The sequence below is a fragment of the Microbacterium sp. SWDP-B6 genome (genome assembly GCF_059803615.1).
The window spans coordinates 1-56,448 of record NZ_JAPFGV010000016.1; the positions used below are offsets into that span (position 1 = coordinate 1).

Below are 56,448 nucleotides of genomic sequence, written 5' to 3' on the forward strand. Positions count from 1 at the left end.
GTCGGTGCCCGACCGCACGGCGCTCGTGCGTCACGGGACGATGACAGCGCGACCGCGGATGCTGTTCGCGGCGAGGTCCTCGTAGGCCTTCGGGCCGTCGTCGAGCGAGTAGGTCTCGGTCTGCACGTGGATCTTGCCCGCGCGGGCGAGGTCGAGGACCTCGATCAGCTCGGAGCGGGAGCCCCAGTAGGGGATGCGCACGGCCGCGTCGTAGGCGATCGCACCGAAGCCGAGGCTCATGGTCCCGCCGCCGATGCCGACGATCGTGACGTCTGAGTCCAGCGCCGCCACGCTCTGCGCGAGCGCCATCGTCGGGTTGGCGCCGACGAAGTCGAACACGGCGTTCGCGCCCAGGCCGCCGGTGATCTCGCGGATCTTGTCGGCGGCGGAGGCATCGCTGATCAGCACGTGATCGGCGCCGACCTCTGTGGCGAGCGCCAGCTTGGTGTCGTTCACGTCGAGGGCGATGACCGTGGCACCCGAGATCGCCTTCAGGATCTGGATGCCGACGTGGCCGAGGCCGCCGGTGCCGATGACCACCGCGAAGGTGCCTGCACCGAGCTTCGGGAGTGAGCGCTTGATCGCGTGGTACGGGGTGAGGCCGGCATCCGTCAGCGAGACGTTCTGCGCGGGGTCGAGGTCGCCGAGCGGCACGAGGTGGCGGGCGTCGTCGACGATCATGTACTCGGCCATCGAGCCCTGGCTGCCGAGACCGGGAGGGCGGATGCCCTCAGCGGCGGCGTTCGTGCAGTAGTTCTCCATTCCCTGCGAGCAGTTGTGGCAACGTCCGCAGCCCCACGGTCCGTAGACCGCGACGGCGTCTCCGACCTTCAGCGTCGAGTCGACGCCCTCACCGATCTCGTGCACGATCCCCGCGCCTTCATGACCGAGCGTCAGCGGCAGCGGGTAGCTCTGCTCGAGGTAGTCCTTCTCGGGGAGGCCCATGACGTAGTCGTCGGAGTGGCAGACGCCGCCAGCGGTGACCTTGAGCAGGACCTGACCCGGCCCCGGCTTCGGAATCGGAATGTCGACGACGACGGGCGGCTTGCCGATCTCGACGTAACGGAGAGCTTTCATAGTGTCTTCCTTCCAGCAGATCGAGTGGTCTGCCGCGCGGTGCGGAAGGCGGGAGCGCTCGAACCTGCCACTTCAATTATCGAACCTGTTGACATCCGCCCCGCCCGGGTCTAACGTACAACCAAATGGTTGCACAAAGAGAACTGAGCGAAGCGGAGGTCGACCGTGTGTTCCACGCACTGGCGACGTCGACCCGGCGAGACATCCTGCGCCGGACGATCGAGCGGGAGCAGTCCGTCTCGACCCTCGCCTCCGAATACGAGATGTCGTTCGCCGCGGTGCAGAAGCACGTGGCCGTGCTCGAAGCAGCGAATCTCATCGTCAAGCGCGCCGAGGGACGCGAGCGGCTCGTCCGCGCGAACCCCGAGATGATCGCCCGCGCCAGGGCGCTGCTCGCCCGATACGAAGAGCTGTGGCGGTCGCGCATCGCCCGACTCGACGAGCTGCTGGCCGAGACGCCGGCACGCTCAGGGACCGATCGGTCCGACGACGACACCACCGATGAACCACGAACCCAAGAAGGAGACTGACAATGCCTGTCACCGATGTCACCACTGATGCCGAGAACCTGACCATGACGGTTCTCGCAGATTTCGCCGCCCCTGTCGAGCGGGTCTGGGACGCCTACAGCGACCCGCGTCAGCTCGAGCGCTTCTGGGGCCCTCCCGGATGGCCGGCCACGTTCACGAAGTGGGACCACACGGTGGGCGGCAAGGCCAACTACACCATGAACGGCCCCCGCGGCGAGAAGGCCTCGGGCACGTGGGAGTTCCTGCGCATCGATGCCCCGCACGGCTTCGAGGTGCTCGACGCGTTCGCCGACGAAGAGGGCACGCCCGACCCCGACCTGCCTTCCATGCGCATGGTGTTCACGTTCGAGCCCACGGCAGACGGCACGCGGATGGTCACCACGAGCTACTTCAGCTCGGCCGATGCGCTCGAGCAGGTCGTGTCGATGGGCGCGGTCGAGGGCACGAAGCTCGCGATGAGCCAGCTCGACGCGGTGCTGCAGGACCTCCGCGACTACGCGCAGGGCAAGGGCACGCAGGTCGAGCTGCTCGACGACACCCACGTGCGCATCACGCGTCTCGTCGAGGGGCCGCGCGAGCTGGTCTGGCGTGCGCACAACGATCCCGAACTCATGAAGCAGTGGCTGCTGGGCCCCGACGGGTGGGAGATGACCGAGTGCGTCGTCGCGACCGAGGTGGGTCAGACCTACCGCAACTCGTGGGCGCCCGTGGGTGACACCGAGGGGCAGGCGTTCGGATTCGAGGGCGAGGCGCTGCTCATCGACGCGCCCCGGCGTTCGGTGCAGACCGAACGGATGGTCGGGATGCCGGTCGAGACGCTGAACGACCTGAACCTCTATGAAGAGGACGGTGCGACGCTGATCACGCTCTACATCGAGTACCCCGACAAGGAGACGCGCGACATGATCCTCGCCACCGGCATGGCCGACGGCATGGAGACCTCGTACGCACGCCTCGAGCGGGAGCTGCTCGCGGTCTGACGTTCACAATTCAGCAGGAGGAGGCGGTTCTCACGAAAACCGCCTCCTCTCTGCTGGCTTACCGGCTTTCATGCTGAATTGTGAACGAGCAGCGGCGACGAGGTCAGAGCGCGGCCATGCGATCGGCGCGGCGCGGGGTGCGCGTCGACCAGATCGCGAGTGCGATGAGCACGGGCTGGAAGAACAGCCGCACGAAGCGCTTCATGTCGGTGTCGAGGCCGAAGGCGTCGCGGTGCTCGACCCACTGCGCGATGTTGCCGGGGAAGACGGCGACGAAGAACAGCGCGGTGATCACGCCGACCAGCCCCCGACGCTTGCGTGCGACGAGCAGGGCCGCACCCAGACCGACCTCGACGACGCCCGAGGCGAGCACCGTCACGTCCGGATCGAGCGGCACCCAGTCCGGCACCTGCGCCTGGAACTCGTCTCGCGCGAAGGTCAGATGCGAGACGCCGGCGAAGAGGAGGAAGGAGCCGAGGAAGATCCGACCGACGGTACGCGCGACACTCTTCTTGGGCATGGTGCGAGTGTACGCGGGCTGTGCGGCTGAAGCCCCGCGCGCCTCAGATCAGGCGGCGGAGCGCCTCCTCAAGCGAGATGCCCTGCGCCTCAGCGCTGTCTCGCAGGCGGGCGTGCTCATCGGACGAAAGCGCCAACTGCACCACGATCGGGTCGTCGACGGGGGCATCGAGGCCGTCGAGCAGATCGGATGCCTCGGCCCACAGCGGCTCGGCGATCGCCGTCTGCGCGCTCGTGGTGGCAGCAGTTGAGACAGGAGGGGAAGCGGATGCCGGAGCGGCCGCGGCGATCGGTGCGGATGCGGCGACGGCGGCCCCGGCACCCGTCGACATGGTGAAGCCGGGTCCGCGGCGCGGCTCCTGCTTCGCCTGGTAGGCCTTGGCGGCGGCGTTCGCACGCTCGTCCGCCGCCTCGTTCAAGGGGTGACCGGCGTGGCCCTTGACCCACGAGAATTCGACGTCGCGCCCGCGGATGGCCTCGTCGATGCCTTCGAGCAGATCGCGGTTGAGCACCGGCCCGCCGTCTGACTTGCGCCAGCCCTTGCGCTTCCAGCCCGGCATCCACTTGGTCACCGAGTCGATCACGTAGCGGCTGTCGCACTCGATCATCAGCTTCTCAGAGATGCCTGCTGTCGCCTGCAGCAGCTCGAGCACGGCCCGCAGCTCGCCCTGGTTGTTCGTGCCGTGCGGCGAACCGCCCGCGGCCCAGTTGTCGTCGTCGATGTACCAGGCCCAGCCGTTGGGGCCGGGGTTGCCCAGGGCGGAGCCGTCTGCGGCGGCGGTGATCGTCATCCCTCAACCGTAGCCGCGCGCGGCGACACCGCACGCTGGCCGGCGTCTTTCGCGTGCTGCCCGCCCGCGGCATAGTGTGGAGTGATGCCTTCCGACTTCACATGGAATTCCTGGATCGGCAGCGCGGTGGCGATCGGCACCGCGATCGTCGTCGCCGCAGCCGCACTCGCGCTGCTCGCTCTGGTCGCCAACCTGATCAGCCGGCGGGTGCCGTGGGTGCGTGATCTCGCCCGTCGGGTGCGCAACGCGATGATCGTGGCAGCGGCGGTGGTCGCGATCTGGATCGCCGCGTCCGTCACCGAACCCGCGGAGCAGTCCTGGTGGCCATCGGTGTCGAGGATCTTCTTGATCGCCACCATCCTGACCGGGTCGTGGCTTCTCGCCGCATCGGTCTCATTCGGCTTCGAGAGGCTCATCGACCGTGAAGAGGCCGTGCTCGTCGGTCCGGAGGCGCGCCGTCGGCGCACGCAGCTGCTCGTCATCCACCGCCTCGTGCTGGTCACGATCGCCGTGCTCGCATTGGGCACCGTGCTGTTCACGTTCCCCGAGATGCGTGCAGTCGGCACGAGCCTTCTCGCCTCCGCCGGAATCGTCAGCATCATCGCGGGCCTTGCCGCGCAATCGATCCTCGGCAACCTGATCGCAGGCGTGCAGGTCGCGTTCACCGATGCGATCAAGGTCGGCGATGTCGTGGTCATCCAGGGGGAGTGGGGGCGGGTCGGTGAGATCAACCTCTCGTACGTGGTCATCTACGTCTGGGATGAGCGGCGACTCGTCGTGCCGTGCAGTTACTTCACGACCACGCCGATCGAGACCTGGACCAGGAAGTCCGACAAGATCCTCGGCACGGTCTATCTGGATCTCGACTGGCGGGTGCCGATGGACGAGCTGCGCCAGGAGTTCCAGCGCATCGTCGAAGCGTCGCCGGCGTGGGACGGGCGGTCGTGGGACGCGGCCGTCACGGATGCCCAGGGTGGTTTCGTCACCGTGCGCCTGGTGATGTCGGCCAAGGACTCGGGCGATCAGTGGACGTTGCGCTGCGAGGTGCGGGAGAAGATCATCGGCTGGCTGCAGCGAGAGCACCCCGACGCGCTTCCGCGAACACGGGTCGACCTGGCCCCGCAGCTCGCGGACTGAGGCGCAGCGAGGCCGACGTCAGTCCTCGGGTTCGGGGTCGGGTTCGCCGTTCTCGGTCGAGGACGACTCGGGCGCGGGCGGCGCGACGGGGAACGCGACCGAACTGACCGACACACCGGGACCGAGCCCCAGGCCGATCGACAGCGGGTCGACGGCCGGCACCTCGTCGAGCACCTCAGACTCCGTGCGTTCGAGCGGCTCGGAGGGCAGAGTCCACTGGTTCTCTTCTTCGTCGGTGCGCTGCTGGAAAAGTCCCATGGGTCCCATTCTCGACCTGCCCCGCGGCAGGGAGGCCGGATTCACACCGGATTGGTCGCTTCGGACGGTCGGTGCAGACGGATGCCGTCAACCGACGCGACGGAACGTGAAGTACCCCGCGACATGGCCGTGGTTGACGACGCCGGTGCCGGTGCTCAGCATGCGCGCCGAGGTCGTCGCGCCGGATTCGACGAACGTGTAGCCGGTGTGCTCGAGACGCCACCCGATGCGCTCGACCTCGCTGAGGAAGTAGCCGACGTGATCGTCGCTCACGAAGTCGTTCTCCGCGGAACCCCATGACGAGGGCTGGCCGGTCAGTCGGCTGACCTCGGCCTGCAGGTGCAGCAGCGCATCGCCGCGGTCGTAGGCGTCGCGTGACAGCTGCAGCAGGCGCGTGGCCTCTTCGCTCGTCGGCATGATGTCCCCTCTTGTCGTCATTCCCTCAGCGATGGTGGTTCGTCGCGGCCGCCTCGCTCGGTGCGGGGCGTCAGGCGGATGCCTCGCGGACGGCGTCGACGAGTTCTCGCCACGGGCCGTCCAGTGCGGAGTCGGGAAGCTCCCGCTCGCGCTCCTCTGACGGCGTGCGCACTCTGATCAGCCAGACGAAGCGGTCTGCGCCCGAATCGGTGTCGCTGTCGGCATCCCACGGGCAGCTGTCGACCATCGCGATCCAGTGGTGCGTCTCGGCGGGATCGGGTTCGACCTGCCATTTGCGACGGATGCCGGCGATGCCGCCCGTGCGCACCACCGCGATGACGACCTGCGGGTCAGTCGGTGCGGGGGACTCGCTCATCTTCATAGACTCCCACGGTCGCCCACGCACGTCGAGCGGCTGCGGCCGTGGCGTCGTCGATGGCGGATGCCGCGGCGACGGTCGCGTCGGCGAACTCGGTGAAGCTCGCGGTGCTCGACACCCCGCCTGTGAGCGCGCGATACCAGACGGTTCCTGCGGTCTCCCACGCGTTGCCGCCGAGGTCGATCGCGAAGAGGGCGAAGGCGCGATTGGGGATGCCGGAGTTGATGTGCACGCCGCCGTTGTCTTCGGTCGTGCGGACGAAACCGCTCATGTGCGCCGGCTGCGGATCCTTGCCGAGCTCGTCGTCGTCGTAGGCGGTGCCCGGCTCGATCATGGAGCGCAGTGCGCTGCCCTGCACGGCATCCGTGAAGATCTCGGCACCGATGAGCCAGGTCGCATCTGCTGCGCTCTGCCCGAGGAGGTGCTGCTCGGTGAGAGCGCCGAAGACGTCGGCGATCGACTCGTTGAGCGCACCCGGCTGCCCCTGGTACTCCAGGTTGGCGGTGTACTGCACGACGCCGTGTGCCAGCTCGTGACCGATGACGGTGGTCGACGAGGTGAAGCCGACGAAGACCTCGCCGTCGCCGTCGCCGAACACCATGCGCTCGCCGTCCCAGAAGGCGTTGTCGTAGTCGATGCCGTAGTGCACGGTCGCATCGAGCGGCGCGCCGGCGTCGTTGAGCGAGTTGCGGCCGAAGGCGGAGAGCAGCATCTCGAACGTGGCCCCGAGGCCGTCGAACGCCTCGTTGACGGACGTGTCGGCGACCGGCTCGTCGTCTTCACTGCGCACGATCGCACCGGGGAGGGTCTGCGTGTTGCCCGCGTCGCTGATCGTGCGGTTGGGGGCATCGGAAAGCTGGGCGACGAGGTCGCCGTTCTCGTCGATCGAGAGGTCGAGGCGTGCGCGGAACGGCGGTCTGCCCGCCGTGAGCGTCTGCCGCGCGGCCGCAGCGGCGCGGGGGTAGCGGCCCGACTCGGCGAGGCGCGCGAGCAGGTAGGACGGGACGACTCCTGGGGTTTCGGTGTGGCTGCTCATGTTCAGACCCTACGCCGAGGGTCCGACGTTTCGGCAAGGGCCGGCGCGCGTCGGACGTGGACGGAGCGTGTACGCCCGTCACGGTGAAGAGCGCCCCAGAAGTCCCCGTTCTCCGCATCCAGACGGCGCACACGCCCACGGACTCCCCTCATGCACGCGTACTTCGCCGTGTCGTCCGACCTGCCCGAACTCCCACGCACAGCACCTCGACTTGAGAGTGAGAATCGTTCTCAATAGTGTGGAGTCTCGTGACCCCCTCTCCCCGCGCCGGCCGCACACTCGTTCTCGCTTCGCTGCTCGCCGCCGGTCTGACCGTGACCTCGTGCGCAGCATCCGACGCTCCCGCACCCGCCTCGAGCGCGGCGGTCGCGCCGAACGACGGAGTCGACGGCGGGGGAGCCGCCGAGGTCGCATCGCCGGCGCTCGCACTCGTCATCGCCGACGCGGACGGCGAGCTCACCCTGCTCGACCTCGAGACCGCAGAACGCTCGACGCTCGCGGATGCGGATGCGGATGCGGATGCCGTGCTCGGCGTCGGCCGTTTCGCCCACCTGATCCATGTCGACGGAGACGGCACCCGCGTCGACATCATCGACTCGGGCCGGTGGACGGTGCCGCACGGCGACCACACGCACTCTTTCCTCGGTGATGCCGGCATCACCGGGTCGATCGACGGAACCGGCCCCGCCGACATCCGGGTCGGCGACAGCGCCACCGCCGTCCGCTTCGGCAGAGAGGTCGCCCTCGTCGATCACGAGAAGCTCGCCGACATCGAGGACGCCCCACGCGTCACTCTCCCCGTCGATCCGACCGGCCCCGTCGTCCCGTTCTCGGGACACCTCCTCGCGGCCGCAGGCGAGATGATCCACATCGTCGACACCGAGGGCACCGCGACCGGCGTCGGCGCGCCCTGCACGAGCTCGACCGATGCCGACCTCACCCGCGTGGGCGCCGTCTTCGCCTGCGACGCCGGAGCGGTGCTCGTCACCCGACAGGTCGGGGGAGCGCTCGCCGCTGAGCTCATCCCGTATCCGGCGGGATCCGCGCCGGCCTCCGACCTCGCCGGACGCGCCGACCGCCCCGACCTCGCGGGCATCGCCGCCGACCAGGGCGCCTGGTTGCTCGACGTCAGAGCCCGCGAATGGATGCTGCTCGCCGCAGACACCCCGCTGATCCGTGCCGCGGCGATCGGCGACGACGAGAGTCGCACGGTCGTGATCGCGACCGACGGCACCGTGCGCGTGCTCGCTCCGGACGGCACCGAGCTCGCCAGAACAGAGCCGCTCCTCGCGGCATCCGCCTCCGACCCCTCCCTGCGCGATCGGGTGCAGCTCCTGGTCGACGCCCGCCATGCCTATGTCTCCGACCCGGCGACCGGAGCCGTGTTCGAGATCGACCACGCCGACGGTGCCGTGACCCGCACCCTCGACGGCCTCGATCCCCATCAGATCCAGCTCGTCGGCTGAGCCGCACCCGAACTCATCGACGGCATCCGTCGTCACGCGCAGCCTGCGCACCCACCAGAAGAAGGAGAACCCCATGCATCGACCTGCCCGCAGCCGCCTCGCGGCCGGCGCGATCGCCGCGCTCGCCGTGGTCGCGCTCGCCGGATGCGCGACCGCAGCGCCGTCCGCGTCCGGAGAACCCGAATCCTCATCGGCGCACGAGGGCGACACGAGGGTCGCCGTCGCCTACGACGGCGGCATCGTCGTGCTCGACGGCGAGACCCTCGAGACCGTCGACTCCGCCGAGCTCGACGGATTCCTGCGCGTCAACCCGGCCGGCGACCATGACGGACACGTCTTCGTCACCGCGGCCGACGGCTTCCACGTGCTCGACACCGGTCTCGCATCCGACACCGTCGAGTTCACGGGCGAGGTGTTCGATGCCGTCACCCCCGGCCACGCCACCCCGCATGCCGGGCGCACCGCGCTGTTCGACGACGGCACCGGAGACGTGACCCTGTTCGACACCGATGCTGTCGGCACAGGAACCCTGCCGGAGTCGCAGACCGTCGAGTCGGAAGCGGCTCACCACGGCGTCGCCATCGAGCTGTCGGACGGCACGCTGCTGTCGACCATCGGCACGTCGGAGTCGCGCAGCGGCGTGCGTCTGCTCGCCGACGACGGCTCGGAGCTCGCCCGCGACGAGCAGTGCCCCGGGGTGCACGGCGAAGGCGCCCTGAAGGGCGAGACCATCGTGTTCGGCTGCGAAGACGGCGTGCTCGTGTTCGCAGACGGCGCCTTCACGAAGCTCGACGCCCCCGACACGTTCGGTCGCTCGGGAAATGCCTACGTGACCGACACCAGCGCGATCGCAGCGCTCGACTACAAGTCGGACCCCGATCAGGAAGGCTACCTGCTCTCGGAGCTCGCGCTCGTGGACACCGATGCGCAGACCCTGTCCGTCGTCGCCCTGCCCGAGGGTGTGGAGTACACCTGGCGCGGGGTCGGCCGTGACGGCCACGACAACATCATCGTGCTGGCATCCGACGGCACGCTCAACGTGCTCGACGAGGCCGGCGCTGTCGTCGATTCGTGGGATGTCATCGAGCCGTGGGAGAGCCCCGAAGAGTGGCAGCAGCCGCACCCGGGCCTGCGCGTCGTCGGAGACATCGCGTACGTGACGGAGCCCGCGGAGAACCGCATCCTGGCCGTCGACCTGCACACCGGCGAGATCTCGGCCGAGGCGACGCTCGACGTCGTGCCCGGCGAGTTCGTGGTGGTCGGCGCCGCCGGACACTGACCCGGTCAGAGCCACCGGAGCCATCGGATGCTGAGGGGCGGGGCCGTGCGCGGTCCCGCTCCTCAGCAGCGAGGCGTTCACAATTCAGCACAGACAGCGACTCGGGAAGCCGTTTTTCCCGCTGTTTCGGCCCGCCTCTCGTCGACGACGCCGATTCTTGCTGAGTTGTGAACGCCGACCGGCGGTCCGCGGTCCAGCCTTCCCAGGAAAGCACCGCGCGATCTCGCGTAAAATCGGCACAATGACCGATGCCCCCTCCGACGCTGCACCCGACCTCGGACCCGGCATCGACCCCGAAGATCTGGCCACCACGCTGCGGGTTCTGTCCGAACTGCACCAGATCGACAACGAGCACCCCGACTTCGTCGCCGTGCGCCACGCGACCGCCGCGATGTTCAAGGCCGTCAAGCGCGTGCGTCGCAAGGAGATCCGCGATGCGATCGCCGACGCCGACAGGGCCGTCGTCGCCCGCACCGCCACCGGTGCGCCCGACCGCATCGACGACGAGACCCGTGGCCACGACCTCGCGACCAGCGTCGTCGACGCCCCCATCGCGGGCGAGCTGCTCAAGCCCCGCAACTGCTACATCTGCAAGCAGCCGTACACGCTGGTCGACGCGTTCTATCACCAGCTCTGCCCCGACTGCGCGCGCTTCAGTCACGGCAAGCGCAACGCCCGCACCGACCTCACCGGCAAGCGCGCGCTGCTCACCGGAGGCCGCGCCAAGATCGGCATGCACATCGCGCTGCGGCTGCTGCGCGACGGCGCCCACACGACGATCACGACGCGCTTCCCCCGCGATGCGGTTCGCCGATTCTCGGCGCTGCCCGACTCGGGCGACTGGCTGCACCGCCTGCGCGTGGTCGGCATCGACCTGCGCGACCCCGCCCAGGTGATCGGGCTCGCCGACTCGGTCGCCGCGCAGGGTCCGCTCGACATCCTGATCAACAACGCGGCGCAGACCGTGCGCCGCTCGCCGGGCTCGTATTCACTGCTGGCGGATGCCGAGCTGCAGCCGCTTCCCGACGGACCCCTGCCCGAGATGGAGACGTTCGGGCACACTGTCGACCCGCACCCGCAGGCGCTGCAGGCCTCGGTCGACTCGCACCCGCTGCTGTCGGTCGCGGCCCTCGGCGGAACCGTGGCCGCGCAGGGCGGCCAGGCGCTGACGGCCGAAGACCTCGCACGTCTCGCGATGGCCCCCGGGTCGTCGTCGCTCGAGAAGCACGCAGACGGCACCGCGATCGACGCGGGCGGTCTCGTGCCGGACGTGAACACCTCGAACAGCTGGGTGCAGTCGATCGACCAGGTCGATCCGCTCGAGATGCTCGAGGTGCAGCTCGCCAACACCACCGCGCCGTTCCTGCTGATCAGCCGCCTGCGTGCTTCGATGGCCGCATCGTCGTCGACCCGCAAGTACGTGGTCAACGTCTCGGCCATGGAGGGGCAGTTCTCGCGCCGCTACAAGGGCCCGGGTCACCCGCACACGAACATGGCGAAGGCCGCGCTGAACATGCTGACCCGCACGAGCGCCGGCGAGATGCTCGAGACCGACGGCATCCTGATGACCGCCGTCGACACCGGCTGGATCACCGACGAGCGCCCGCACTACACGAAGGTGCGTCTGGCCGAGGAGGGCTTCCACGCCCCGCTCGACCTCGTCGACGGCGCCGCCCGCGTGTACGACCCGATCGTGCGCGGCGAGGCCGGCGAAGACATCCACGGCGTCTTCCTGAAGGACTACGAGCCCAGCCCCTGGTGACTCGGGCGGCCGCACACCCGGTCGTCTGGCTGATGAGTGCCCGGATTGCTGGGTGAACGGATCGGCCCGGTCAGCCCGACGGGAATCGGTCAGCCGGGTGGGGTGCGGGAGGCGACCACTCGGCCGGCGTCAACGAGCGCGGAGCTCGAGGTTCGCGGACGCCCAGGTGCCGAGCTGATCGAGGATGGGCAGCAGCCCCTGGCCGCTGTCGGTCAGCGAGTACGAGACCGTGACCGGCGGGCCCGCGTCGACCGCGCGGGCGACGAGTCCTGCCTCGGCGAGTTCGGCGAGACGGTCGGAGAGCACGGTGTCACTGATGCCCGAGACTGCGCGGCGCAGTGAGACGAAGGTCGAAGAGCCCCCGCCGAGCGACGAGACGATCATGCCGTTCCAGCGCTTGCCGAGCACGCTGAAGGCCAGTGTGACGGCGGCGTCGCACACGTGACGCTCTTCGTCGATCTCGGCCATGGCCCCATCATACCTGTGCTACGTTAACGCGAGTCGCTAAGAAAAACAGAGCGACTACGCAAACGAAAGGCACCTCCATGTCCCTGTTCCGCCTCGACGCCAGCATCCTTCCTGCGTCGTCCGCCAGCCGTTCGCTCGCCGACCTCGTCGAAGCAGAGTGGACGGCATCCCACCCCGACTCCACCGTGACCCGCCGCGACCTCGCCGCCGACCCCGTGCCCGCGACGGCATGGGCGGATGCCGTGACCGGCGGCTTCGTCGAGGAGGCGCAGCGCACCGATGCCCAGCGTGCGGCCCGCGCCCTCGCCACGACCTTCGCCGACGAGCTGATCGCCGCCGACGCGCTGCTGTTCGCCGTGCCGCTCTACAACTACGGCGTCTCACAGCACTTCAAGACCTGGTTCGACCTGGCGTACACCGATCCGCGCATCGACCCCCAGGGCACTGCGCTCCGCGGCAAGCCCGCGACCCTCGTGACCGTGCTCGGCGGCAACTACGCACCGGGAACCCCCAAGGAGGGTTGGGACCACTCCACCGGATGGCTGCGCCGCGTGCTCGAGGACGTCTGGGGTCTCGACCTCCGCGTCGTCGAGCGGCCCTTCACGCTCGTGGGTGTGAACCCGGCACTCGACGCCTTCGCCGACACCGCCCGCGAGCTCAAGGAGAACGCCGAGCAGTCGGCACGCACCTACGGCCGCGAGCTCGCTGCACTCCGGGGCGAGGTCGCCTGACCCGGCATCCGGAGGGCCCCGTCCCATCGGGGGCGGCCCCGCCCCAGCGGCGGCCCGTCTGCAGGATCACAGCACGGATGCAGGGCTGAACGACGTTTCCGGTCCTGCATCCGTGCTTCGGTCCTGCAGACGGCATCCGACCTTGACCGTCGGCGGTCGGCCGACCTTCGGGGTCGGCCACTTTCGGAGTGCCCCGATCAGCAGCGGCCCGTCTGCAGGATCACAGCACGGATGCGGGGCTGAACGACGTTTCCGGTCCTGCATCCGTGCTTCGGTCCTGCAGACGACATCGAGCCTGGACCGCTGGCGGTCGGCATCAGTCCTGGACGTCCGGCATGCGGCTTCAGCCCCGGACCGGCGGCGCCCCGGCTTCAGATGCCCGGTTTCAGACGGACACCGTCAGGCAAGGGGCCCCGGGAACGGATGCGGCAGCCACACCGTCACGTTCAACCCGCCCCCTTGGCGAGCCGTGAGCACGAGCGACCCCTCGTGCGCCTGAGCGATGCGCTGCACGATCGCGAGGCCCAGGCCGACGCCCCCGTGATCGTCGCTGCGGGTGCGGTCGGCACCGCGTTGGAAGGGCTCGGCGAGCGTCGCCACGAGATGGGCAGGCAGCACGTCGCCGGTGTTCTCGACCACGAGCGCGACGGCATGCGGCAGGGTGTGCGTTCGGACGACGACGGTGCCGTCGACGGGGCGATTGTGCACGATCGCGTTGTGCACGAGGTTGGTGATCAGTTGCTGGAGCAGGGCCGGAGAACCGAGCACGTTCGCGGTGTCGCCGCCGACGTCGATCGTCACGCCGCGGCGTTCGGCGAGCGGAAGCAGCGTCTCGGCGGATTCCTCGGCCAGCAGTGAGAGGTCGATCGGCTCGCGCGTGAATGAGCGGCGCTCGGCGCGACTGAGCATCAGCAGCGCTTCGGTCAATTCGATCGCCCGCGTGTTGACCTCGTGCAGCCGGTCGATCAGCGCGTCGACGTCTCGATCGGGGTCGTTTCGGGCGACTTCGAGCATGGTCTGCGAGATCGCGAGCGGGGTGCGCAGCTCGTGCGAGGCGTTGGCGGCGAACCGCTGCTGCTCGGCGACGTGCGCCTCGAGCTGCTCGAGCATCGAGTCGAAGACGTCGGCCAGGTCGCGGAACTCGTCGCGCGGCCCTTCGAGGGCCACCCGATGCGACAGCGACCCCTGAGCCGCGAGCCGGGCAGCGCGCCCGATGCGGTCGAGGGGAGCCAGCATCCGACCCGCGATGATCCAGCCGCCGCCCAGCCCGATAGCGAGCAGGACGAGCATCATCGCGACGGCCGCAGGGATGAAGGCGCGGATCAGGTCGGAGCGATTCGGCACGAACAGGTCGAGATCGTTGGGAATGTTCACGTCGGGCACGTACCGCAGCAGGTAGAAGGCGACCGCCGCGAGCAGCCCGATACCCGACACGACGACGACGCCCGCGTAGCTCAGCGTGAGCTTCCATCGCGCGCTCATGCCGCGGCGCCTCGGTGTGCGGACCTGGTCAGCCATCGGCATCCGTCCCGATGCGATAGCCGACGCCCGGCACCGTGAGGATCAGCCAGGGCTCACCCAGCCTCTTGCGCAGCGACGAGACCGTGATGCGCACGGCGTTCGTGAACGGGTCGGCATTCTCATCCCACGCGCGCTCGAGCAGCTGCTCGGCGCTGACGACCCCGCCGCCTGCGTCGATCAGCACCTCGAGCACGGCGAACTGCTTGCGCGTGAGCGCGACGTACCTGCCGTCACGGAAGACCTCGCGGCGGAACGGGTCGAGTCGCAGCCCCGCCACCTCGAGCACGGGTGGCCGCACGCGCTGCCGTCGGCGATCGAGGGCACGCAGGCGCAGCACGAGCTCGCGCAGCTCGAACGGCTTGGTCAGGTAGTCGTCGGCGCCGATCTCGAAACCTGTCTCCTTGTCGTCGAGGCGGTCGGCCGCGGTGAGCATGAGGATCGGGATGCCGCTGCCCGACGCCACGATCGAGCGGGCGACGTCATCGCCCGAGGGGCCGGGGATGTCGCGGTCGAGCACGGCGAGGTCGTAGGAGTTGATGCTGAGCAGCTCGAGTGCCGTGTCTCCGTCGCCGGCGATGTCGGCGGCGATCGCCTCGAGCCGCAGTCCGTCGCGCACGGCCTCTGCGAGGTAGGGCTCGTCCTCGACGATCAGCACCCTCACGACACAGCTCCCATGTGCTCAGAGCTTACGCACCCCCACATATCGGGAGCATATGCAAAAGCGCATACGCCGTCGCAACAGACCCCCTTCTTGACTGAGGACATGAACACACGCTCTTCCCTCAGACAGCGACGCCTCGCCGCGATCATCGGTGTCGCCATGCTCGCCGCGGCCATCACGGGCTCGGCCGTGCTGATCGGCCAGCAGTCTCTGGCGTCGGCATCCGTCTCACCGACCGTCTCTCCTGCCTCTCTCTCCGAGGCCGACGGGGTGATCCGCGACGAGGGCGCCGTGTCGGTGTTCGACGAGACTCCCGCCGTGACGAACCTCGACTCCGATCTGCTGGCCGCCGTGCGCGCTGCGGCCACGGCGGCGGAGCAGGACGGCGTGCGCATGCACGTGAACAGCGGATGGAGGTCGGCCGAGTACCAGCAGGTGCTGCTGCAGGATGCGGTCGCCGAATACGGATCAGAGGAAGAGGCCGCGCGCTGGGTCGCGACGCCCGAGAACTCGGAGCACGTGTCGGGGGATGCGATCGACCTCGGTCCGCTCACCGCGCAGGACTGGCTGGCGCAGCACGGTGATGAGTTCGGTCTGTGCCAGATCTATGCGAACGAGCGGTGGCACTTCGACCTGCGTCCGGCAGCCGTGGCGAACGGCTGCCCACTGATGTACGACGACCCGACTGCCGACCCGAGGACGCAGCGATGACCACCGCTCTCACGACCCCGCACCACGCGCTCTCGCGCATGCACGCACCGACCCTGCACACCCTTCGCGACGCGGTCGTGGCGAACGTCGGGCGGATGCGGACGGCCACCGAGTCCCGCATCATGGCGGTGGTGAAGGCCGACGGCTACGGTCTCGGCGCCGTCGTCGTCGCTCTCGCCGCGATCGACGCCGGAGCCGAATGGCTGGGCGTGACCGACGCGGGGGATGCCGCCGAGCTGCGTGATGCGGGCATCGAGGTGCCGATCCTCGCGTGGCTGAATCCGGCGGGGGTCGATGTCACTCAGGTCGTCGCGGATCGCGTCGACATCGCGGTCGGCTCTGTCGACGAGCTGCGCCAGTTGATCACCGATGCGTCGTCGCTGCCTGACGGACGCGTGCGCGTGCATCTGCACATGGACACGGGGATGTCGCGGGGTGGGGTGCCGCTCGAGGACTGGGCCGAGCTGCTGCGGGTGGCGCGCTCCGGACGCGGTCGCGTCGAGGTGGTGGGGGTGATGGGGCATCTTCCCGACGCCGACGCCGCTGACCCCGCGATCAACGCGCCCGCGGTGCTGCGGATGAGGCAGGCGAGGGATGCCGTGCTGCGCGCCGGCTTCGGTCCGCTGATCGTGCATCTCGCGGCGACGTCCGGCACGCTGACGGATCCGGCGACGCACTTCGACATGGTTCGCGTCGGCGCCGGGCTCGTCGGCATAGACCCGTCGGAGAGCGTGGCGCTGCAGGGTGCGGCGCGGCTGACGGCATCCGTCGTGCACAGCAGCGTCGTGCCGGCAGGGACCCCGGTCGGCTACGGCGGCGCATATGTGACCGAGCGCGCGACCCGGTTGAGCGTGATCGGCGTCGGTTATGCCGACGGCATCCCGCGGGAGCTCGCCGTGGGGGCAGCGGTCGCGATCGACGGCATCCGATGCCCGATCGCCGGGCGGGTGTCGATGGATCAGATCGTCGTCGACACGGGTGATCTGACCCTGCCCAGAGGCACCACAGCCGTGGTGTTCGGCCCGGAGGGCGGGGCGGTGCCGACCGTGCAGGAGTGGGCCCGGTGGGCAGGGAGCATCCCGCACACGATCGTCACGGGAATCGGTCGCCGGGTCGAGAGGGCGATCGCGTGAGAGTGCTGGTCATCGGAGGAGGGCAGAACGCCGAGCACGAGGTCTCGCTCGCGTCGGCGGCCGCGGTCGCCGACGCGCTGCGTGTCGGCGGATACGACGTCAGCACGGTAACCATCTCACGAGAGGGTGTCTGGGAGGTGGCGGGCGTCTCGGAGGGTGCCACCGCCGCCGAGTCGCTCGTTCTCGCGATGCCGCTCATAGCCGCAGCTGATGTCGTATTCCCTGCGGTGCATGGAGCGCTGGGTGAAGACGGATCGCTCGCTTCTCTGTGCGCTCTCGCGGGCGTGCGGGTGGTCGGGTCAGGGCCGCGCGCCGGGGCGATCGGCATGGACAAGTGGGCGACGAAGCTCGTCGCCGACGCGGCGGGGCTGCGCACCGCGAGCGGCCGACTGATCGATGCAGCCGACTGCGGAGACTCCGAGTTCGATGGCCCGGTGGTCGTGAAGCCCGTGTCGGCCGGGTCGAGCTACGGGGTCTCGCTCGTGCGTGAGGAGGCCGAGCTCGGTGCGGCGCTGCGGGAGGCGGCGCGCTTCGATCGACGCATCCTCGTCGAGGAGGTCGTGCACGGGAGGGAGGTCGACGTCGCCGTGATCAAGGAGTCCGGAGGGGTGCGCTGGGCGGCGCCGTCGCTCGAGATCCACGCGGCCGGGCTGTTCGACACCGCCATGAAGTACGACGGCAGTGCGCGGTTCACGGTGCCGGCGCAGCTCTCGGGGGCTGAGGCGATCTCGCTCACGCGCGCCGCGCTGACCATGTTCGACGCCCTCGGGTGCGCCGGGGTCGCCCGCATGGACTTCTTCCTCACCGCCGAGGGGCCGGTGCTGAACGAGGTCAACACGATGCCGGGGTTGACTGCGGCATCCCAGGTGCCGCGGATGTTCGCGGCGGCCGACGTGTCGTACGTCGAGCTGGTGTCGCGCCTCGTCCGCGCCGCCGAGGTGCCGGGGCGGTGACCGCGCGCGTCGGCTGGCCCGATGTCGCGAAGGGCGTGTGCATCATCCTCGTGGTGCTCTGGCACGTCGTCACCAAGCACGCGATCGCGGTCTCAGGTGCCGGGCCCGTCACCGATGCCTGGGCGACGCTCAACGCGCAGCTGCTGCCGCTGCGGATGCCGCTGTTCTTCCTGATCTCGGGGATGTTCGCAGCGCGCGCCGTGAACGCGCCCGCGGGCACCCCCTGGCGACGTCGCGCCGGCCGCCTCGCGGCGGTCTATGTCATCTGGGTCGTGATCCAGACGTTCGTGCTCGCCCTCACTCCGGACTTCGACACGGCCAGGGCGGAGAACGGATGGCAGCTGCTCGCGCAGCTCACGATCAGCCCGACCAACCTCTGGTATCTGCTCGCCCTGGCCGTGTACCTGCTCGTCGCGCGCCTCGTGAGGCACGTACCGACCGCCGTGGTGCTGCCGGTCGCGTTCGTGATCGCTGCGGTCGCGGCGGCGGGGGTGATCCCCGACCTGGGCAACCTGTGGCAGCTCGTGCAGAACCTGTTCTTCTTCCTCGCGGGGCTGCGGCTGCGGAGCGTGATCGAGCGATTCGCCGCGGGTGCGACGCCGCTGCGGATGCTCATGCTCGGAGGGGCATATGTCGCGGCCGTCGGTGCGGTCGGAGTGCTCGGCATGCGTCGATGGCCGGGAGTATCGCCGCTTCTCGCGGTCGTCGCGGTGGCATTCGGGGTCATGACGTGCGTGACGATCGACCGACATGCGAGCGTCATCGCGCGGCCGCTGCGGTGGGTGGGACAGCGCACGCTGCCGATCTACGTGATCCACATGATTCCGCTCGCCTTGATCGACGGTGCGCTGCGCGGATCCGGATGGGTCGTGACGCCGGCGGTCGAGGCCGTCTGGCCGATCGTCCTCACCGCGGTGGTGATCACCGTCTGCCTCGCGGTGCATGCCGGCCTCGTGCGAGTGTGGCTCGAGGTGCTTTTCGATCCGCTGCGACCGATCGACCGGATGACTCAGGCACGGATTGCTGACTGAGCCTCGGAGGGCTGACTGAGCCCCGGACTGCTGACGGAGGAGGCGTGTGCGGTCAGGCCGCCGGGGAAGGATCAGGCGTCCGACCGCGCTCAGAGCCGGTCGACGCCCGTCACGGTGAGCACCGCAGCGCCCTCCTCGTCGGAGGCGGCGAGGTCGACGGTCGCGGAGATGCCCCAGTCGTGATCGCCCGCCGGATCGTCGAGGATCTGGCGGACGGTCCACTCGGTCGTGCCCTCGGTGATGAGCAGCAGCTGCGCGCTGCGCGCGTTCGCTCCGGTGAGGATCTCGTCGTGGTCGGCGAAGTAGCCGTCGAGCGCGTCCGACCAGGCGTCCGCACCGAACGACGGGTCGAGGTCCGCGAGAGCAGAGACATCCTCGCGCGCCGCGAGCTGCACCCGTCGGAACAGCTCGTTGCGAACGAGGGTGCGGAAAGCGCGGGTGTTCGACGTCAGGCGCTTCGGAGCGGGCGGCACGATCGGCTCGTCATCCGGGCCGTGCAGCACGCCGTTGACCAGCTCTTCCCATTCGTCGAGCAGGCTCGAGTCGACCTGACGGACGAGCTCGCCGAGCCACTCGATCAGGTCGCGGAGGTCCTCGTCCTTACCCTCTTCGGGAATCGTCTGGGATGCTGCCCTGTAGGCGTCGGACAGATAGCGCAGCACCACGCCCTCGGAGCGGGCGATCTTGTAGTACGCGACGTATTCCCCGAACGACATGGCCCGCTCGTACATGTCGCGCACGACCGACTTCGGGTGCAGTTCGAAGTCGCGGATCCACGGCTGCGCGGCGCCGAACGTCTCGAACGCGGCCGTGAGCAGCTCATCGAGGGGCTTCGGGTAGGTGATCTCCTCGAGCAGCTCCATGCGCTCGTCGTATTCGATGCCCTCGCGCTTCATGGCGGCGACGGCCTCTCCGCGGGCAAGGAACTCCTGCTGCCCGAGGATCGCCCGAGGGTCGTCGAGCGTCGATTCGACGATCGAGATCATGTCGAGGGCGTAGGAGCCGGTTCCCGTGCCCGCAGCCGGATCGCGGTCGAGCAGGTCGAAGGCCGCGAGGGCGAACGGCGACAGCGGCTGGTTCAGCGCGAAGTTCGGCTGCAGATCGACGGTGAGGCGGATCTCGCCGTCGTCCGTCTGCTCGACGACGCCCGATTCGAGCAGCGTCCGGTAGATGCCGATGGCGCGCAGTGCGAGCTCGCGCTGCCTCTTGCGAGGCTCGTGGTTGTCGTAGACCAGCGCACGCATGTTGCCGAACACGTCGCCGCCGCGGCCGATCACGTTGAGCATCATCGCGCTCGTGATCTGCATGTGCGAGGTCAGTGTCTCGGGCTCCGCGTCGATCAGCTTGCGGAACGACGGCTCGCCCCAGGACACGAAGCCGTCGGGTGCCTTCTTGCGGATGATCTTGCGCTTCTTCTTCGGGTCGTCGCCGGCCTTCTTGATCGCGGCGATGTTGTCGCTCTCGTGCTCGGGAGCCTGGGCGACCACGGTGCCGGCGGTGTCGAAGCCCGCGCGTCCCGCTCGCCCCGCGATCTGGTGGAACTCGCGCGCGCTGAGCTGCCGCATCCGGGTGCCGTCGAACTTCGTCAGAGCCGTGAGCAGCACCGTGCGGATGGGCACGTTGATGCCGACGCCGAGGGTGTCCGTGCCGCAGATCACGCGCAGCAGTCCGCGCTGGGCGAGCTGCTCGACGAGGCGCCGGTACTTCGGCAGCATCCCGGCATGGTGAACGCCGATGCCCGCACGCAGGAACCGCGAGAGGGTCTTGCCGAAGGCGGTGGTGAACCGGAATCCGCCGATCAGCGCGGCGATCTCATCGCGCTGCTCACGCGTGGCGACCTTTGTGCTCGACAGCGCCTGTGCCCGCTCCATCGCTGCCGCCTGCGAGAAGTGCACGACGTAGATCGGGGCCTGCCCGGTGCCGAGCAGGTCGTCGATCGTCTCGTGGATCGGCGTCGTCTCATAGAAGTAGTGCAGCGGCACGGGACGCTCGACGCCCGTGACGGATGCCGTGTCGCGGCCCGTCCTGCGGGTGAGGTCGCTCGACAGCTGCGAGACATCGCCGAGCGTCGCGGACATCAGGATGAACTGCGCCTGTGGCAGCTCGAGCAGCGGCACCTGCCACGCCCACCCTCGATCGGGGTCGGCGTAGAAGTGGAACTCGTCCATGACGACCTGGTGCACCGCGGCATCCGTGCCCTGTCGCAGTGCGAGGTTCGCGAGGATCTCCGCCGTGCAGCAGATGATCGGCGCATCGGGGTTGACCGAGGAGTCGCCGGTGATCATGCCGACGTTCGCGGCGCCGAACACGTCGACGAGGGAGAAGAACTTCTCGCTGACGAGCGCCTTGATCGGCGCCGTGTAGAACGAGCGACGCCCCTCGACGAGTGCCGCGAAGTGCGCCCCGATCGCGACGAGCGACTTGCCGGTGCCGGTGGGCGTCGACAGGATCAGGTTGTTGCCCGAGACGATCTCGATGACAGCCTCGTCCTGCGCGGGGTAGAGACTGATGCCGGTCGACTCCGCCCACTCGACGAACGCCGTGTAGACGGCATCCGCATCGGATCCGTCGGTCAGCGTCGTGTGGTCGAGGATCGCAGGCATGGTCTGTCGATCATCCCACCTCCGGCACGGGCGAACCTCGTGCAGTACTCAGCAGGGAATCGTCCGATGCGGCCGAGATCACCGGATTCGAGCGGTCAGCACGATCTCATGCTGAATTGTGAACGCCTCAGACCGAGGTCGCGGCGCGCAGCGCGATGCGGATCATGTCGCCGAACGTCTGCTCGCGCTCCTGAGCGGTGGTCTGCTCGCCCGTGACGATGTGATCGGACACCGTGCAGATGGCCAGGGCGCGGCGCCCGTGGAACGCCGCGAGGGTGTACAGCCCTGCGGCCTCCATCTCGACGCCGAGCGCGCCGTGCTGCACGAACGGCTCGGTGAGCTCGGGGCGCGTGCTGTAGAACTGGTCGCTCGAGAACAGCAGGCCCACGTGCACAGCGGCGTCGAGCGGCTCGGCCTCGCTCGCCTCGACTGCGGCGCGCAGCAGCCCGAAGTCCGCGACGGGCGCGTAATCGAGTCCGTGGAAGCGCACGCGGTTGATGCCCGAATCGGTGCAGGCGCCGTTCGCGATGATGATGTCGCGCACCTTGAGCTTCTCGGTCAGCGCCCCGCATGAGCCGACGCGCACGATCGTCTGCACGTCGTACTCCTCGAACAGCTCGCTCGCATAGATCGCCATCGACGGCTGCCCCATGCCCGACCCCTGCACCGAGACGCGGTGGCCGTTCCATGTGCCGGTGTAGCCCAGCATCCCGCGGGTCTCGGAATACAGCTCGGCGCCGTCGAGGAAGTTCTCGGCGATCCACTTCGCCCGCAGCGGGTCGCCGGGGAACAGGACGATGGGGGCGATCTGACCGGGCTGTGCGGCGATGTGCGTGCTCATGGCCTCAGCGTACGAGGGGATCCGATGAGGATGCTCAGCCCTCGCGCCTGCGCACGATCTCGCCGATCCAGATCGGGGCGAACGGAGAGGTGCAGCCGGGGGCGGTGGGGTAGTCGGCGAGCACCTGCAGGCGTTCACCGATCTCCAGCGCCCTGGCCCGCAGCTCCGGGTGGAAGATGCCGATGTTCGCGAGCGTCTCGTTCATCGCCCACTGCAGGCGCTTCGGGGCATCCACCAGGTCGCGCTCGATCAGGTCGAGCAGGTGCTCGAGGTCGAGGCCGTCGGCATCCTTCGCCACGCGCACGGTCGTGAGCGACCAGGCGGCGGCGGCGACCGTCGGGTCTGAGTCGTCGAACCAGCGCAGTCGCAGCTCTTCAGCGAGCGGAGTCTTCTTGGCGACGTAGTTCACGAACCAGTCGTTGACCTTGGGGGCCTGGGTCTGGCGCAGCATCGCGTCGAGCTCATCCGCGGTGAACTCGCGTGGCTTGCAGATGAGCAGCGCGAGCAGACGGGCGGACGTCTCGCCGGTCGTCCACAGGTCCTTCGCGAGGGCCTGGTCGGTCTTGATGCGCTTGGCCACCCCGCGCAGCCGGCTGAGGTTCATGCCGTGGTCGTCGCCGCGCTTCTCGTTGGCGGCGCGCATCTTCGGATCCTCGAGGGCTGCCAGTTCGGCGAGGGCTTCGGGCACGGTCATGTCGGGCATGTGACCAGGGTAGGCCTCGGGTGCTTGTCAAGGCCCGCGCTTCAGGGGCTGATGGCCCGGTAACCTCGCGTGCACGCAGACCGAACGCCGACGAGAGGAACGCGCATGAACCGCGACAGCAATGACATCGAGTCCGAGCGCAACGACATCAGCACAGAGCCGTCGCCCGGTGCGGAGGAGAACGACAACCTCGGCACCGAAGACAACAAGGGAGAGCCGGCGACTGCCGTCCCCTCGGGCCCTGGCTCCGACGACGACGGCGACGTGCTCGCCGACGACCCCGACCAGGACTGACCCCACCGCCGCCCCTTCGTGAGTGGGCGGCGCTCACTCCTCCTCGACGAGCTCCCCGCGGATGCGGCGGAGGTCTTCCATCAGCGACCCGATCAGGATCCAGTGGGTCGACGACGGCGGCCGGATGACGAGCGGCGCGGTGAGCGCGGGGATCGCCGAAGTCAGGGTCTCGGGTTCGGGCGACACGTCGGCGATCTGCACGGCCAGCCGCACGTCATGCCCCGCACGCCGCAGCTGTTCGGCGATCGCCGTGACGGCCGGCTCCTGGCCGATCGAGTCGTCGTAGTGGTCGAAGTACGCACGGGTCATTCCGATGGTCTGCGTCACGATCGGTGACAGTCGCTCGAGCAGCGCCCGCATCTCGCGGAGCTCCTCGCGGTGCGTCGAGCGGCGCGGATTCAGGGTGAGAGACTCCTCGCCGGCCGCGATGGAGGCCTCGGCGGCATCCTTCATCGGGCGCAACAGTCGGGCCTCGAGCATGAGCTCCTGCAGCTTCGCGGGCGTCTGCGGTTCGGGCAGCGCGTCGGCCAGACGGTCGAGGCTCGCGGCGAGCTCGCTGCCGAGCAGTCCGAGGTCGCGGCGGGCGGGGGCGACCAGCACCGGCGGCACGATCAGCGCGTTCACGACGATGCCGATGACCACGCCGATCAGGGTCTCGAAGATGCGCGCGATCGCGTAGTCGGGGGTCGAACCGAGGGCGAGCACGAGCATCGCCGAGATCGCGACCTGGTTGCCGGTGCCCGGCGTCGCCTTGAACGCCCACGCGACCAGCATCGCCACGACGATGGCGAGCAGCACGATCCAGCTCGGCGAACCCAGCAGCAGGCCGAGAGCCACCGCGATCACGACGCCGACGATCACGCCGATGCTGCGCTCGAGCGCCTTCGACAGCGACTGGTTGACGCTCGGCTGCACGACGAGGAGCGCTGCGATCGCGGCGAACACGGGCAGCTGCCCCGGAACCACCCAGCCGGCCAGCAGCCACGCGGCGATCGTCGCCGCGGCGGACTTCACCACCTGCAGCAGGGGCGAGCGCTTCGAGGCGCGGATCGCGGCGTGGATGCGCATGCACTCCACGCTACTCGCGCGCATGCTCGGTCGTGGCGCCCTCGATGTCAACCCCGTCGCGGATCCCCGTCGCATGCAGCTGAATGGGATCACACGAACGACGAACAGTGAGGAGCATCACATGGCGCAGATCATCGAGACCATCGACGTACACGTTCCGGTCGACATCGCTTACAACCAGTGGACGCAGTTCGAGAGCTTCCCCCACTTCCTCGACGAGGTCGAGTCGATCGTCCAGATCGATGACACGCACAACCGCTGGACCGTGAAGGTCGGCGGTGCGACGCGTGAATTCGACGCCGAGATCACCGAGCAGCACCCCGACGAGCGCGTCGCCTGGAAGAGCGTCGGTGGCGACACCGAGCACGCGGGCGTGGTGACCTTCCACAAGCTCGAGGACCTCACGACTCGCGTGACGGTGCAGATCGACTGGGAGCCCGAGGGCCTTCTCGAGAAGGTCGGCTCGCTCGTCGGCGCCGGCTCGCACGCCGTGAAGAAGGACCTGAAGAACTTCAAGGAGTTCATCGAGAAGCGCGGCGCCGAGACCGGTGCCTGGCGCGGCGACGTCGACGCCTGATCGACCCCTGATCCGAGGCCCGGGCGGTGGTGCCCCCATCACCGCCCGGGCCTCTTTCGCTGCCTGCTCGCAGCCTGCCGCCAGCCTGGCTGCCGCGGCCTAGGGCGCGCTCGACGCAGAAGATAGGGCATCCTCCCGATGTCGACGGGGCACCTCAGAGCGGAGTCTGAGGACATCCCAACTGAGGAGATGTCATGTACGAGCACCCCTACTTCGCCGAGAAGATCAGCGAGTACGAGAACGAGCGTCTGGAGCAGGCGGCTGAACGCCGTCGTTTCCTCGCCGAGCACGCCGACCAGATCGTCCCGCGGACGCCCGGTCCGGTGGGACGGTTCGGACAGCGGATGCTGCGCACAGTCACCCGGCGACAGCCGAATGGGCCCGATGCCGCCGCGCATCCTGCCGCGGACGTTGCACCGGATGCCGCCGCGGCCGCCCCGCGCACCGTCATGACGGTCGCTCCGCGAGCCTCGCGGGTCGCTGCGCCCGCTGAAATGGGGCCTGCTGCACCATCCGCCGGTCTGGCCGCCGTCTGCTGCGAGCCCGCGGCGGTTCGGTGAGTTCGGCATCCCTGGCACCGACCGCGCCACCCCGCCCGGATGTCGGAGGGGAGTGGGACGATGAGTCCATGTCACTCTCTGCCGCGAGCGCTGCGATGGTCGGCCGAGAGGCCGAGATCGCAGTCGTGCGCGGCCTCTTCGACCGAGTCGTCGAGGGGGTTCCGCTCGCGGCGCTCATCGAGGGCGAGGCGGGCATAGGCAAGTCCCGGCTGCTGCGCGAGTTCGGCGCCGAGGTGGTCAACCGAGCCGATGTGCATGTCGGGTGGTGCCTCGATCTCGGGGCCTCGCGCACGCCCTTCGGGCCGATCACCGGCATTCTTCGCTCGATCGTCACGCGTATGGGCGCGGATCGCGTGCGCGAAGAGCTCGGTGTCGGCGTCGAGGCTCTGGGGATGCTGCTGCCCGAACTCAATCCCACCGAGCGCTCGCAGACCAGCCCCGACAGGCTGCGCGATGCGATCGCGGCACTCATCGAGGCCGCGGCCGAGCACGCGCCGCAGGTGCTCGTCGTCGAAGACCTGCACTGGGCGGACGAATCGACCCTCGCGCTCCTCTCCTTCCTGCTGCGCACGCTGACCCACGGGCGCATCCTTCTCCTCCTCACCTGCCGCTCCGACGACGTCCGCCGCGGAGACGCGGTCAGCCGGTTCATCGGCGAGTCCACTCGCGCGCGCCTGCTCGAGCGGGTCACCGTCGAACGGCTCGAGACCTCGGCGGTTCGCCAGCTCGCCGAATCGATCACCGGGCAGCCCCTCAGCGATGCGGCCCTCGAGCGCATCCAGGACCGCGCCGAAGGAGTTCCCTTCTTCGTCGAAGAGCTCGCCGGATGCTCTTCGGGTCCGCTTCCGGGCAGCCTGCGTGATCTGCTGCTGGCCCGTTTCGACCGACTCGGCGATGACGCGAGGAGGGTGGTGCAGGTGGTCTCGGGGGCGGAGCGTCCGCTGACCCATCCGCTGGTCACGCAGCTCGCGGGTCTGGCCGAGGCGCGCCTCGATGAGGCGATCCGTGAGGCGACGCTCAGCGGCATCCTCGTCGTGGCCGACGACGACTATCGATTCCGGCACGCGCTGCTGCGCGAGGCCGTGCACGACGATCTGCTTCCGGGTGAGAGGGCGCGGCTGCACCGAGCGTATGCCGAGGCGCTGGAGGAGAACGGCGACGGCTCCGACACCGCCGACTCGGCCGCGCTCGCCTATCACTGGCAGCTCGCACAAGACGACCACCGAGCGCTCGCAGCGGCCGTCGCCGCGATGTTCGACGCCAAGTCGCGGTTCGCCTTCGCGAGCGCGGCACGCTTCGGAGAGCTCGCCCTCGATCTGTGGATCCAGGTGCCAGACGCCGAGAGCGTCGTGGGTCTCGGTCGCCTCGAGGTGCTTCGCACTCTGGGTTCGGTGCTCCGCAACGCCGGTGACGGCGAGCGAGCGCTTGCTGTCGTCAATCTCGCGCTCGACGAGGTAGACCCCGACACCGTCGACCCGCGGATGCACGCGAGGCTGCTGCGAGACAAGGCCTACTACATGATGAACCTCGGCCGATCGGGGCCGATCCAGCTGCTGCAGCAGTCGCTGGAGATCCTCGAGAGGCAGGTCGACGATGATCGACTGCGCGCATCGGTGCTCAATCAGCTCGCGAGTCGCTACATGATCGCCGGGCGACTCGATGAGGCGATCGCGCTGGCGACCGAGGCCGGTGAGCGCGCCGAGCGGGTGGGGGCCGACGATGAGGCGTCGATCGCGGCGAACGTGCGCGGCGGGGCTCGAGCGCAGCTCGGTGATCTCGAGGCCGGGCACCGGGAGTATGCGGCCGCTCTCGATCTGGCGCGCAGTGCGAACCCCGAGATGCGATATCGCGTCAACTACTCCGACCTGCTCGGGCTGCTCGGGCGCTATAGAGATGCCGTCTCCGTGGCCGAAGACGGCCTGGCCCGAGCGCGTGCGTTCGGCGTCGAACGCACGACCGGTGCGTTGATGACGCAGAACATGGCCGTGCCGTTGCTCGAGATGGGGGAGATCGAGCGGGTCGAGGGGATGCTGTCCCGCGAACTCGCGCAGAGGACGCTGCGCATCTCTCACATGTACTCCACGATGACCCGCGTGCGCGTGCTCTCGTGGCGAGGGCGATACGACGAGGCGGCCGAGATCCTGCGCGAGTGGCATCCCGCCTTCGAGGAGACCGGTCGTGTCGAGCGGCAGATCTGGTACGACGAGGTGATGATGCGCGTCGCCGTCGCCGAGGGGGGAGGAGACCTCGCAGGTGCGCTCGACGAGGTCCGCGCGATGCTCGCCGATGACGGTCCGGTCTTCCTGCACCAGAGGCGGCTTCTTCTCGAGGCGGGCTGGTTGATCGCCGAGCTCCGGGCGGCGGGTGTCGACGTCAGCGAGGCGAGTGACGAAGTCCGAGCGGCGTGGCTCGCCCAGCCGGGTCAGCTGCTCGGCGACACGTGGTGGTCGATTCTCGAGTCGCTGCTGTCGCCGTCGGCACCGAGCCTGCGAGAAGCCGTCGAACTCGCCGACGGCGACGACGTGCCCGTGACGTTCCGCCTCATCACCCGGCTCGAGCTCGCCCGGTTGCTGGTCGATGCCGGCGATCGCTCCGAGGCGACGGCGGTGCTCGCCCATGCGATGAACGAGGCCGAACGCCTCGGGCACGTTCCCCTCACCCGGACGATCGGTGCGTTCGCGGCTGCGGCGGGCCTCGCGGCGGCCCCGGCGAGCGCGCAGAGCGCGGAAGAGTCCGACCCGCTCACGGCCCGCGAACGGCAGGTTCTCGACCTGATCGCCGAGGGTCTGAGCAATCGTCAGATCGGCGAGCGGCTCTTCATCAGCGTCAAGACGGTGAGCGTTCACGTGTCGGCCGTGTTGCGAAAACTCGGCGTCAGCACGCGCACTGAGGCGGCGGTCCTGCAAAAGAATCCGAACTTCGGGGTTTCACGTCAGGATGCCGTGGTACGTTGAGCTTGCGCGTATGTCGGACGTTCCGTCACGGCGCAGGCCGCGCAAGCGGCCGTTTGAAAAAGAAAGTAGAAAACACATGGCCACTGGCACTGTGAAATGGTTCAACGCTGAAAAGGGCTTCGGCTTCATCGCTCCCGATGACGGCACGGACGACCTTTTCGCCCACTACTCGGCAATCACCGGCTCCGGTTTCAAGGAGCTCCGTGAGAACCAGAAGGTCGAATTCGACGCTGAGCGTGGCCCCAAGGGCATGCAGGCTGCGAACATCCGCGCTCTCTGAGCGCGAGCAGACTTCCTGAAGCCGGTCGGATCCTCACGGATCCGGCCGGCTTTCTCTATGCCCGAGCGCTTTCCGAGACGGGCGTGATGCGGTGCGGGGTCAATAATGCATCTGAGGGCGCGTGCGGGGTCAATAAAGCATCCGAATCGGGCGTGGGGGATGCGTTTTTGACCCCGCACGCGCGGACTGGCTGCTGACCGCTGCGGCGTCGAGCCTGCATCCGGACATGCGTTTTCGACCAGGCACGCGCGGGATGGACGCCGCCCGGCGCCCGGACCCGAGATGAGGCTTGCCTAACTTTCTGTTAGATTAGGCCAGGCTTACCAAAGCCTGGCGCCCCTCCGCGCCGCACCCCCTCATCCCAACCCGAAGGGAATGCCTGTGCGCACCTCTCGTCTTCTCGCCGCCGGTGTCGCCGCGGCCCTCGCCGTCGGCCTCACCGCCTGCGCGACGCCGTCGAACGACTCGACCTCCGACTCCGCCGGCGGAAACCCCGCCGATGACAGTGCCTTCCCCGTCACGATCGAGCACGTCTATGGCGAGACCACGATCGAGACCAAGCCCGAGCGCGTCGCGACCGTCGCCTGGGCCAACCACGAGGTTCCCCTCGCGCTCGGCATCGTTCCCGTCGGCATGAGCAAGGCCTCGTGGGGTGACGACGATGACAACGGCATCCTGCCCTGGGTCGAGGAGAAGCTCGACGAGCTCGGCGGCGAAGAGCCCGTGCTCTTCGACGAGTCTGACGGCATCGACTACGAGGCCGTCGCCGACACCGAGCCCGATGTGATCCTCGCTTCGTACTCCGGCCTCACGCAAGAGGAGTACGACACCCTCTCGAAGATCGCTCCGGTCGTCGCGTACCCCGAGGTCGCCTGGGGCACGCCGGTCGACGAGATGATCGAGATGAACTCGAAGGCGCTCGGACTCGAAGCAGAGGGCGATGCCCTCATCGAGGATCTGCACGCCGACGCCGAGGCCGCTCTCGAGGAGAACAGCGCTCTCAAGGACAGGAAGGTCCTCTTCGCCTACATCGACCCGAGCGACCTGAGCCAGGTCGGCTACTACACCGCGATCGACACGCGCCCCGGATACCTGCACGACGACCTGGGCCTTCCTCTGCCGTCCGTCGTCGAGGAGAACGCCGACAGCGACCAGTTCTACCTGACCGTGAGCTCCGAAGAGGCCGACAAGTTCGCTGACGTCGACGTCTTCGTGACATACGGCGACGAGTCGCTCATCGCGACGCTGCAGGCAGACCCGCTTCTGTCGAAGATCCCGGCGATCGCCGAGGGCCGCATCGCGATCCTCCCGGATGCCACTCCGATCGCCGCGTCGGCGAACCCCTCGCCGCTGTCGATCCCGTGGGGCCTCTCCGACTACCTCGGCCTGCTGGCGGCACCGCTCGCCGCGAAGTGACCTTCAGCGTCACCCTCGCGCACTGAATTCCCGTGACCGCTGTCACCCTTCCCATGCCGGGCACCGCAGACCTGCGGCGCCCGGCATGGGCGCGCTCGCTCTGGCTGCTCGTCGGTCTCGGAGTTCTGCTCGTGCTCTGCATCCTGTCGATCTGCTTCGGCGTGCGCTCCGTGAGCATCGACGACATCTTCGCCGCGCTCAGCGGGCAGGATGACACCCTCGCCCAGGCCGCGATCATCAAGCGCTTCCCGCGCACCGTGCTCGCGCTCCTCGTGGGTGCCGCCCTCGCCCTCTCCGGCGCGACGATGCAGGCGGTCACCCGCAACCCGATCGCCGATCCCGGCATCCTCGGTGTCTCGAACGGCGCCTCGCTGGCCGTCGTCATCGGTCTCGCGTTCATCGGCCTCACCGACGCATACAGCCAGATGGCGCTCGCGATCATCGGCGCCGCACTCGCCGCAGCCTTCGTCTACACGGTCGGCTCGCTCGGCCGCGGCGGCGCCACTCCTCTCAAGCTCGCCCTCGCGGGTGCAGCCACGTCGGCCGCCTTCGCCTCGCTCATCAGCGCCATCATGCTGCCGCGCGTCGACCTCCTGCAGGCATTCCAGTCGTGGCAGATCGGGGGCGTCGGCGGCGCCGAATGGCCGCGCATCGCGATCACGGCGCCCGTGCTCGCGCTGGGAGCGCTGATCTGCTTCGTGAGCGCCCGCGGCATGAACTCCCTCGCCCTCGGCGACGACATGGCCAAGGGTCTCGGCGAGCACGTCTTCCGCACGCGCCTCATGTCGGCGCTCGGCGCCGTGATCCTCGCCGGCGCCGCCACCGCCATCGCGGGTCCGATCGGCTTCGTCGGACTCGTCGTTCCGCACGTGTGCCGGATGCTGATCGGCACCGACCACCGCTGGCTTCTGCCGTTCTCGGCCATGGCCGGTGCAGCGCTGCTTCTCGCGAGCGACATCGTCGGCCGCGTGATCGCGCCCTCGTCGGAGGAGATCCAGGTCGGCATCATCACCGCGATCATCGGAGCCCCGTTCTTCATCTGGATCGTCCGCCGTCAGAAGGTGCGTGAACTGTGAGCACCATCGACCGGGCTGCGGCCCAGACTCCTGCGGCATCCGAACGAAGGGGCGGGTCCGTCGCCGCGATCGTCGCCGGCCGTCGCTCACGACACCGCCGCCACGCGGTCGCGACCATCGTTCTCGGCGCGATGCTCGTGGTGCTGTTCGCCGTCGCCCTGATGATCGGCAACACGTTCTATCCGCTCGACGAGGTGATCCGCGTCATCGTGGGCGAGACGGTTCCGGGGGCGTCGTTCACGGTGGGTGAGCTGCGTCTGCCCCGCGCGGTGCTCGCGATCCTCGCCGGGTTCGCGTTCGGCATCGCGGGCGTCTCGTTCCAGACGCTGCTGCGCAATCCGCTCGCCTCGCCCGACATCATCGGCATCTCGAACGGCGCCGGCGCCGCTGCGGTGTTCGGCATCGTGGTGCTGTCGTTGAACGGCCCCGTGGTCTCGCTCCTGGCTCTCGTCGGAGCGATCGTGACCGCGGGCATCATCTACCTGCTGTCGATCAAGAACGGCTTCGCCGGCACACGACTGATCCTGATCGGCATCGGCGTCGCGGCGATGCTGCAGAGCGTCATCTCCTACATGCTGTCGCGCGCAGCGAGCTGGGACATCCAGACCGCGATGCAGTGGCTCACCGGAAGCCTGAACAATGCCTCGTGGGAGCGCGTCATGCCGCTCGCGATAGCCGCGGCGTTGCTGATGCCGCTGCTGCTCTCGCAGGGGCGCGCGCTCGGAGCCATGCAGCTCGGCGATGATTCGGCGTCCGGTCTCGGCGTGCGGGTCAACACCACCCGCCTGCTGTTCATCCTGGGTGCCGTCGCCCTGCTCGCCTTCGCGACCGCGGCCTGCGGCCCCATCGCGTTCGTCGCGTTCATGGCGGGTCCCATCGCCGCCCGCATCACCGGCCCGGGAGCGAACCTGCTGCTTCCGAGCGCGTTCGTCGGTGCCGTGCTGGTGCTCGGCGGCGATCTGCTCGGCCAGTTCGCGTTCGGGGATCGCTACCCGGTCGGCGTGATCACCGGCGTGCTCGGCGCTCCGTATCTCATCTTCCTGCTCATCCGCACCAACCGCTCGGGAGGCTCACTGTGACCGAGGCGCACACTCTGACGGCCGAGTCCGTCACGCTCGCCTACGGCGACCGCACGATCATCGACGGCCTCGACCTCGCGATCGCCCCCGGCAAGATCACGACGATCGTCGGAGCCAACGGATGCGGCAAGTCGACGCTGCTGCGCTCGCTCGCGCGTCTGCTCTCGCCGACCGCCGGCCAGATCGTGCTCGACGGCAAGTCGGTGCACGCGCGCCCCACCAAGGAGGTCGCGCGCATCCTCGGTCTGCTGCCGCAGTCGCCCGTCGCGCCGGAGGGCATCGCCGTCGCCGACCTCGTGGGTCGTGGCCGGCATCCGCACCAGAAGATGCTCGCCCGCTGGAGTGCCCACGACTACGAGATCGTGGCGGACGCCCTCGAGGCGACCGGAACCACCGACCTCGCCGACCGCAGCGTCGACGAGCTCTCGGGTGGCCAGCGTCAGCGCGTGTGGATCGCGATGGCACTCGCGCAGGAGACCGACATCCTGCTGCTGGACGAGCCGACGACGTTCCTCGACGTCGCGCACCAGGTCGAGGTGCTCGACCTGCTCACCGACCTGAGCGTCTCGCGCGGCACCACGATCGTCATGGTGCTGCACGACCTCAACCTCGCCGCGCGGTATTCCGACGAGCTCGTCGCGATGAAGGAGGGCAGGGTGCACGCCACCGGCGCTCCGCAGGATGTCGTGACCGCCCAGCTCGTCGAAGAGGTCTTCGACCTCGCGAACCAGATCACCATCGACCCGGTCTCGGGAAAGCCGATGGTCACCCCGATCGGAAGGCATCATGTCCGCTGAGACGACGACCGAACGCCCCACCTACGTGCTGGCCCGCGCCGAGGTGCGCGCGGTCGAACGGGTGTCGCCGAACTTCGTGCGCGTCACCTTCGGCGGTGACGACCTCTTCGAGTTCGGCACGCCCGGCGACACCTTCGACTCTCGGATCAAGATCGTGTTCCCGCCGGCATCCGGCATCCTTCCCGAGCTCGATCGGGACACCGACGACTGGTGGGGGTCGTTCCTCGCCGTGCCCGAGGACGAGCGCGGATCCATGCGCACCTACTCGGTGCGCGAGCTTCGCGTGACGGATGCCGGCACCGAGCTCGACGTCGATTTCGTGCTGCACCTGGCGCCTGGACTGACGGGCCCCGCGTCGAGGTGGGCCGATGCGGCCGCCGCCGGCCAGGAGCTGTTCATCGTCGGACCGCGTCGAGGGGTCGCTGCGGCGGCCCACGGTGGGGCCGAATACGAGCCCGGCACCGCTGCGTCGGTCCTTCTCGCCGGCGACGAGACTGCAGCTCCCGCGATCGCCCGCATCCTCGAGGACGCCCCGAGCGACCTCCGAGGCTGCGCGTTCATCGAGGTGCCGACTCCCGCCGACATCCTGCGCATCGACGCTCCTGCCGGCGTCGAGGTGCACTGGCTGCCCCGAGATGCGGGCGAGCCCCACGGTGTGCGTCTCATCCCCGCTGTGCTCGAGTACCTCGGCGATGCGGACGCGGCCGACGAGATCGACGTGAAGGACATCGAGTCCGAGGACCTGCTCTGGGAGACCCCCGACTACTCGGGCCTCGGCGAGGAGATCGCGGCGGCGGATGCTCCCGCCGAGCGCTATTTCTGGATCGCCGGCGAGAGCGGCGTCGTCACCACACTGCGCCGTCACCTGGTCAAGGACCTCGGCATCGACCGCTCCCAGGTCGCCTTCATGGGCTACTGGCGCCGCGGCGTCGCGATGCGCGGCTGAGCCGCCTGCTTTCGCGCGGACGTCGCCCCTTGAGTCCTGGAGTTCCGCCACGGCAGAGGTCAGACTGGGCGAATGGAGTACGCCGGAGTAGTGCCGATGGACGCCCCTGACCCGAGCGCCGATTTCGAAGCTCGCCTGCGCGGGCTGTCCTACCCGGTGTTCCAGCTGCGGCCGCAGCCATCGCTCACGCGCATACCGGGTGCCTCGTTCATGGAGATGGGCGCGTCGGCGGCAGCGGGCGCGCCGATGGGACTGGCGGAGTCGTCGGTGTCGCTCACCTACACGCTGTGGAGGAATCCCGACGACCATTCCGACCCGCGCAACGAGATCGAGCTGGACCCCGGCATCCGACGATCGATCGAGGAGGAACCGCCGTGGGGCCGCCCAGCGTGGCTGATCGAGTGGGCTCAGCTGCTCAAGTACCCGATGCTCTGGGAGGCGGTGCGCACCAGCTGGCAGGCGTCGCCCGATCCCGAGCGGCACGCGCTCTCGCAGCAGTTGGTCGACCACGCCAATCACATACTGCGGAACAGATTCCGTGAGGAGCTCGGACTCCCCGACCTGCCGAGCGAGGGTGACGACGGCGGCTGGGAGGCGAAGACATCGGCGGCCAGGGATGCCGTCGTCGCGGTGGATGGCCGGAATCGACCGGGTGTGCAGATCGACACCGATCCCTTCGTCTTCGCGGTGGGTTTCCGCGTCGATGAGAACGTGGTCTGCACTGTCGTCGTGCCGCGCGACAGCCTGCCGATGATCGACCTCGCCATCACGACCTTCGAGTGAGCCGACGGGTGTCCGGCGATTCCAACCGCCTCGTGGCGGGACATGGCCCGGTGGCGCCCGGGGATGCCGCGTCGTAGCATCCCAATGGAATCGTTCGATGACGAGGAGGCCGTCCATGACGCAGCACACGCTCGAGCTTCCGGAGGTCGACCTCGTCTACGACGTGCACGGGCCGCTCCCGACTGCGGATGGTCGTCCTCCGCTGATGATGATCGGTCAGCCGATGGACGCGACCGGATTCCAGGCCCAGGTGGCGCTGTTCGGCGATCGCACCGTGGTGACCTACGACCCGCGTGGCATGGGCCGGAGCACACGCAAGGACGGCGGTGTGACCAACGAACCGGAGACCCAGGCCGAGGACGTCCACGCGATCATCGAGGCGCTCGGCGCCGGCCCGGTCGACATGCTCGCGAGCAGCGGCGGTGCGGTGACCGCACTCGCTCTGGTCACGGCGCACCCGCACGACGTCGCGACTCTGGTCGCTCACGAGCCGCCGATAGACAGCGTGCTGCCAGACGCCGAGGCTGTCCATCGTGCGCGCGTGGCCTACACGAAGGTGTATCAGGACAAAGGCTGGGGTGCTGGAATGGCGGCGTTCATCGTGATGACCTCATGGGAGGGCGAAGTCACGGACGACTATCTCGCTCAGCCTGCGCCTGACCCCGCGGCGTTCGGGATGCCGACCGAAGACGACGGTTCGCGGGATGACCCGTTGCTGTCAGAGCTGTCGTGGGCGGTGCCCCTCTATGTGCCGGACATCGAAGCTCTGAAGGCGGCGCCTACCCGGATCGTGGTGGCGGTCGGGGAGGAGTCGCTGAAGGTCTACACCGGACGCACTGCGATCGCCCTGGCCGAGCAGCTCGGCCAGCAGGCGACGGTCTTCCCCAGTCACCACGGCGGCTTCATGGGCGGCGAATTCGGCTATGCCGGCCAGCCCGAAGTCTTCGCCGCGAAGCTCCGCGAGGTGCTCGACCGATCGCAGAGGTGAGAACGGCGCCTACGCGCTCTCGCGCACCACGAGCTCGGTGTCGAGGATGACCGAGCGGGGGGATGCTCCGGCGATGACCTCGAGCAGCACGGCGACCATCTGCGCGCTGATCTGATCCCAGGGTTGACGCATGGTCGTGATCGGAGGCTCGTGGGTGGCGGCGAGGCCCGAGTCGTCGAACCCGGCGATCGCGATGTCCTCCGGCACGCGGCGTCCGGCACGGCGGGCGGCGGCGATCGCTCCGGCGGCCATCCGGTCGGATGCTGCGAACACGGCGTCGACGTCGTGCTCGAGCATCCTCGTCATGGCGGCCTGCCCTGATTCGTACGAGTAGTCGCCCACCTCGACCAGCGTCTCGTCGAACTGCTCGCCGAGCTCTTCGCGGAAGCCGACCAGGCGGTAGCGCCCGCCGGGGGTGTCGTCGGGGCCCGTGATCATGCCGATGCGGCGGTGGCCCTGCGCCACGAGGTGCGCGGCCATCGTGCGGGCTGAGGCGACTTCGTCGACCGAGATCGTCGAGAGCTCTCGTTCGTGTCCGAGGGGCAGGCCGCAGCAGACGGTGGGGATGCCGACCTCGATCAGCTGGTCGAGCAGCGGATCGGACTCGTGCGATGAGATCAGCATGACGCCGTCGACATGACCGGCGCTGAGGAACTGGGCGACGCTCTCGCGCTCGGCGGGCGTTCCGGCGACGAGCAGCACCAGTGTCATCGCCCGCTGCGCGAGGGCTTCGGCCGCTCCGCGCAGCAGCAGTGCGAAGGTCGGGTCGTCGAACAGCAGCTGCTGCGGCTCGGTCAGCAGAAACGCCAGTGAACCGGCGCGGCCCGTCGCGAGACTTCGCGCGTGATGGTTCGCCGTGTAGCCGGTGGCGAGGATCGCCTCTTCGACGGCCTGCCTGGCATCGGGGGACACCCAGTGCCCGCCGTTGATCACACGCGAGACCGTGCTGCGGGACACCCCCGCCTGCGCCGCGATCTGGCGGATCGTCGGCTTGCGCTTCGCGCTGACATCACTCATCGCCTGTGACTCTACCCACAGCATCCCGTCCAGCGGTAGTCACAGCTGGGACCGGTCTCAGTTCGGTAACGGCGGTTGTGATCGACGGCAGACCTGGGGTAGAACTGAGACCGGTCCCAGTCACTCTCATGAGTCAGGCTGAGACCGGTCCCAGTCGAAAGAGCGACAGCACCCCGGGACACGCACCACGACCGCACCGACCCGATGGAGTGCCGATGACCTCCCCTCACGCCTGGCCCGCACTGAGCGGAATCGCCTATGGCGGCGACTACAACCCCGAGCAGTGGTCGCCCGAGACGTGGCGCGAAGACGTCATCCTGATGCGCGAGGCCGGAGTCAACCTGGTCAGCGTCGGCATCTTCTCGTGGGCGCTCATCGAAGTCGCCGAGGGCGAGTTCGACTTCGCCTGGCTCGACGAGCTGCTCGACCTGCTGCACGCGAACGACATCAAGGTCGACCTGGGCACGCCCACGGCATCCCCGCCGGCGTGGTTCTTCGCGAACCACCCCGACGCCCGCGTGATCGACCGCGAGGGTCGCACGATGGGCTTCGGCTCGCGCGGCATGGCCTCGCACTCGTCGCCGGCCTACCGCGAGGCGATCGTGCGGATCGCGGATGCTCTCGCGGCGCGCTACGCGCAGCATCCGGCCGTCGTGCTGTGGCACGTGCACAACGAGTACGGCGTTCCCATCGGTGAGGACTACTCGCCGAACGCGGTCGCCGCCTTCAGGCTCTGGCTCCAGGAGAAGTACGGCTCGCTCGATGCGCTGAACAGCGCGTGGGGCACCGCCTTCTGGGGTCAGCACTACTCGGCGTGGGAGCACGTCGGTGCGCCCGCCATCGCCCCGAGCGTCGTGAACCCGGCTCAGCGCCTCGACTTCGCGCGGTTCACGGATCACCAGCTGCGTGCGTGCTTCATCGCCGAGCGCGACGCGATCCGCGCGCACGCCACGCAGCCGGTCACGACGAACTTCATGGCGAACCAGAGCTGGACCACAGACCTGTGGGCCTGGGGCCGCGAGGTCGACATCGTCTCTGACGACCACTACCTGTGGGCCGCCGACGAGGACGCGCACATCGGGCTCGCGATCGCAGCCGACCTCAGCCGCTCAGTCGGCGGCGGCAAGCCGTGGATCCTCATGGAGCACTCGACCTCGGCCGTCAACTGGCAGCCGCGCAACATCGCCAAGCGTCGCGGCGAGATGCAGCGCAACTCCTTCACGCACCTCGGCCGCGGAGCCGACGGCATCCTGTTCTTCCAGTGGCGCGCGGGCCGCTCGGGTGCCGAGAAGTTCCACTCCGCGATGCTGCCGCACGCCGGCACCGCGTCGCGGGTCTTCCGGGAGGTCGTCGATCTGGGTGCCGCGCTCGGCCGCCTCGACGAGGTGCAGGGCAGCACGGTGAAAGCCGACGTCGCGATCCTCTGGGACTTCGAGTCGTTCTGGGCACAGGACCTCGAATGGCGCCCCTCCGAAGATGTCACGCACGCCGCCCAGGTTCGCCGCTTCTACGAGCAGCTGTGGCGTGACGGCATCACGGTCGACTTCGCCCTGCCGGGCCAGGACCTCTCGGGCTACCGCCTGGTGGTCGCTCCGGCGCAGTACCTGTTGAGCGCCGCGGATGCCGCGAACCTCACCTCGTATGTCCGCGACGGCGGCACGCTGCTCGTGTCGTTCTTCTCGGCCATCGTCGATGAGAACGACGCCGTGCACGCCGGTGGCTTCGTCGCCCCGCTGCGTGAGGCCCTTGGGCTCACGGTCGAGGAGTTCCTGCCGCTGCGCGAGGGCGAGAGCCACGGACTCGACTGGGTCGATCACGACGGCATCATCGCCGACGTCTGGCAGGAGGACATCGCGCTCGAAGGAGCCGAGGTCATCGCGAACTTCTCGGGCGGACCCGGTGAGGGCGAGCCCGCGATCACGCGTCACCGTCATGGGGCGGGCACCGGCTGGTACGTCGGCACCCGGCTGGATGCGGCGGGAATGCGCGCGCTCCTGCACGAGGTCTACGCGGATGCCGACGTCACCCCGTCGGGTGTCGCCGAAGGCCTCGAGGTCATCACCCGTCACGGCGCCGACGCGGTCTACCGCATCGCCGTGAACCACCGTGATGACGACGTCGAGCTCGAAGCCGTAGGCGTCGAGCTCCTCAGCGGCGCCGAGATCTCGGGTGCCCTGACGATCGCGGCGGGCGGGGTCGCCGTCATCCGCACCTCCCACTGACAGCACGACCCGCACGACCCGCATCACCCTGCACCACCACGAACCACACAGCAACACCCACCCCGGTCGCGATGACGCGCAGCGCATCGTCGGCCACGACAGATAGGAAAACGCATGCGCAAGCACATCGGAGTCGGCGCACTCGCTCTGGCCGCGGCCGTGGTCCTCGCGGGCTGCTCCGCCGGCGCACCCGAAGGCGGCGACGACGCCGCATCCGGCGACGGCGCTGAACTCGTCATCTGGACGGACGCCGAGCGCGAAGCCGCGATCACCGCAGCCGCCGAGGCGTTCGAAGAGGAGACCGGAGCCAAGGTCACCCTCGTTCAGAAGAACTTCGAGGACCTCCGCAACGACTTCATCGCGCAGGTCCCGACCGGCGAGGGACCCGACATCACGGTCGGCGCGCACGACTGGCTCGGCGCGCTCGTCGCGGCCGGTGTCGTCGACACGATCGACCTCGGCGACAAGGCGTCGGAGTTCGAGCAGGTCGCTCTCGACGCCATGACCTACGACGGCCAGCTGTATGCGATGCCGTACTCGCTCGAGACCATCGCCCTCGTGCAGAACGTCGACCTCGTCGGCGCAGAGGCCCCGGCCACCTGGGACGACATGATCGCCAAGGGCGTCGCGGCCGGCACCGAGCGTCCCTTCGTCATCAACACCGGCGGCGAGACCGGCGACGGATACACGATGTACGGACTGCAGACCTCGTTCGGCGCCCCCGTCTTCGTGCAGGACGACACCGGCTCGTACACGAGCGAGGTCGGCATGGGCGGAGCACCCGGCGAGGCGTTCGCCAGCTGGCTCGGCGCCAACGGCTCGAGCGGCACCGGCTACATCTCGACCACCGTCGACTACGACATCAACAACGAGCTGTTCGCGTCGGGCAAGGCCCCGTACACGATCCAGGGCCCGTGGGCCATCAGCGCGTTCGACGGAATCAACGTCGCCGTGAACCCGATCCCCTCTGCGGGCGGCGAGCCCGCAGCCCCGTTCGTCGGCGTGCAGGGCTTCTACCTCTCGAGCAAGAGCAAGAACGCCCTTCTCGCCCAGGAGTTCCTCGTGAACTACCTCGGCACCGAAGACGCGCAGCGTGCCCTCTACGAGGCCGACCCCCGCATCCCCGCGTGGTCGACGCTCGCCGACGAGGTCTCGTCCGACCCGATCACCGCCGGCTTCGTGGCCTCCGCCCAGAGCGGCGTGCCGATGCCGTCGATCCCCGAGATGGGTTCTGTCTGGGATCTCTGGAACGCCGCGCAGGCGCAGATCATCAACGGCGCCGACCCCGTGTCGACGTGGAACACCATGGTCGCCGACCTCGAGACGACTCTCGCGGGTTGACCCGACTTGTGGGGCGTTTCGTCTCGGTCGCTTCGCTCCCTCGCTCAACGAACATTCCCGGTCGTTGAGCGAGCGGAGCGAGACGAAACGCCCCGCCAGACAGGACTGATGACATGACGATCCAGGCACCACCGGCCGAGGCCCCCACCCCCGTGGTGAAGCCCTCGCGCGAATCCCACGCCCGTCGCTTCCGCGGCCTCGGCTGGGGCTTCCTCATCAAGCTCGCCCTGATGGCGTTGGTCAACGCCTTCGGCATCATGACCGCGATCTCGGCCTGGAGTGCCGAGTCGTGGATCGTTCTCGGCGTCGTCGTGCTGCTGGTCATCATCGCCGACTGGGTGTACTTCACCCGCAAGGCGCTGCCGCTGAAATACCTGCTCCCCGGGCTGATCTTCCTGCTCGTCTTCCAGGTCTTCATCTTCGGCTACACGGCGTACATCGCCTTCACGAACTACGGCACCGGTCACGTCGGCACGCAGGAGCAGGCGGTCGAGGCCGCGCTGATCCAGGGCGAGCGTCGCATCGAGGGCTCGTCGGACTACCCGCTCTCGATCGTGCAGCGCGGCGACGAGCTCGGCTTCGCGATCGTCGACGACGACGGCGACGTGCAGGTCGGATCCGCGACCGAACCGCTGACCACCGCATCCGATGCCGAGATCGGCACCACCGGCGCCCCGAGCGAGGTGCCCGGGTGGGAGGTCGTCCCGCGGGCGACCGTGCTGACCGATCCGACACTCGGAGCGACGATCAAGGACCTCAGGGTGCCGGTCTCGGACGACCCGAACGACGGCTCGATCCGCACCCGAGAGGGCTCGACCGGCTCGGTCTACGAACCGACGCTGGTGTGGGATGCCGAGGCGCAGACGATCACCGACACGCAGTCGGGCACGGTCTACACGGCCACGGATCTCGGTGCGTTCGTGGCTGCAGACGGCACGGCGCTGCCGACGGGGTGGTCGGTGAACGTCGGATTCGCCAACTTCCTCAAGCTCTTCACGGATGCGAACCTCGCGGGCACCCTGTTGAGCGTCACGGTCTGGACCTTCGCGTTCGCGATCCTGTCGGTCGTGCTGAGCTTCGCCGTCGGACTCGGCCTCGCGATCGTCTACAACGACCCGCGCGTCAAGGGCCGTCGGTTCCTGCGAGCGCTGTTCATCCTTCCCTACGCGTTCCCCGCATTCATGGCCGCGCTGCTGTTCCGCGGCATGTTCAACGCCGAGTTCGGCGTGATCAACGACCTGTTCTTCTTCGGCTCGCAGATCAACTGGCTCGGCGACCCGTGGCTCACCCGAGCCGCGGTGATCTTCGTGAACGTGTGGCTGAGCTACCCGTACTGGTTCCTCGTGTGCACGGGCGCGCTGCAGTCGCTGCCGGGCGAGACGCTCGAAGCGGCCGAGATCGACGGTGCGAACAAGCTGCAGCGCTTCCGCGCGATCGTGCTGCCGCTGCTGCTCGTGTCGACCGCCCCCCTGCTGATCGCCTCGTTCGCCGTCGCGTTCAACAACTTCACCGTGATCTACACCTTCAACAACGGCGGGCCGGCCATCGCCGGCGCTCCGTACGCACTGGGCTCGACCGACATCCTGGTCTCGGCCATCTACGACGTCTCGGGCGTCTCGGGTGGTGCGGCCGACTACGGCCTCGCGAGCGCGCTGTCGATCATCGCCTTCATCGTGGTCGGTCTCATCTCGGCGCTGAGCTTCCGACAGACCCGCAAGCTCGAGGAGTACCAGTGATGAGTGAGACAAGAGTCATCGTGACCGGTTCATCGAAAGAAGCGGATGCCGCGCGCGCGGGCGCTCGACGGCGTCGGTGGTGGGGCGAGGTCGGGTGGAAGTACATCCTGGCCGCAGGAGTGCTGTTCTTCGCCGCGTTCCCGCTCGTCTACGTGCTGTCGGCGTCGCTCAACCCGAACGGCAGCCTTGCGGCATCCAGCGCTCTGTTCAGTGCGTTCGATCCCGCGAACTACATCGCCCTCGGCGAATCGCGCTACTGGGTGTGGTTCGGCAACACCCTGCTGATCGGCGGCGTGACCGCGGTGGGCTCGGTGCTGATGGGAGCCTGCGGCGCCTATGCGTTCTCGCGCTTCCGCTTCAGCGGGCGGCGCGCGAGCCTCACCACCCTGCTCGTGCTGCAGATGTTCCCGCAGGCGCTGGCGTTCATCGCCATCTTCCTGATGCTGCAGACCCTCGGCGACGTGGTCCCTGCTCTCGGCATCAACTCGAAGATCGCCCTGATCTGCGTCTACCTCGGCGGCGCACTCGGCGCGAACACGTTCCTGATGTACGGCTTCTTCAACACGATCCCCGTCGAGATCGACGAGTCGGCGAAGATCGACGGCGCCAGCCATGCGCAGATCTTCTGGCGGCTCATCATGCCGCTGGTCGTGCCGATCCTCGCGGTCGTCGCCCTGCTCGCGTTCCTCGCGGCGTTCGGCGACTTCATCCTGTCGAAGATCATCCTCACCTCCGAGGACAACTGGACCCTCGCCGTCGGCATGTACCAGTGGGTCTCGAACCAGCTGACCTCGCGCTGGGGGCTCTTCGCCGCCGGTGTCGTCGTCGCCGCCGTGCCCGTGCTCGCACTGTTCTTCTCGCTGCAGAAGTACATCGTCGGCGGGCTCACCCAGGGATCCGTCAAGGGCTGATCCTCTCTTCCGCACCGCTCGAAAGGCCGTCATGCACCGTCGCACGCGTTCCCTTCTCTCCTCCGCCCTGGCCACGGTCACCGCCGTCGCCCTGATCGGCGTCGCGCTGCCGGCGTCGGCCGCGCCATCCCAGGCATCCGTGCCGGCTGCTGTCGCCGCCGCCGAACCGGTGGATGCCGGCATCACCGTCCCACGGGTCGAGAACCTGCCCGACGACTTCATCGGCGGCGTCGACGTGTCGTCGGTGCTGTCTCTCGAAGAGTCGGGCGTCGTGTTCCGAGACTCCGACGGCACGCCGGGTGATCTGTTCGAGATCCTCGCCGACGCCGGGGTCTCCGATGTGCGGGTGCGCGTGTGGAACGACCCGTTCGACGCGAACGGCAACGGCTACGGCGGCGGCGACGTCGACGTCGATCGTGCGATCGAGATCGCGCAGCGCGCGACGGATGCCGGACTCGGCGTGCTCGTCGACTTCCACTACTCCGACTTCTGGGCAGACCCCGCCAAGCAGCAGGTGCCCAAGGCCTGGCAGGGGATGACGGCCGACCAGGTCGCCGCCGAGGTCGGCACCTTCACCCGTGATGCCGTGCGACGACTGGTGGATGCGGGCATCGATCTGCGCATGGTGCAGGTGGGCAACGAGACCAACGGCGGCGTCGCCGGGGTGCGCGGCTGGGACGACATGGCGAAGGTGTTCTCGGCAGGCTCTGCCGCCGTGCGCGCCGAAGCGCCCGACACTCTCGTCGCCGTACACTTCACCAACCCCGAGCGGGCCGGCTTCTATGCCGACGTCGCAGCCCAGCTCGACCGCCGCGACGTCGACTATGACGTGTTCGCGTCGTCGTACTACCCGTTCTGGCACGGCACCCCCGAGAACCTCACGGCGGTGCTCTCGCACGTCGCCGAGACGTACGGCAAGAAGGTCATGGTCGCCGAGACCTCGTGGGCGTTCACGCTCGACGACGGAGACGGCCACGGCAATGTGGTCGACCTGCCGTCCGAGGCGACGCAGTATCCGGTGAGCGTGCAGGGTCAGGCCGATGCGGTGCGCGCGGTCGTGCAGGCTGTCGCCGACGTCGGCGAGGCCGGTATCGGCGTGTACTACTGGGAGCCCGCATGGCTGCCGGTCGGTCCGCCCGCTCAGCTCGAGCAGAACAAGGTGCTGTGGGAGCGCGACGGATCCGGATGGGCGTCGAGCTTCGCCGGCGAGTACGAGCCGCATGATGCCGGCCAGTGGTTCGGCGGATCCGCGTGGGACAACCAGGCGCTGTTCGGGTTCGACGGCACGGCATCCGATGCGCTGAACATCTTCTCCTACGTGCGCACCGGAGCCCAGGCCCCTCGCGCTGTCGAGTCGGTGCGGCCCGTGGCGCTGCAGCTGGTCGAAGGCGATGCGGTCGAGCTGCCCGGCGAAGTATCCGTGCTCTACAACGACGGCTCGTCGGAGCAGCAGACCGTCACGTGGTCGACCGGCGCGGAGTACATCGAGGGCGTCGGCGAGTATGCGATCGCGGGCGTGACCGAAGCGGGACTCGCGGCCTCCGCCACAGTGTCGGTCGCGGCGCGCAACTATCTGCGCAACCCTGGATTCGAGGATGCGGACACGAGCATGTGGAGCGCGACCGGGTCGGGCCTCACCCTGCGAGCATGGGATGACCCTCGGAGCGGCACCCATTCGGCGCACTTCTACGCGGCATCCGGATACTCGTTCGAGCTGTCGCAGACCGTGAGCGGGCTGCCCGCAGGGTCGTACGTCGCACGGGCGTCGCTGCAGGGCGACGGTGAAGGCTCGGACGGGCGGGCTTCGCTGTCGCTCTCGTCGTCACCTGCAGCGGGCCCCGCTGCGGCCTTCGGGTTCGACGGCTGGCGGGTGTGGTCGACGCCGACGACCGAGGCGCTGCAGGTGGGTGCCGAGGGCACGGCGACCGTGCGGATCTCCGCGGCGCTGCCGGCGGGGGCGTGGGGCACGATCGACGATCTCGAGCTCGTGCGCGAACCGATGCCCGGTGCCGACACCACGCAGCTGCGGGAGCGGCGCGACGCGGCTGCGGCTCTCGACCTGACGACGTATGTCGAGTCGTCGACGACCGCCATGCCCGGTGCGATCGCGCGTGCCGACATCGTGCTCGCAGCGACCAGCCCGAGTGAGGATGCCGTGGCAGGAGCCGTGGCGACGCTCGATGACGCCGTCGACGCACTCGTGCGGAAGGACTCGGCGACGGCCGCCCCGGCTCGTGGAGTGCTGTCGCACGACAACGGCCATGACACCGGGCTGCTCGACGGCGACTTCACGCTCACCATGAATCTGTGGTGGGGGCAGAACGCCACCAAGCTGCGAGTGTTCGAGAACGGCGTGCTGATCGAGACGGTGCCGCTGACGTTCGGAGGCACCGCTGCGCAGACGGCACAGGTCGCCGTGACCGGCAAGGCGAACGGCAGCTACGTCTACACCGGCGAACTGATCAACTCGCGAGGCGTGACGGCGGTGAAGCCCGTGACGGTGAAGGTGAAGGATGCGGCTCCCGGCACACCCGTGCTGTCGGCCGACAACTGGGACGGCGACGGGTCGTACACGCTCACCGCCGACATGTGGTGGGGCACGAACGCGACATCGTACCGCCTGTACGAAGACGGTGTGCTGATCTCCGAGGGCGACATGGTCGCGAACAGCCCCGCCGCGCAGCGTGTGACGGTGCCGGTGTCGGGGCGGTCGGTGGGAAAGCACACCTACCGTGTGGAGTTCGTGAACGCCGCGGGCAGTACCGAGAGCAAAGCGCTCACGGTGACGGTCAAGCGCTGACGGCATCCGACTGCGTCCTGAATCCGTGGTCGGGTCAGCACCGGATGCTTCTGTTCGTTGAGCGAGCGGAGCGAGACGAAACGCGGTGAGGATACCGGAGCGTTGAGCCCCTGCATCCTCACCGCGTTTCGTCTCGTCGCTGCGCTCCTCGCTCAACGAACGGAAGGGTGCGTCACTTGCTGAGGAAGTCCTTCAGCGCGGCGTTGACCTCGTCGGCGTGGGTCCAGAGCAGGCCGTGCGGGGCGCCCTCGACCTCGACGTAGGTCGCCGCGGGCACTGCCTGGTGGAACCGGCGGGCGGTGGCGTCGATCGGCAGGATGTTGTCCTTGGTGCCGTGGAGGATCAGCGTGGGCTTGCCGGCATCGCGCACCGCATCCACGTCGCCGCGGAAGTCCTCGATCCACGACGAGACCACGGCGTAGGCGGCGACAGGAGCGCTGCCGATCGCGACGTTCCAGCTGCCGGTGACGGCCTCCTGGCTGATGCGCGAGCCGAGGTTCTCGTCGAGGTTGTAGAAGTTCTTGTAGAAGTCGGTGAACCAGGCGAAGCGGTCGCCCTTGGCTGCGGCCTCGATGCCGTCGAACACATCCTGCGGCACGCCCTCGGGGTTGTCATCGCGCTGCACGAGGAACGGTTCGAGCGAGGCGAGGAACGCGAGCTTGGCTACGCGGTCGTGGCCATACGTGGCGACGTAGCGGGCGAGCTCGCCGGTGCCCATCGAGAAGCCGACGAGCACGACGTCGCGCAGGTCGAGGGTCTCGAGCACCGTGTTGAGGTCGGCGGCGAAGGTGTCGTAGTCGTATCCGGTGCCGACCTTCGACGACTGACCGAATCCGCGGCGGTCGTAGGTGATGACGCGGTAGCCCTGAGCGAGGAGCTCGCGGGTCTGGCGCTCCCAGCTGTGTCCGTCGAGCGGGTAGCCGTGGATCAGGACGACGGGCTGGCCCGATCCCTGGTCTTCGTAGTAGAGCTCGATCGGGGTGCTGTTCTCGTTTCCGACGGTGATGTAACCCATGATCCTGGTCCTTTTCGATCCTGTGAGAACGGTCGTTCTCGGCTGATGTTGTCCACTGTAGAGAACGCTCGTTCTCATGTCAAGTACACTGAGGATATGACGGAGCAAACGGTGCGTGAACAGATCCTCGCGGCGGCGGACGAGCTCTACTACCGCAAGGGATACGCGGCTGTCGGCATGGACGAGCTGAGGGCCGCGGCCGGCGTGTCGCTGCGCCGCCTCTATGCGCTGTTCCCGTCGAAGACCGACATCGTCACGGCTGTCCTCGCCCGCAAGCACGGGGAATGGGAGTCGGGACTCACGGGGGCGGTGGCGGATGCCGGGGCTGACCCGCGCGACAGACTGCTCGCCGTCTACGGGTATCTCGAGGACTGGTTCTGCACCGACGACTTCCGCGGCTGCGCCTTCATCAACGCGTTCGGCGAGCTCGGCGGCACGAACCCCGAGGTGGCCAAGATCGTCCGTGACCACAAGGCCTCCTTCCAGGCGTATATGGCGGGGCTCGTGGTCGCGGCCGGGGCGCCGGCATCGCTCGCCGCGCAGCTGTCGATCCTCGCGGAGGGGGCCCAGAGCACAGCCGCCATCGCGGCCGATCCGCAGGTCGCCGTGCAGGCGCGCAATGCGGCCGAGGTGCTGATCGACGCCGCCGTCGCCGCCTGACCGCGGCGCACTCAAGGGATTTAGCTAGCCTGGCTAGCCTTCTCGGATGTCGGTGTCAAGGCTGGTGTGTTCCCGCGCTCACGCGCGTATGGTGCGAGCATGGAATCCCGGACGCAGGACATCGCCCGCCAGTCGATCATCATCGCCTCGGCCACGTTCATGCTGATAGCCGCGGCTGTGGGGTCCGGCGCCTTCGGTGGCACCTCGGTCAGCGAGCTGCAAGACGGAGCGCTCTCGGCGCAGGGGTCGTATCTCGCCCCGGCCGGCCCCGCCTTCTCGATCTGGTCGCTGATCTACCTCGGCCTCATCGCCTACACGGTGTGGCAGGCGCTTCCGCCGCAGCGGGCGGATGAACGTCAGCGCGCGGTCGGCGGATGGATCGCCGCATCGATGATCCTGAACGGGCTCTGGCTCGTGACGGCGCAGTTCCTGTCTCTTCCGCTGACGGTGCTCGTGATCGCACTGCTGCTCGCCACCCTCGCCCGTGTCATCGTGATCCTCGGCCGCAGCCGTGCCCGGACCTGGCCCGAGCGCATCGTGGTCGACGGAGCGAACGGCCTGCACTTCGGCTGGGTCACCATCGCGACCGTGGCCAACACGACGGCGTGGTTCACGCAGATCGCGCCGGCAGCGTGGGCAGACCAGGCGGAGATCTGGGCGGTCGCCGTGCTCGCCGTCGTGCTCGTGATCGGAGTGGCCAGCGCGCTCGTCACTCGGCGCATCGCCCCCGCTCTCGCGACCGCGTGGGGCCTCGGCTGGCTGGCCGTCGGCCGCCTGACCGGCGAACCCGAGAGCACCGTCACCGCCATCGCCGCGATCATCGTCGCGATCGTCCTCGTCGCCGCAGGCGTCTGGGGAGTGCTGCGCCGCCCGCGCGCCGACATCGCGCTCTGATTCAGCGCTCGGTCGCGAAAAGCCTGTTCTCATGACTGCGGATCAGCTGAGCTTTCACACGACGATCGGTGTTGAGGTCAAGGGCGAGACGTGGAGTTGCGTCGAGATACCCGGCTCCGCCGAGTTCTTCGGAACCGGGAAGACGGTCAGGGTCGACGCCCTGATAGACGATGTGAAGCTCGAGAACGTCGGCGCGATGGTGACCGGTACGGGTGGACACATGGTGTCGCTGAACGCGAAGGCGCGGAAGTCGCTGGGCAAGGACATCGGCGACACCGTCGAGGTCACCATCATGAAGCGTTGATCACGCACACCGTTCACAATTCAGCACAGACTGCGGCCGAACGCCCTGAACCCGTCTATTCCGCCGGCCGCCGCAAGTTCATGCTGAGTTGTGAACCGGGAATGACGAGAACGGCACGCCGGGGTCAGAGGACGAGCCGGTAACCCATCCCCGACTCGGTGAGCAGGTGTGCCGGTGCGCTCGGTTCGGCCTCGAGCTTCTTGCGCAGCTGCGACATGTACAGCCGCAGGTAGCCGGAGTCGGAGACCTGCTCGCTGCCCCAGATCTCCTTCAGCAGATCCTGCCGAGTCACCAGGGCGCCCGGATGGCGGGCGAGATGCTCGAGCATGCGCCACTCGGTGGGCGTGAGATGAACCCGCGTGCCCGCCCTGGTGACGGTCTTCGTCGCGAGGTCGACCACGACGTCGCCGAATCCGACGGTCGACTCGCCGCCGGCCGGCACCGACCGGCGAGACAGCGCCCTCAGCCGCGCGAGCAGCTCGTCGACCTGGAACGGCTTGGTGACGAAGTCGTCGGCTCCCGCATCCAACGCCTCGACCTTGTCCGCTGATCCGGTGCGGCCGGAGACGACGATGATCGGCACGGTCGTCCAGCCGCGCAGCGCCTGGATCACCTCGATGCCGTCGAGCCGCGGCATGCCGAGGTCGAGCATGATGATGTCGGGGTGCGTCTGCGCGGCGGCGGCCACGGCAGCGGCACCGTCAGCGGCCACGACCACCTCGTAGCCGTGGGCGGCGAGGGTGATGCGCAGCGCCCGCACCATCTGCGGGTCGTCATCGGCGATGAGGAGCTTCACTCCGTCTCCTCCTGCGTGAGATCGGGCTCTCCTGCCAGCGGCAGCGAGATGACCATGGTGAGTCCACCGCCGGGGGTGTCCTCGGGTGTCAGGGTACCGCCCATGCCCTCGGCGAATCCGCGCGACAGCGCGAGGCCGAGGCCGAGACCGGTGGTGTTGTCGGTGTCGCCGAGGCGCTGGAAGGGCTGGAAGATGCGGTCGCGATTCTCTGCCGGCACGCCTTTGCCCCGGTCGATGACGCGGATCTCGGCGCGCTCGCCGAGGGTGCTCGTCGACACGATCACCCGACTGTCGGCGGGCGAGTGGCGGTGCGCGTTCGCGATCACGTTCACCAGCACTCGCTGCAGCAGCACCGGATCGGCCGACACCGCCGGCAGGTCGGCGTCCAGTGCCAGCTCCACGTCGTCGGGGCCGAGGCCGAGTTCATCGACCGCCGCCAGCACGGGACCCGCGACATCGAGTCGCATGCTCGAGACGGCGAGCACTCCCGCCTGCACGCGGCTGACGTCGAGCAGATCCGTGACCAGCGACGACAGGGTGGCGAGGCTCTCATCCGCCGTGGCGAGCAGTTCTTCCCGATCGGATGCCGACAGTCTGTGCGCCCCGCGGAGTCCGCCGATCGCGGCGACAGCCGAGGCGAGTGGTCGGCGAAGGTCGTGGCTCACCGCTGACAGCAGGGCACTGCGCACCTGGTCGGTCTCGGCGAGAGCGGCGACCTCGCGCGCTGTGGCACGCAGGTCGGTGTGCTCGATCGCCGCCGCGAGCTGGGCGACGATCGCATCGAGCAGTCGCCGGGCGGGGGTGTCGAGGGGCTCGCCGTGCAGCTCGAGCACGGCGGGAGACGATCCGCCCGCGCCGACCGGAATCGAGGTGGCCCGACCGTCGGGCACGGGTTCGCCGTCGCTCGCCAGCACCTCGCCCTCGGCGGTGAGCAGGCGCACACCGGTGAGGCCGAAGGCCTCGCGCGTGCGACTGACCATCGCGAGCACGGCGTTGTCTCCGCGGAGCACGTTGCCGGCGACCGCGGCGAGGAGTTCGGCCTCGGCGGCGGCGCGCTGGGCCGTGCGGGCTCGCCGTGCGGCCTGGTCGACGATGATGCTGACGAGGATCGCGATGATCACATAGAGCGCGAGGGCGAGCACGTGCAGCGGATGCGCGATCGTGATGGTGAAGATCGGCGAGACGAACAGGAAGTCCAGTGTGATGCCCGAGAGCACCGCCGCGAAGACGGCCGGTCGCAGCCCGCCCACCAGCGCGACGATCACGACGAGCAGCTGGAAGGCCAACACCTCGACGGTGATCGACTCGGGACTGCGGAAGGCGAACATCGCCCACGAGAGCAGTGGTCCGACGATGAGCGCGATCACGAAGCCGAGCAGCTGACGTCGCCAGCCGAGCGCACCGCCGGTGATGCGGGGGAGCGCGGCGCGCCCGCCCGCGGCGGCGTGCGTCACGATGTGCACGTCGATGTCTCCCGAGCGGCGGATGACCTCCGACCCGATGCCGGGTCCGGTGAGCGCGGCCGCGAGGCGACCGCGTCGGCTGACGCCGATCACGAGCTGCGTGGCGTCGGCGCCGTGCGCGAACTCGACGAGCGTGCCGGGGATGTCGTCGCCGATGATCTGGTGAAAGCTGCCGCCGAGCGACTCGACCAGTGAGCGCTGGGCGGCCAGTGCCCCCGGGGTCTCGTCGCGGAGGCCGTCTTGTGCGGCGATGTGCACTGCGAGCAGCTCGCCACCGGCCGAGCGGGCGGCGATTCGGGCCCCTCGACGCAGCAGCGTCTCGCCCTCGGGGCCACCGGTGAGGGCGACGACCACGCGCTCGCGCGCCTGCCAGGTGCCCTCGATGCCGTGGTCGGCGCGGTAGCTGCGCAGCGCACTGTCGACCTCGTCGGCGAGCCACAGCAGCGCGAGTTCACGCAGCGCCGTCAGGTTTCCGAGGCGGAAGTAGTTCGACAGCGCCGCGTCGATCCGTTCGGCCGGGTAGACGAGGCCCGCCGAGAGTCGATCGCGCAGCGACTGCGGCGCCAGGTCGACGACCTCGATCTCGTCGGCGGCGCGCACCACGGCATCCGGGATCGTCTCCTGCTGAGCGATGCCCGTGATCTTCTCGACCACGGCGTTCAGCGACTCGATGTGCTGCACGTTCACGGTCGTGACGACGTCGATGCCCGCGTCGAGCAGCGCATCGACGTCCTGCCAGCGCTTCGCGTTCTGCGAACCGGGGGTGTTGGTGTGGGCGAGCTCATCGACCAGCGCGATCTCGGGGTGCCGGGCGAGAACCGCCTGCAGGTCCATCTCGCTCAGCGGCACGCCTCGGTGCAGATCGGTGCGGCGAGGCACCTCGGGGATGCCGATGGTCTGCGCCGCCGTCGCCGCACGGTCGTGCGTCTCGACGACCGCGATCACGACGTCTCGGCCCTCGTCGAGCAGTCGGCGGCCTTCGACGAGCATCTCGAAGGTCTTGCCGACACCGGGGGCTGCGCCGAGCAGCACGCGGAGTCGGCCGCGCCGCGGCATCCGCTCTGCCGTCATCAGCCCTCCTGCTCATCGAGCGCGAGATTGAGTTCGGCGACGTTGATGCGTTCTTCGCCGAGGAATCCCAGATCCCGCCCTTGAATCCTAGACTCCACGAGGTCGCGCACCTGCTGTTCGGGCAGGCCGCGCTCCTCGGCCACCCGTGGCACCTGCAGCAGGGCGTAGGCGACGCTGATGTGCGGGTCGAGGCCCGAGCCCGATGCCGTCACGGCGTCGGCCGGAACGGCGTCAGGACTCACTCCTTCGCGCTCCGCGATGGCCGCCTGACGCTCGCCGATCGCCGTGACGAGGTCGGGGTTCTCGGGCCCCAGGTTGCTGCCGCTCGAGCCCGCTCCGTCGTAGCCGTCACCGGCGGCAGACGGACGCGACTGGAAGTACTCGGGAAGCGCCTCGCCGTCGGCATCCGTGAAGGACTGCCCGATCAGCGAGCTGCCCTTGTCGTCTGCGAGCGGCGAGCCGTTCGCCTGGAACGGCATCAGCAGCTGGCCGATGCCGGTGACCACCAGCGTGTAGCCGACGCCGAGCACGAGGGTGAGCACGAGCATCGCGCGGATGGCGACGCCGGTGGTGCGGGCCACGGTGCGGGAGGAGGACATGAGATGCCTTTCAAAGAAGTCGGTCGTTGAGCGAGGAGCGGGTGACCTCGCCCGGTCGTTGAGCGAGGAGCGAAGCCCCGAGACGAAACGCGGTGAGTCGCGCTCAGAAGCCGGGGATGAGGGTGATCACGAGGTCGATCAGCTTGATGCCGATGAACGGTGCGATCACGCCGCCGAGGCCGTAGACCAGCAGATTGCGCTGCAGGATCTGCGAGGCGCTCGCCGGGCGATACTTCACTCCTCGGAGCGCCAGCGGGATCAGGAACACGATCACGATGGCGTTGAAGATGATCGCGCTGGTCACGGCGGATGCCGGCGAGTGCAGCTGCATGATGTTGAGCGCCGCGAGGCCGGGGAAGACGCCCATGAACATCGCCGGGATGATGGCGAAGTACTTGGCGATGTCGTTCGCGAGCGAGAACGTCGTGAGGGCTCCGCGGGTGATGAGCAGCTGCTTGCCGATGCGCACGATGTCGATGAGCTTCGTGGGATCGGAGTCGAGGTCGACCATGTTGCCGGCCTCCTTCGCCGCCGACGTGCCGGTGTTCATCGCGACGCCGACGTCGGCCTGGGCGAGCGCCGGGGCGTCGTTCGTGCCGTCGCCTGTCATCGCGACGAGGCGGCCGCCCTCCTGCTCGCGCTTGATCAGTTCGAGCTTCTGCTCGGGAGTCGCTTCGGCGAGGAAGTCGTCGACCCCGGCCTCCTTCGCGATCGCGGCGGCGGTCAGCGGGTTGTCGCCCGTGATCATGACGGTGCGGATGCCCATGCTGCGGAGCTCTTCGAACCGCTCGCGCAGGCCGTCTTTCACGATGTCCTTGAGGTGCACGACGCCGAGCACCTCGCCGATGCCCTCGGCAGGCTTCACGGCGACGACCAAGGGGGTGCCGCCGCTCGACGCGACGCCGTCGGTCAGGGTGGTGAGCTCGGCATTCGAGTCGAGTCCGAGCCAGGCGCTGATCGCCGAGCCTGCACCCTTGCGGATCTGCGTGCCGTCGGGCAGGTCGAGGCCGGACATGCGGGTCTGCGCGGTGAACGGCACGACGACGGCTCCGACCGGCTCCTCGACCTGGATGCCGTGAGACGCGGCCAACGCGACGATCGACGCTCCCTCGGGCGTGGGGTCGGCGAGGGACGCGAGGGCGGCGACGCGCAGCAGCTCCTCGGGGTCGACCCCCGCGAGCGGCAGCACCTCGTGGGCCTGTCGGTTGCCGTAGGTGATGGTGCCGGTCTTGTCGAGCAGCAGGGTGGTGACGTCTCCCGCGGCCTCGACCGCGCGGCCCGACATGGCGAGCACGTTGCGCTGCACGAGGCGGTCCATGCCGGCGATGCCGATGGCCGAGAGCAGGGCGCCGATCGTCGTGGGGATCAGGCACACGAGCAGGGCGATCAGCACCGGGATGCTGACGGGCGAGGCCGCGTACGACGCGATCGGGTTGAGCGCCAGCACCACGACGACGAACACGATCGACAGGCTCGCGAGCAGGATGTTCAGCGCTATCTCGTTGGGGGTGCGCTGACGGCTCGCGCCCTCGACCAGGGCGATCATGCGGTCGACGAACGTCTCGCCGGGCTTCGAGGTGATGCGCACGACGATGCGATCAGACAGCACCCGTGTGCCGCCGGTGACGGCGCTGCGGTCTCCGCCGGATTCGCGGATGACCGGAGCGCTCTCGCCGGTGATCGCCGACTCGTCGACGGTCGCGATGCCCGCGACGATGTCGCCGTCTCCGGGGATCAGCTCTCCCGCCGCGACGATCACGATGTCGTCGCGCTGGAGCTCGGCCGACGAGACGTCGACGGTTTCGGAGCGCTCTGCCGTGGCATCCGCACCGGCGTCGTACCGGACGACCTTGCGTGCCATGGTGCTGGTGCGGGTCTTGCGCAGGCTCGCAGCCTGGGCCTTGCCGCGGCCCTCGGCCACCGACTCGGCGACATTGGCGAACAGCACGGTGAGCCACAGCCAGATGGCGATGCCCCAGGTGAACGGCGCGGGCACCGGGGTTCCGCCCGAGTCGGCGGGGCCTCCGAGGAAGGGCTCGGCGATCGCGAGCACGGTGGTGAACGCGGCGCCGACCCAGACGAGCAGCATCACGGGGTTGCGCACGAGCGAGGCGGGGTTGAGCTTGCGCAGCGCGCCCGGCAGGGCCTGGGTCAGCTGCGCCCAGCCGAATGCTCGGGGCGGTTCGGTCGAGGCGGATGCCGCGGCATCCTGCTGTTCCGACGGCGTCTCGGAGGGTGTGGTGATGAGGGTCATGTCAGACGAGTCCTTCAGCGAGGGGTCCCAGTGCGAGCACGGGGAAGTAGGTGAGTGCCGTGATGATGACCGTGACGGCCGAGAGGAGGCCGACGAACTGCGGTCGGTGCGTGGGCAGCGTTCCGGTGTTCTCCGGCACGCGCTGCTGCGCGGCGAACGACCCGGCGAGGGCCAGCACGAGCACGATCGGCAGGAAGCGGCCGAGCAGCATCGCGATGCCGAGTGCGGTGTTGAACCACGGGGTGTTCGCGGTGAGGCCGGCGAAGGCCGAGCCGTTGTTGTTCGACGCCGAGGTGAAGGCGTAGAGCACCTCGCTCATGCCGTGCACGCCGGGGTTGAGGATGCTGGTCGCCTCGACGTCCGCTCGGATTCCCGGGATCGCGAAGCTCAGCGCCGTGCCGACCAGCACGAGGGTGGGCGTCACGAGGATGTAGAGGCTCGCGAGCTTGATCTCCTTCGGGCCGATGCGCTTGCCGAGGTACTCGGGGGTGCGGCCGACGAGCAGTCCGCCGACGAACACCGCGATGATCGCGAGCACGAGCATGCCGTAGAGACCCGATCCGACGCCGCCGGGGGCGACCTCGCCGAGCATCATGTTGAGCATCGGCATCATGCCGCCGAGTGCCGTGTACGAGTCGTGCATCGAGTTGACCGCGCCGGTCGACGTCAGGGTGCTGGCGCTGCCGAAGAGCGTGGATCCGAGGATGCCGAAGCGGGCCTCCTTGCCCTCCATGGCCGCCCCTGCGAGTTCGGGAGCGCTGCCGCGGCCGGCGAGCTCGAGGGCCGAGAGAGCGAAGGTCGAGATCAGGAAGATCGTTCCCATCACGGCGGCGATCGCGTAGCCCTGGCGGTTGTCGTCGATCATGCGGCCGAACGTGCGGGGGAGTGCGAACGGGATCACCAGGATGAGCAGGATCTGCAGCAGGTTGGTCCAGCCCGTCGGATTCTCGAACGGGTGCGCCGAGTTGGCGTTGAAGAAGCCACCGCCGTTGGTGCCGAGCAGCTTGATGGCCTCCTGCGAGGCGACCGGTCCGCCGGGGATGGTCTGCGTGCCCCCGGAGACGGTGGTCACGTCGGTGAAGCCGGCGAAGTTCTGCACCACGCCTCCCGCGATCAGGGCGATCGCGCCGATCAGGGCGATCGGCAGCAGGATGCGACCGAGCCCGCGGATCAGGTCGACCCAGAAGTTGCCGATCGTGGTCGAGCCGCGACGGGCCAGGCCGCGGATCAGTGCGACGGCGACGGCCAGGCCGACGGCGGCCGAGACGAAGTTCTGCACTGTGAGGCCCGCGAGCTGCACGGTGTAGCCCATCGTCTGCTCGGGCGAGTACGACTGCCAGTTGGTGTTCGCGACGAAAGACGCGGCGGTGTTGAACGCCAGCCCCTCGGGCACGGCCGGGAGCCCGAGCGACTCGGGCAGGAAGCCCTGCAGACGCTGCAGCCCGTAGACGAGCAGCAGGCCGACGACCGAGAACGCGAGGACGCTGCGGGCGTAGGCACGCCACGTCTGCTCGGATGCCGGGTCGACGCCGATCAGACGGTAGATGCCCCGCTCGGCCT

52 protein-coding genes (1 of these 52 only partly in view) are annotated in these 56,448 nt (G+C 68.8%); 31 read left to right on the forward strand and 21 right to left on the reverse strand.

Annotated features, from left to right (window positions below; translation table 11 throughout):
• Nucleotides 1-30 precede the first annotated feature (30 nt).
• A complete protein-coding gene (locus tag OPU70_RS15980) occupies nt 31-1,077 on the reverse strand; it encodes an NAD(P)-dependent alcohol dehydrogenase (protein WP_498558228.1) in 1,047 nt (348 codons plus the stop codon).
• 125 nt (nt 1,078-1,202) lie between these two features.
• Between OPU70_RS15980 and OPU70_RS15985 the strand changes: the two genes are divergently transcribed.
• Nucleotides 1,203-1,607: an ArsR/SmtB family transcription factor gene (locus OPU70_RS15985; protein ID WP_498558229.1), complete on the forward strand. Its 405-nt coding sequence runs from the start codon at nt 1,203-1,205 to the stop codon at nt 1,605-1,607.
• 2 nt (nt 1,608-1,609) lie between these two features.
• The gene (locus tag OPU70_RS15990; RefSeq protein ID WP_056375372.1) at nt 1,610-2,587 is read left to right on the forward strand and encodes an SRPBCC family protein; all 978 of its coding nucleotides are present in this window, start codon (nt 1,610-1,612) and stop codon (nt 2,585-2,587) included.
• A 103-nt stretch (nt 2,588-2,690) separates the two neighbouring features.
• On the opposite strand, the gene OPU70_RS15995 is transcribed toward OPU70_RS15990, so the two are convergent.
• Together OPU70_RS15995 and OPU70_RS16000 are read right to left on the reverse strand one after the other, a co-directional pair.
• The gene (locus tag OPU70_RS15995; RefSeq protein WP_042538235.1) at nt 2,691-3,107 is read right to left on the reverse strand and encodes a DoxX family protein; all 417 of its coding nucleotides are present in this window, start codon (nt 3,105-3,107) and stop codon (nt 2,691-2,693) included.
• 43 nt (nt 3,108-3,150) lie between these two features.
• Complete coding sequence (locus OPU70_RS16000) at nt 3,151-3,897, reverse strand: ribonuclease H family protein (RefSeq protein WP_042538233.1); 747 nt, start codon at nt 3,895-3,897, stop codon at nt 3,151-3,153.
• A gap of 84 nt (nt 3,898-3,981) precedes the next feature.
• On the opposite strand from OPU70_RS16000, the gene OPU70_RS16005 reads away from it, so the two are divergent.
• Nucleotides 3,982-5,034: a mechanosensitive ion channel family protein gene (locus tag OPU70_RS16005; protein WP_498558230.1), complete on the forward strand. Its 1,053-nt coding sequence runs from the start codon at nt 3,982-3,984 to the stop codon at nt 5,032-5,034.
• An 18-nt stretch (nt 5,035-5,052) separates the two neighbouring features.
• Here the strand turns inward: OPU70_RS16005 and OPU70_RS16010 are convergent, their stop codons facing one another.
• From OPU70_RS16010 to OPU70_RS16025, 4 genes are all read right to left on the reverse strand, one after another.
• The gene (locus OPU70_RS16010; protein ID WP_311877223.1) at nt 5,053-5,292 is read right to left on the reverse strand and encodes a hypothetical protein; all 240 of its coding nucleotides are present in this window, start codon (nt 5,290-5,292) and stop codon (nt 5,053-5,055) included.
• A gap of 87 nt (nt 5,293-5,379) precedes the next feature.
• The gene (locus OPU70_RS16015) at nt 5,380-5,709 is read right to left on the reverse strand and encodes a hypothetical protein (protein ID WP_042538227.1); all 330 of its coding nucleotides are present in this window, start codon (nt 5,707-5,709) and stop codon (nt 5,380-5,382) included.
• Nucleotides 5,710-5,779: 70 nt separating this feature from the next.
• The gene (locus OPU70_RS16020; protein WP_042538225.1) at nt 5,780-6,085 is read right to left on the reverse strand and encodes a protealysin inhibitor emfourin; all 306 of its coding nucleotides are present in this window, start codon (nt 6,083-6,085) and stop codon (nt 5,780-5,782) included.
• Nucleotides 6,060-7,124, reverse strand: a complete 1,065-nt coding sequence (locus OPU70_RS16025; RefSeq protein ID WP_498558231.1) for a M4 family metallopeptidase — start codon at nt 7,122-7,124, stop codon at nt 6,060-6,062. The genes OPU70_RS16020 and OPU70_RS16025 overlap by 26 nt, the downstream gene beginning before the upstream one ends.
• 248 nt (nt 7,125-7,372) lie before the next feature.
• Here OPU70_RS16025 and OPU70_RS16030 point away from each other — a divergent pair, with 248 nt between their 5' ends.
• The 3 genes from OPU70_RS16030 (at nt 7,373) to OPU70_RS16040 (ending at nt 11,631) form a co-directional block, all read left to right on the forward strand.
• The gene (locus OPU70_RS16030; protein WP_498558232.1) at nt 7,373-8,590 is read left to right on the forward strand and encodes a hypothetical protein; all 1,218 of its coding nucleotides are present in this window, start codon (nt 7,373-7,375) and stop codon (nt 8,588-8,590) included.
• 73 nt (nt 8,591-8,663) lie between these two features.
• Entirely contained in the window at nt 8,664-9,869 is a 1,206-nt protein-coding gene (locus tag OPU70_RS16035; protein WP_498558233.1) for a hypothetical protein, read from the forward strand.
• A 241-nt stretch (nt 9,870-10,110) separates the two neighbouring features.
• Nucleotides 10,111-11,631, forward strand: a complete 1,521-nt coding sequence (locus OPU70_RS16040; protein ID WP_498558234.1) for an SDR family NAD(P)-dependent oxidoreductase — start codon at nt 10,111-10,113, stop codon at nt 11,629-11,631.
• Between the two features lie 129 nt (nt 11,632-11,760).
• Here OPU70_RS16040 and OPU70_RS16045 read toward each other — a convergent pair whose 3' ends face one another.
• Nucleotides 11,761-12,099 (reverse strand): winged helix-turn-helix transcriptional regulator, encoded by a 339-nt coding sequence (locus OPU70_RS16045; RefSeq protein ID WP_498558235.1) that lies wholly within the window; start codon nt 12,097-12,099, stop codon nt 11,761-11,763.
• Between the two features lie 77 nt (nt 12,100-12,176).
• Between OPU70_RS16045 and OPU70_RS16050 the strand changes: the two genes are divergently transcribed.
• Nucleotides 12,177-12,830: an FMN-dependent NADH-azoreductase gene (locus OPU70_RS16050; protein ID WP_455904089.1), complete on the forward strand. Its 654-nt coding sequence runs from the start codon at nt 12,177-12,179 to the stop codon at nt 12,828-12,830.
• 399 nt (nt 12,831-13,229) lie between these two features.
• On the opposite strand, the gene OPU70_RS16055 is transcribed toward OPU70_RS16050, so the two are convergent.
• Nucleotides 13,230-14,312, reverse strand: a complete 1,083-nt coding sequence (locus OPU70_RS16055) for a sensor histidine kinase (RefSeq protein ID WP_042538354.1) — start codon at nt 14,310-14,312, stop codon at nt 13,230-13,232.
• A gap of 28 nt (nt 14,313-14,340) precedes the next feature.
• Complete coding sequence (locus OPU70_RS16060; protein ID WP_042538211.1) at nt 14,341-15,012, reverse strand: response regulator transcription factor; 672 nt, start codon at nt 15,010-15,012, stop codon at nt 14,341-14,343.
• Between the two features lie 102 nt (nt 15,013-15,114).
• Between OPU70_RS16060 and OPU70_RS16065 the strand changes: the two genes are divergently transcribed.
• Genes OPU70_RS16065 through OPU70_RS16080 form a run of 4 tightly spaced genes read left to right on the forward strand, consistent with a single transcriptional unit; the run spans nt 15,115 to nt 18,840 of the window.
• The gene (locus OPU70_RS16065) at nt 15,115-15,723 is read left to right on the forward strand and encodes a M15 family metallopeptidase (RefSeq protein ID WP_498558236.1); all 609 of its coding nucleotides are present in this window, start codon (nt 15,115-15,117) and stop codon (nt 15,721-15,723) included.
• Nucleotides 15,720-16,856: an alanine racemase gene (gene alr / locus OPU70_RS16070; RefSeq protein WP_498558237.1), complete on the forward strand. Its 1,137-nt coding sequence runs from the start codon at nt 15,720-15,722 to the stop codon at nt 16,854-16,856. The genes OPU70_RS16065 and alr overlap by 4 nt, the downstream gene beginning before the upstream one ends.
• Nucleotides 16,853-17,809: a D-alanine--D-alanine ligase family protein gene (locus OPU70_RS16075; RefSeq protein WP_079112085.1), complete on the forward strand. Its 957-nt coding sequence runs from the start codon at nt 16,853-16,855 to the stop codon at nt 17,807-17,809. Before alr ends, OPU70_RS16075 begins: the two co-directional genes overlap by 4 nt.
• A complete protein-coding gene (locus OPU70_RS16080; RefSeq protein ID WP_498558238.1) occupies nt 17,806-18,840 on the forward strand; it encodes an acyltransferase family protein in 1,035 nt (344 codons plus the stop codon). The genes OPU70_RS16075 and OPU70_RS16080 overlap by 4 nt, the downstream gene beginning before the upstream one ends.
• 89 nt (nt 18,841-18,929) lie before the next feature.
• Here OPU70_RS16080 and OPU70_RS16085 read toward each other — a convergent pair whose 3' ends face one another.
• The 3 genes from OPU70_RS16085 to OPU70_RS16095 form a co-directional block, all read right to left on the reverse strand.
• Complete coding sequence (locus OPU70_RS16085; RefSeq protein ID WP_475433520.1) at nt 18,930-21,443, reverse strand: DEAD/DEAH box helicase; 2,514 nt, start codon at nt 21,441-21,443, stop codon at nt 18,930-18,932.
• A 127-nt stretch (nt 21,444-21,570) separates the two neighbouring features.
• Nucleotides 21,571-22,284 (reverse strand): purine-nucleoside phosphorylase, encoded by a 714-nt coding sequence (deoD, locus tag OPU70_RS16090; RefSeq protein ID WP_042538203.1) that lies wholly within the window; start codon nt 22,282-22,284, stop codon nt 21,571-21,573.
• A gap of 34 nt (nt 22,285-22,318) precedes the next feature.
• Nucleotides 22,319-22,987, reverse strand: a complete 669-nt coding sequence (locus OPU70_RS16095) for a DNA alkylation repair protein (protein ID WP_079112089.1) — start codon at nt 22,985-22,987, stop codon at nt 22,319-22,321.
• 105 nt (nt 22,988-23,092) lie between these two features.
• Here OPU70_RS16095 and OPU70_RS16100 point away from each other — a divergent pair, with 105 nt between their 5' ends.
• Nucleotides 23,093-23,281: a hypothetical protein gene (locus tag OPU70_RS16100; RefSeq protein WP_498558239.1), complete on the forward strand. Its 189-nt coding sequence runs from the start codon at nt 23,093-23,095 to the stop codon at nt 23,279-23,281.
• 33 nt (nt 23,282-23,314) lie between these two features.
• On the opposite strand, the gene OPU70_RS16105 is transcribed toward OPU70_RS16100, so the two are convergent.
• Complete coding sequence (locus tag OPU70_RS16105; protein ID WP_042538197.1) at nt 23,315-24,349, reverse strand: FUSC family protein; 1,035 nt, start codon at nt 24,347-24,349, stop codon at nt 23,315-23,317.
• A gap of 121 nt (nt 24,350-24,470) precedes the next feature.
• On the opposite strand from OPU70_RS16105, the gene OPU70_RS16110 reads away from it, so the two are divergent.
• The 11 genes from OPU70_RS16110 to OPU70_RS16160 all read left to right on the forward strand — a co-directional run bounded on the left by OPU70_RS16110 (nt 24,471) and on the right by OPU70_RS16160 (nt 35,805).
• Entirely contained in the window at nt 24,471-24,926 is a 456-nt protein-coding gene (locus OPU70_RS16110) for an SRPBCC family protein (protein ID WP_042538348.1), read from the forward strand.
• Nucleotides 24,927-25,120: 194 nt separating this feature from the next.
• On the forward strand, nt 25,121-25,486 hold the full coding sequence (locus OPU70_RS16115; protein ID WP_455904095.1) for a hypothetical protein: 366 nt from the start codon (nt 25,121-25,123) through the stop codon (nt 25,484-25,486).
• A 68-nt stretch (nt 25,487-25,554) separates the two neighbouring features.
• Entirely contained in the window at nt 25,555-28,440 is a 2,886-nt protein-coding gene (locus tag OPU70_RS16120; RefSeq protein WP_498558240.1) for a helix-turn-helix transcriptional regulator, read from the forward strand.
• Nucleotides 28,441-28,516: 76 nt separating this feature from the next.
• Nucleotides 28,517-28,720 (forward strand): cold-shock protein, encoded by a 204-nt coding sequence (locus OPU70_RS16125; protein ID WP_042538190.1) that lies wholly within the window; start codon nt 28,517-28,519, stop codon nt 28,718-28,720.
• Between the two features lie 381 nt (nt 28,721-29,101).
• Nucleotides 29,102-30,136: an iron-siderophore ABC transporter substrate-binding protein gene (locus tag OPU70_RS16130; protein ID WP_498558241.1), complete on the forward strand. Its 1,035-nt coding sequence runs from the start codon at nt 29,102-29,104 to the stop codon at nt 30,134-30,136.
• A 53-nt stretch (nt 30,137-30,189) separates the two neighbouring features.
• On the forward strand, nt 30,190-31,212 hold the full coding sequence (locus OPU70_RS16135) for a FecCD family ABC transporter permease (RefSeq protein ID WP_042538343.1): 1,023 nt from the start codon (nt 30,190-30,192) through the stop codon (nt 31,210-31,212).
• Complete coding sequence (locus tag OPU70_RS16140) at nt 31,209-32,291, forward strand: FecCD family ABC transporter permease (protein ID WP_376708812.1); 1,083 nt, start codon at nt 31,209-31,211, stop codon at nt 32,289-32,291. Before OPU70_RS16135 ends, OPU70_RS16140 begins: the two co-directional genes overlap by 4 nt.
• On the forward strand, nt 32,288-33,088 hold the full coding sequence (locus OPU70_RS16145) for an ABC transporter ATP-binding protein (protein WP_042538187.1): 801 nt from the start codon (nt 32,288-32,290) through the stop codon (nt 33,086-33,088). Before OPU70_RS16140 ends, OPU70_RS16145 begins: the two co-directional genes overlap by 4 nt.
• Entirely contained in the window at nt 33,078-34,034 is a 957-nt protein-coding gene (locus OPU70_RS16150; protein WP_498558242.1) for a siderophore-interacting protein, read from the forward strand. The genes OPU70_RS16145 and OPU70_RS16150 overlap by 11 nt, the downstream gene beginning before the upstream one ends.
• A 72-nt stretch (nt 34,035-34,106) precedes the next feature.
• A complete protein-coding gene (locus OPU70_RS16155; RefSeq protein WP_498558243.1) occupies nt 34,107-34,817 on the forward strand; it encodes a hypothetical protein in 711 nt (236 codons plus the stop codon).
• Nucleotides 34,818-34,932: 115 nt separating this feature from the next.
• Nucleotides 34,933-35,805 carry an alpha/beta fold hydrolase gene (locus tag OPU70_RS16160; RefSeq protein WP_498558244.1) on the forward strand — a complete coding sequence of 291 codons (873 nt, stop codon included), beginning with the start codon at nt 34,933-34,935 and terminating at the stop codon, nt 35,803-35,805.
• A 9-nt stretch (nt 35,806-35,814) separates the two neighbouring features.
• Here the strand turns inward: OPU70_RS16160 and OPU70_RS16165 are convergent, their stop codons facing one another.
• Complete coding sequence (locus tag OPU70_RS16165; RefSeq protein WP_079112094.1) at nt 35,815-36,822, reverse strand: LacI family DNA-binding transcriptional regulator; 1,008 nt, start codon at nt 36,820-36,822, stop codon at nt 35,815-35,817.
• A 215-nt stretch (nt 36,823-37,037) separates the two neighbouring features.
• Between OPU70_RS16165 and OPU70_RS16170 the strand changes: the two genes are divergently transcribed.
• From OPU70_RS16170 to OPU70_RS16190, 5 genes are all read left to right on the forward strand, one after another.
• Nucleotides 37,038-39,044 carry a beta-galactosidase gene (locus tag OPU70_RS16170; protein ID WP_498558245.1) on the forward strand — a complete coding sequence of 669 codons (2,007 nt, stop codon included), beginning with the start codon at nt 37,038-37,040 and terminating at the stop codon, nt 39,042-39,044.
• A 114-nt stretch (nt 39,045-39,158) separates the two neighbouring features.
• A complete protein-coding gene (locus OPU70_RS16175; RefSeq protein ID WP_498558246.1) occupies nt 39,159-40,385 on the forward strand; it encodes a sugar ABC transporter substrate-binding protein in 1,227 nt (408 codons plus the stop codon).
• 113 nt (nt 40,386-40,498) lie between these two features.
• Entirely contained in the window at nt 40,499-42,121 is a 1,623-nt protein-coding gene (locus tag OPU70_RS16180; protein WP_042538177.1) for an ABC transporter permease subunit, read from the forward strand.
• Nucleotides 42,121-43,032 carry a sugar ABC transporter permease gene (locus OPU70_RS16185; protein WP_056510605.1) on the forward strand — a complete coding sequence of 304 codons (912 nt, stop codon included), beginning with the start codon at nt 42,121-42,123 and terminating at the stop codon, nt 43,030-43,032. The genes OPU70_RS16180 and OPU70_RS16185 overlap by 1 nt, the downstream gene beginning before the upstream one ends.
• A gap of 31 nt (nt 43,033-43,063) precedes the next feature.
• A complete protein-coding gene (locus tag OPU70_RS16190) occupies nt 43,064-45,832 on the forward strand; it encodes a glycosyl hydrolase 53 family protein (RefSeq protein WP_498558247.1) in 2,769 nt (922 codons plus the stop codon).
• 172 nt (nt 45,833-46,004) lie between these two features.
• Here the strand turns inward: OPU70_RS16190 and OPU70_RS16195 are convergent, their stop codons facing one another.
• Nucleotides 46,005-46,847 carry an alpha/beta fold hydrolase gene (locus tag OPU70_RS16195; protein WP_042538169.1) on the reverse strand — a complete coding sequence of 281 codons (843 nt, stop codon included), beginning with the start codon at nt 46,845-46,847 and terminating at the stop codon, nt 46,005-46,007.
• A 96-nt stretch (nt 46,848-46,943) separates the two neighbouring features.
• On the opposite strand from OPU70_RS16195, the gene OPU70_RS16200 reads away from it, so the two are divergent.
• The 3 genes from OPU70_RS16200 to OPU70_RS16210 all read left to right on the forward strand — a co-directional run bounded on the left by OPU70_RS16200 (nt 46,944) and on the right by OPU70_RS16210 (nt 48,705).
• Nucleotides 46,944-47,507 (forward strand): TetR/AcrR family transcriptional regulator, encoded by a 564-nt coding sequence (locus OPU70_RS16200; RefSeq protein WP_042538167.1) that lies wholly within the window; start codon nt 46,944-46,946, stop codon nt 47,505-47,507.
• A gap of 99 nt (nt 47,508-47,606) precedes the next feature.
• On the forward strand, nt 47,607-48,401 hold the full coding sequence (locus OPU70_RS16205) for a TspO-related membrane protein (protein WP_079113884.1): 795 nt from the start codon (nt 47,607-47,609) through the stop codon (nt 48,399-48,401).
• Between the two features lie 31 nt (nt 48,402-48,432).
• Nucleotides 48,433-48,705 (forward strand): DUF1905 domain-containing protein, encoded by a 273-nt coding sequence (locus OPU70_RS16210; protein WP_498558248.1) that lies wholly within the window; start codon nt 48,433-48,435, stop codon nt 48,703-48,705.
• Nucleotides 48,706-48,829: 124 nt separating this feature from the next.
• On the opposite strand, the gene OPU70_RS16215 is transcribed toward OPU70_RS16210, so the two are convergent.
• From OPU70_RS16215 to kdpA, 5 genes are all read right to left on the reverse strand, one after another.
• Entirely contained in the window at nt 48,830-49,501 is a 672-nt protein-coding gene (locus OPU70_RS16215; protein WP_042538161.1) for a response regulator, read from the reverse strand.
• Nucleotides 49,498-52,020 carry an ATP-binding protein gene (locus OPU70_RS16220; protein WP_498558260.1) on the reverse strand — a complete coding sequence of 841 codons (2,523 nt, stop codon included), beginning with the start codon at nt 52,018-52,020 and terminating at the stop codon, nt 49,498-49,500. Before OPU70_RS16220 ends, OPU70_RS16215 begins: the two co-directional genes overlap by 4 nt.
• Nucleotides 52,021-52,034: 14 nt before the next feature.
• A complete protein-coding gene (gene kdpC, locus OPU70_RS16225; protein WP_042538159.1) occupies nt 52,035-52,634 on the reverse strand; it encodes a potassium-transporting ATPase subunit KdpC in 600 nt (199 codons plus the stop codon).
• 103 nt (nt 52,635-52,737) lie between these two features.
• Nucleotides 52,738-54,888 carry a potassium-transporting ATPase subunit KdpB gene (gene kdpB, locus OPU70_RS16230; RefSeq protein ID WP_042538157.1) on the reverse strand — a complete coding sequence of 717 codons (2,151 nt, stop codon included), beginning with the start codon at nt 54,886-54,888 and terminating at the stop codon, nt 52,738-52,740.
• Between the two features lies 1 nt (nt 54,889).
• On the reverse strand, nt 54,890-56,448 hold the 3' portion of the coding sequence (gene kdpA / locus OPU70_RS16235; protein ID WP_498558261.1) for a potassium-transporting ATPase subunit KdpA. Its footprint extends 121 nt past the window's final position; the window shows 1,559 of its 1,680 coding nt (coding positions 122-1,680); its start codon lies off the right edge, out of view; the stop codon is at nt 54,890-54,892.

Excerpts from the sequence above, each read along its gene's own strand:
- OPU70_RS15980 (WP_498558228.1), bottom strand. The coding sequence starts at position 1,077 with ATGAAAGCTCTCCGTTACGTCGAGATCGGCAAGCCGCCCGTCGTCGTC.
- OPU70_RS15985 (WP_498558229.1), top strand. The coding sequence starts at position 1,203 with ATGGTTGCACAAAGAGAACTGAGCGAAGCGGAGGTCGACCGTGTGTTC.
- OPU70_RS15990 (WP_056375372.1), top strand. The coding sequence starts at position 1,610 with ATGCCTGTCACCGATGTCACCACTGATGCCGAGAACCTGACCATGACG.
- OPU70_RS15995 (WP_042538235.1), bottom strand. The coding sequence starts at position 3,107 with ATGCCCAAGAAGAGTGTCGCGCGTACCGTCGGTCGGATCTTCCTCGGC.
- OPU70_RS16000 (WP_042538233.1), bottom strand. The coding sequence starts at position 3,897 with ATGACGATCACCGCCGCCGCAGACGGCTCCGCCCTGGGCAACCCCGGC.
- OPU70_RS16005 (WP_498558230.1), top strand. The coding sequence starts at position 3,982 with ATGCCTTCCGACTTCACATGGAATTCCTGGATCGGCAGCGCGGTGGCG.
- OPU70_RS16010 (WP_311877223.1), bottom strand. The coding sequence starts at position 5,292 with ATGGGACTTTTCCAGCAGCGCACCGACGAAGAAGAGAACCAGTGGACT.
- OPU70_RS16015 (WP_042538227.1), bottom strand. The coding sequence starts at position 5,709 with ATGCCGACGAGCGAAGAGGCCACGCGCCTGCTGCAGCTGTCACGCGAC.
- OPU70_RS16020 (WP_042538225.1), bottom strand. The coding sequence starts at position 6,085 with ATGAGCGAGTCCCCCGCACCGACTGACCCGCAGGTCGTCATCGCGGTG.
- OPU70_RS16025 (WP_498558231.1), bottom strand. The coding sequence starts at position 7,124 with ATGAGCAGCCACACCGAAACCCCAGGAGTCGTCCCGTCCTACCTGCTC.
- OPU70_RS16035 (WP_498558233.1), top strand. The coding sequence starts at position 8,664 with ATGCATCGACCTGCCCGCAGCCGCCTCGCGGCCGGCGCGATCGCCGCG.
- OPU70_RS16040 (WP_498558234.1), top strand. The coding sequence starts at position 10,111 with ATGACCGATGCCCCCTCCGACGCTGCACCCGACCTCGGACCCGGCATC.
- OPU70_RS16045 (WP_498558235.1), bottom strand. The coding sequence starts at position 12,099 with ATGGCCGAGATCGACGAAGAGCGTCACGTGTGCGACGCCGCCGTCACA.
- OPU70_RS16050 (WP_455904089.1), top strand. The coding sequence starts at position 12,177 with ATGTCCCTGTTCCGCCTCGACGCCAGCATCCTTCCTGCGTCGTCCGCC.
- OPU70_RS16055 (WP_042538354.1), bottom strand. The coding sequence starts at position 14,312 with ATGAGCGCGCGATGGAAGCTCACGCTGAGCTACGCGGGCGTCGTCGTC.
- OPU70_RS16065 (WP_498558236.1), top strand. The coding sequence starts at position 15,115 with ATGAACACACGCTCTTCCCTCAGACAGCGACGCCTCGCCGCGATCATC.
- alr (WP_498558237.1), top strand. The coding sequence starts at position 15,720 with ATGACCACCGCTCTCACGACCCCGCACCACGCGCTCTCGCGCATGCAC.
- OPU70_RS16085 (WP_475433520.1), bottom strand. The coding sequence starts at position 21,443 with ATGCCTGCGATCCTCGACCACACGACGCTGACCGACGGATCCGATGCG.
- deoD (WP_042538203.1), bottom strand. The coding sequence starts at position 22,284 with ATGAGCACGCACATCGCCGCACAGCCCGGTCAGATCGCCCCCATCGTC.
- OPU70_RS16095 (WP_079112089.1), bottom strand. The coding sequence starts at position 22,987 with ATGCCCGACATGACCGTGCCCGAAGCCCTCGCCGAACTGGCAGCCCTC.
- OPU70_RS16100 (WP_498558239.1), top strand. The coding sequence starts at position 23,093 with ATGAACCGCGACAGCAATGACATCGAGTCCGAGCGCAACGACATCAGC.
- OPU70_RS16105 (WP_042538197.1), bottom strand. The coding sequence starts at position 24,349 with ATGCGCATCCACGCCGCGATCCGCGCCTCGAAGCGCTCGCCCCTGCTG.
- OPU70_RS16110 (WP_042538348.1), top strand. The coding sequence starts at position 24,471 with ATGGCGCAGATCATCGAGACCATCGACGTACACGTTCCGGTCGACATC.
- OPU70_RS16115 (WP_455904095.1), top strand. The coding sequence starts at position 25,121 with ATGTACGAGCACCCCTACTTCGCCGAGAAGATCAGCGAGTACGAGAAC.
- OPU70_RS16120 (WP_498558240.1), top strand. The coding sequence starts at position 25,555 with ATGTCACTCTCTGCCGCGAGCGCTGCGATGGTCGGCCGAGAGGCCGAG.
- OPU70_RS16125 (WP_042538190.1), top strand. The coding sequence starts at position 28,517 with ATGGCCACTGGCACTGTGAAATGGTTCAACGCTGAAAAGGGCTTCGGC.
- OPU70_RS16135 (WP_042538343.1), top strand. The coding sequence starts at position 30,190 with ATGCCGGGCACCGCAGACCTGCGGCGCCCGGCATGGGCGCGCTCGCTC.
- OPU70_RS16150 (WP_498558242.1), top strand. The coding sequence starts at position 33,078 with ATGTCCGCTGAGACGACGACCGAACGCCCCACCTACGTGCTGGCCCGC.
- OPU70_RS16155 (WP_498558243.1), top strand. The coding sequence starts at position 34,107 with ATGGAGTACGCCGGAGTAGTGCCGATGGACGCCCCTGACCCGAGCGCC.
- OPU70_RS16160 (WP_498558244.1), top strand. The coding sequence starts at position 34,933 with ATGACGCAGCACACGCTCGAGCTTCCGGAGGTCGACCTCGTCTACGAC.
- OPU70_RS16165 (WP_079112094.1), bottom strand. The coding sequence starts at position 36,822 with ATGAGTGATGTCAGCGCGAAGCGCAAGCCGACGATCCGCCAGATCGCG.
- OPU70_RS16170 (WP_498558245.1), top strand. The coding sequence starts at position 37,038 with ATGACCTCCCCTCACGCCTGGCCCGCACTGAGCGGAATCGCCTATGGC.
- OPU70_RS16175 (WP_498558246.1), top strand. The coding sequence starts at position 39,159 with ATGCGCAAGCACATCGGAGTCGGCGCACTCGCTCTGGCCGCGGCCGTG.
- OPU70_RS16180 (WP_042538177.1), top strand. The coding sequence starts at position 40,499 with ATGACGATCCAGGCACCACCGGCCGAGGCCCCCACCCCCGTGGTGAAG.
- OPU70_RS16185 (WP_056510605.1), top strand. The coding sequence starts at position 42,121 with ATGAGTGAGACAAGAGTCATCGTGACCGGTTCATCGAAAGAAGCGGAT.
- OPU70_RS16190 (WP_498558247.1), top strand. The coding sequence starts at position 43,064 with ATGCACCGTCGCACGCGTTCCCTTCTCTCCTCCGCCCTGGCCACGGTC.
- OPU70_RS16195 (WP_042538169.1), bottom strand. The coding sequence starts at position 46,847 with ATGGGTTACATCACCGTCGGAAACGAGAACAGCACCCCGATCGAGCTC.
- OPU70_RS16200 (WP_042538167.1), top strand. The coding sequence starts at position 46,944 with ATGACGGAGCAAACGGTGCGTGAACAGATCCTCGCGGCGGCGGACGAG.
- OPU70_RS16205 (WP_079113884.1), top strand. The coding sequence starts at position 47,607 with ATGGAATCCCGGACGCAGGACATCGCCCGCCAGTCGATCATCATCGCC.
- OPU70_RS16210 (WP_498558248.1), top strand. The coding sequence starts at position 48,433 with ATGACTGCGGATCAGCTGAGCTTTCACACGACGATCGGTGTTGAGGTC.
- OPU70_RS16220 (WP_498558260.1), bottom strand. The coding sequence starts at position 52,020 with ATGCCGCGGCGCGGCCGACTCCGCGTGCTGCTCGGCGCAGCCCCCGGT.
- kdpC (WP_042538159.1), bottom strand. The coding sequence starts at position 52,634 with ATGTCCTCCTCCCGCACCGTGGCCCGCACCACCGGCGTCGCCATCCGC.
- kdpB (WP_042538157.1), bottom strand. The coding sequence starts at position 54,888 with ATGACCCTCATCACCACACCCTCCGAGACGCCGTCGGAACAGCAGGAT.